The organism is Bacillus marasmi, assembly GCF_902168435.1.
GTDB lineage: Bacteria > Bacillota > Bacilli > Bacillales > Cytobacillaceae > Bacillus_BU > Bacillus_BU marasmi.
Map to the genome: position 1 here is coordinate 1 of NZ_LR656167.1, position 57,671 is coordinate 57,671.

General features: G+C 38.0%; 59 protein-coding genes (1 of these 59 running past the window's edge). 37 read left to right on the top strand and 22 right to left on the bottom strand.

Going from position 1 to position 57,671, the window contains the following annotated elements:
- Positions 1-666: 666 nt before the first annotated feature.
- From FXW34_RS05940 to FXW34_RS05995, 12 genes are read left to right on the top strand one after another with little or no spacing between them, the layout of a single operon-like run.
- Positions 667-1,758, top strand: a complete 1,092-nt coding sequence (locus FXW34_RS05940; protein ID WP_147533057.1) for a hypothetical protein — start codon at positions 667-669, stop codon at positions 1,756-1,758.
- Positions 1,745-3,913, top strand: a complete 2,169-nt coding sequence (locus tag FXW34_RS05945; protein ID WP_147533058.1) for a molybdopterin oxidoreductase family protein — start codon at positions 1,745-1,747, stop codon at positions 3,911-3,913. Before FXW34_RS05940 ends, FXW34_RS05945 begins: the two co-directional genes overlap by 14 nt.
- A complete protein-coding gene (locus FXW34_RS05950) occupies positions 3,914-4,477 on the top strand; it encodes a 4Fe-4S dicluster domain-containing protein (RefSeq protein WP_147533059.1) in 564 nt (187 codons plus the stop codon).
- 12 nt (positions 4,478-4,489) lie between these two features.
- Positions 4,490-5,014 carry a QcrA and Rieske domain-containing protein gene (locus FXW34_RS05955; RefSeq protein ID WP_147533060.1) on the top strand — a complete coding sequence of 175 codons (525 nt, stop codon included), beginning with the start codon at positions 4,490-4,492 and terminating at the stop codon, positions 5,012-5,014.
- Positions 5,004-5,195, top strand: coding sequence for a hypothetical protein (locus FXW34_RS05960; RefSeq protein ID WP_147533061.1), 192 nt, complete (start codon positions 5,004-5,006; stop codon positions 5,193-5,195). The genes FXW34_RS05955 and FXW34_RS05960 overlap by 11 nt, the downstream gene beginning before the upstream one ends.
- 5 nt (positions 5,196-5,200) lie before the next feature.
- Positions 5,201-5,515, top strand: a complete 315-nt coding sequence (locus tag FXW34_RS05965; RefSeq protein WP_147533350.1) for a hypothetical protein — start codon at positions 5,201-5,203, stop codon at positions 5,513-5,515.
- Complete coding sequence (locus FXW34_RS05970; RefSeq protein WP_246140896.1) at positions 5,502-5,774, top strand: hypothetical protein; 273 nt, start codon at positions 5,502-5,504, stop codon at positions 5,772-5,774. Before FXW34_RS05965 ends, FXW34_RS05970 begins: the two co-directional genes overlap by 14 nt.
- A gap of 5 nt (positions 5,775-5,779) precedes the next feature.
- Complete coding sequence (locus FXW34_RS05975; RefSeq protein WP_147533062.1) at positions 5,780-7,084, top strand: MFS transporter; 1,305 nt, start codon at positions 5,780-5,782, stop codon at positions 7,082-7,084.
- A 28-nt stretch (positions 7,085-7,112) separates the two neighbouring features.
- The gene (locus FXW34_RS05980) at positions 7,113-7,760 is read left to right on the top strand and encodes a sensor histidine kinase (protein ID WP_147533063.1); all 648 of its coding nucleotides are present in this window, start codon (positions 7,113-7,115) and stop codon (positions 7,758-7,760) included.
- Between the two features lie 18 nt (positions 7,761-7,778).
- Positions 7,779-8,435: a response regulator gene (locus tag FXW34_RS05985; RefSeq protein WP_147533064.1), complete on the top strand. Its 657-nt coding sequence runs from the start codon at positions 7,779-7,781 to the stop codon at positions 8,433-8,435.
- A 15-nt stretch (positions 8,436-8,450) separates the two neighbouring features.
- On the top strand, positions 8,451-8,951 hold the full coding sequence (locus FXW34_RS05990; RefSeq protein WP_147533065.1) for a GAF domain-containing protein: 501 nt from the start codon (positions 8,451-8,453) through the stop codon (positions 8,949-8,951).
- The gene (locus tag FXW34_RS05995; RefSeq protein WP_147533066.1) at positions 8,944-9,582 is read left to right on the top strand and encodes a sensor histidine kinase; all 639 of its coding nucleotides are present in this window, start codon (positions 8,944-8,946) and stop codon (positions 9,580-9,582) included. Before FXW34_RS05990 ends, FXW34_RS05995 begins: the two co-directional genes overlap by 8 nt.
- Before the next feature lie 15 nt (positions 9,583-9,597).
- Here FXW34_RS05995 and FXW34_RS06000 read toward each other — a convergent pair whose 3' ends face one another.
- The 4 genes from FXW34_RS06000 to FXW34_RS06020 form a co-directional block, all read right to left on the bottom strand.
- Positions 9,598-10,719, bottom strand: a complete 1,122-nt coding sequence (locus tag FXW34_RS06000; protein WP_147533067.1) for a GerAB/ArcD/ProY family transporter — start codon at positions 10,717-10,719, stop codon at positions 9,598-9,600.
- Between the two features lie 10 nt (positions 10,720-10,729).
- Positions 10,730-11,929 carry a Ger(x)C family spore germination protein gene (locus tag FXW34_RS06005; RefSeq protein WP_246140898.1) on the bottom strand — a complete coding sequence of 400 codons (1,200 nt, stop codon included), beginning with the start codon at positions 11,927-11,929 and terminating at the stop codon, positions 10,730-10,732.
- The gene (locus FXW34_RS06010; RefSeq protein ID WP_147533068.1) at positions 11,926-13,602 is read right to left on the bottom strand and encodes a spore germination protein; all 1,677 of its coding nucleotides are present in this window, start codon (positions 13,600-13,602) and stop codon (positions 11,926-11,928) included. Before FXW34_RS06010 ends, FXW34_RS06005 begins: the two co-directional genes overlap by 4 nt.
- A 354-nt stretch (positions 13,603-13,956) precedes the next feature.
- The gene (locus FXW34_RS06020; RefSeq protein ID WP_187118849.1) at positions 13,957-15,813 is read right to left on the bottom strand and encodes an MASE3 domain-containing protein; all 1,857 of its coding nucleotides are present in this window, start codon (positions 15,811-15,813) and stop codon (positions 13,957-13,959) included.
- Between the two features lie 316 nt (positions 15,814-16,129).
- Between FXW34_RS06020 and ytvI the strand changes: the two genes are divergently transcribed.
- Both ytvI and FXW34_RS22835 read left to right on the top strand, forming a co-directional pair.
- Positions 16,130-17,161, top strand: coding sequence for a sporulation integral membrane protein YtvI (gene ytvI / locus FXW34_RS06025; protein ID WP_147533071.1), 1,032 nt, complete (start codon positions 16,130-16,132; stop codon positions 17,159-17,161).
- Between the two features lie 86 nt (positions 17,162-17,247).
- A complete protein-coding gene (locus tag FXW34_RS22835; RefSeq protein ID WP_187118850.1) occupies positions 17,248-17,385 on the top strand; it encodes a hypothetical protein in 138 nt (45 codons plus the stop codon).
- A 111-nt stretch (positions 17,386-17,496) separates the two neighbouring features.
- On the opposite strand, the gene FXW34_RS06030 is transcribed toward FXW34_RS22835, so the two are convergent.
- Positions 17,497-18,090: a YitT family protein gene (locus FXW34_RS06030; RefSeq protein ID WP_147533072.1), complete on the bottom strand. Its 594-nt coding sequence runs from the start codon at positions 18,088-18,090 to the stop codon at positions 17,497-17,499.
- Between the two features lie 157 nt (positions 18,091-18,247).
- Between FXW34_RS06030 and FXW34_RS06035 the strand changes: the two genes are divergently transcribed.
- Positions 18,248-18,811, top strand: coding sequence for an FAD-dependent oxidoreductase (locus FXW34_RS06035; protein WP_147533073.1), 564 nt, complete (start codon positions 18,248-18,250; stop codon positions 18,809-18,811).
- A 45-nt stretch (positions 18,812-18,856) separates the two neighbouring features.
- On the opposite strand, the gene FXW34_RS06040 is transcribed toward FXW34_RS06035, so the two are convergent.
- The 3 genes from FXW34_RS06040 to FXW34_RS06050 form a co-directional block, all read right to left on the bottom strand.
- On the bottom strand, positions 18,857-19,855 hold the full coding sequence (locus FXW34_RS06040) for an inorganic phosphate transporter (RefSeq protein ID WP_147533074.1): 999 nt from the start codon (positions 19,853-19,855) through the stop codon (positions 18,857-18,859).
- Between the two features lie 13 nt (positions 19,856-19,868).
- Positions 19,869-20,486 carry a DUF47 domain-containing protein gene (locus tag FXW34_RS06045; RefSeq protein ID WP_147533075.1) on the bottom strand — a complete coding sequence of 206 codons (618 nt, stop codon included), beginning with the start codon at positions 20,484-20,486 and terminating at the stop codon, positions 19,869-19,871.
- A 242-nt stretch (positions 20,487-20,728) separates the two neighbouring features.
- Positions 20,729-21,670 carry an RluA family pseudouridine synthase gene (locus tag FXW34_RS06050; protein WP_147533076.1) on the bottom strand — a complete coding sequence of 314 codons (942 nt, stop codon included), beginning with the start codon at positions 21,668-21,670 and terminating at the stop codon, positions 20,729-20,731.
- A gap of 146 nt (positions 21,671-21,816) precedes the next feature.
- Between FXW34_RS06050 and FXW34_RS06055 the strand changes: the two genes are divergently transcribed.
- A complete protein-coding gene (locus FXW34_RS06055; protein ID WP_147533077.1) occupies positions 21,817-22,212 on the top strand; it encodes a YhcU family protein in 396 nt (131 codons plus the stop codon).
- 25 nt (positions 22,213-22,237) lie between these two features.
- Here FXW34_RS06055 and FXW34_RS06060 read toward each other — a convergent pair whose 3' ends face one another.
- Both FXW34_RS06060 and FXW34_RS06065 read right to left on the bottom strand, forming a co-directional pair.
- On the bottom strand, positions 22,238-22,714 hold the full coding sequence (locus FXW34_RS06060) for a thioredoxin family protein (protein ID WP_147533078.1): 477 nt from the start codon (positions 22,712-22,714) through the stop codon (positions 22,238-22,240).
- Positions 22,711-23,154 carry a disulfide oxidoreductase gene (locus FXW34_RS06065; RefSeq protein ID WP_147533079.1) on the bottom strand — a complete coding sequence of 148 codons (444 nt, stop codon included), beginning with the start codon at positions 23,152-23,154 and terminating at the stop codon, positions 22,711-22,713. The genes FXW34_RS06060 and FXW34_RS06065 overlap by 4 nt, the downstream gene beginning before the upstream one ends.
- 266 nt (positions 23,155-23,420) lie before the next feature.
- Between FXW34_RS06065 and FXW34_RS06070 the strand changes: the two genes are divergently transcribed.
- The gene (locus tag FXW34_RS06070; RefSeq protein ID WP_147533080.1) at positions 23,421-25,166 is read left to right on the top strand and encodes a phospho-sugar mutase; all 1,746 of its coding nucleotides are present in this window, start codon (positions 23,421-23,423) and stop codon (positions 25,164-25,166) included.
- A gap of 115 nt (positions 25,167-25,281) precedes the next feature.
- On the opposite strand, the gene FXW34_RS06075 is transcribed toward FXW34_RS06070, so the two are convergent.
- Complete coding sequence (locus tag FXW34_RS06075) at positions 25,282-25,536, bottom strand: YhdB family protein (RefSeq protein WP_147533081.1); 255 nt, start codon at positions 25,534-25,536, stop codon at positions 25,282-25,284.
- A 157-nt stretch (positions 25,537-25,693) separates the two neighbouring features.
- Between FXW34_RS06075 and FXW34_RS06080 the strand changes: the two genes are divergently transcribed.
- The 5 genes from FXW34_RS06080 (at position 25,694) to FXW34_RS06100 (ending at position 32,161) form a co-directional block, all read left to right on the top strand.
- Positions 25,694-26,695 carry a M14 family zinc carboxypeptidase gene (locus FXW34_RS06080; protein ID WP_147533082.1) on the top strand — a complete coding sequence of 334 codons (1,002 nt, stop codon included), beginning with the start codon at positions 25,694-25,696 and terminating at the stop codon, positions 26,693-26,695.
- 90 nt (positions 26,696-26,785) lie between these two features.
- Positions 26,786-28,201, top strand: a complete 1,416-nt coding sequence (locus FXW34_RS06085) for a SpoVR family protein (RefSeq protein ID WP_147533083.1) — start codon at positions 26,786-26,788, stop codon at positions 28,199-28,201.
- Positions 28,202-28,333: 132 nt separating this feature from the next.
- On the top strand, positions 28,334-28,702 hold the full coding sequence (locus FXW34_RS06090) for an ArsR/SmtB family transcription factor (protein WP_147533084.1): 369 nt from the start codon (positions 28,334-28,336) through the stop codon (positions 28,700-28,702).
- Positions 28,695-30,833: a heavy metal translocating P-type ATPase gene (locus FXW34_RS06095; RefSeq protein WP_281292921.1), complete on the top strand. Its 2,139-nt coding sequence runs from the start codon at positions 28,695-28,697 to the stop codon at positions 30,831-30,833. Before FXW34_RS06090 ends, FXW34_RS06095 begins: the two co-directional genes overlap by 8 nt.
- Before the next feature lie 230 nt (positions 30,834-31,063).
- Positions 31,064-32,161 (top strand): HD-GYP domain-containing protein, encoded by a 1,098-nt coding sequence (locus tag FXW34_RS06100; protein ID WP_147533086.1) that lies wholly within the window; start codon positions 31,064-31,066, stop codon positions 32,159-32,161.
- 38 nt (positions 32,162-32,199) lie between these two features.
- On the opposite strand, the gene FXW34_RS06105 is transcribed toward FXW34_RS06100, so the two are convergent.
- Positions 32,200-34,020, bottom strand: coding sequence for an APC family permease (locus tag FXW34_RS06105; RefSeq protein WP_147533087.1), 1,821 nt, complete (start codon positions 34,018-34,020; stop codon positions 32,200-32,202).
- 303 nt (positions 34,021-34,323) lie between these two features.
- On the opposite strand from FXW34_RS06105, the gene uptA reads away from it, so the two are divergent.
- Complete coding sequence (uptA, locus tag FXW34_RS06110; protein WP_147533088.1) at positions 34,324-34,941, top strand: undecaprenyl phosphate transporter UptA; 618 nt, start codon at positions 34,324-34,326, stop codon at positions 34,939-34,941.
- 35 nt (positions 34,942-34,976) lie between these two features.
- Here uptA and FXW34_RS06115 read toward each other — a convergent pair whose 3' ends face one another.
- The 5 genes from FXW34_RS06115 to FXW34_RS06135 form a co-directional block, all read right to left on the bottom strand.
- Entirely contained in the window at positions 34,977-35,522 is a 546-nt protein-coding gene (locus FXW34_RS06115) for a sensor histidine kinase (protein WP_187118851.1), read from the bottom strand.
- A gap of 161 nt (positions 35,523-35,683) precedes the next feature.
- Complete coding sequence (locus tag FXW34_RS06120) at positions 35,684-37,033, bottom strand: hemolysin family protein (protein ID WP_147533090.1); 1,350 nt, start codon at positions 37,031-37,033, stop codon at positions 35,684-35,686.
- A gap of 60 nt (positions 37,034-37,093) precedes the next feature.
- Positions 37,094-37,495, bottom strand: a complete 402-nt coding sequence (locus FXW34_RS06125) for a MerR family transcriptional regulator (RefSeq protein WP_147533091.1) — start codon at positions 37,493-37,495, stop codon at positions 37,094-37,096.
- 212 nt (positions 37,496-37,707) lie between these two features.
- Positions 37,708-38,256 carry a GNAT family N-acetyltransferase gene (locus tag FXW34_RS06130; RefSeq protein ID WP_147533092.1) on the bottom strand — a complete coding sequence of 183 codons (549 nt, stop codon included), beginning with the start codon at positions 38,254-38,256 and terminating at the stop codon, positions 37,708-37,710.
- A gap of 24 nt (positions 38,257-38,280) precedes the next feature.
- The gene (locus tag FXW34_RS06135; protein ID WP_147533093.1) at positions 38,281-39,435 is read right to left on the bottom strand and encodes a sensor histidine kinase; all 1,155 of its coding nucleotides are present in this window, start codon (positions 39,433-39,435) and stop codon (positions 38,281-38,283) included.
- Between the two features lie 280 nt (positions 39,436-39,715).
- On the opposite strand from FXW34_RS06135, the gene FXW34_RS06140 reads away from it, so the two are divergent.
- From FXW34_RS06140 to FXW34_RS06155, 4 genes are all read left to right on the top strand, one after another.
- Complete coding sequence (locus tag FXW34_RS06140; RefSeq protein ID WP_147533094.1) at positions 39,716-39,943, top strand: FeoA family protein; 228 nt, start codon at positions 39,716-39,718, stop codon at positions 39,941-39,943.
- Positions 39,944-41,935: a ferrous iron transport protein B gene (gene feoB, locus FXW34_RS06145; protein ID WP_147533095.1), complete on the top strand. Its 1,992-nt coding sequence runs from the start codon at positions 39,944-39,946 to the stop codon at positions 41,933-41,935.
- Between the two features lie 53 nt (positions 41,936-41,988).
- Positions 41,989-42,159 (top strand): FeoB-associated Cys-rich membrane protein, encoded by a 171-nt coding sequence (locus FXW34_RS06150; protein WP_147533096.1) that lies wholly within the window; start codon positions 41,989-41,991, stop codon positions 42,157-42,159.
- A gap of 81 nt (positions 42,160-42,240) precedes the next feature.
- Entirely contained in the window at positions 42,241-42,705 is a 465-nt protein-coding gene (locus FXW34_RS06155; RefSeq protein WP_147533097.1) for a helix-turn-helix domain-containing protein, read from the top strand.
- A 779-nt stretch (positions 42,706-43,484) separates the two neighbouring features.
- Here FXW34_RS06155 and FXW34_RS06160 read toward each other — a convergent pair.
- The gene (locus FXW34_RS06160) at positions 43,485-44,105 is read right to left on the bottom strand and encodes an NAD(P)-dependent oxidoreductase (RefSeq protein WP_147533098.1); all 621 of its coding nucleotides are present in this window, start codon (positions 44,103-44,105) and stop codon (positions 43,485-43,487) included.
- A gap of 334 nt (positions 44,106-44,439) precedes the next feature.
- A complete protein-coding gene (locus FXW34_RS06165) occupies positions 44,440-44,646 on the bottom strand; it encodes an alpha/beta-type small acid-soluble spore protein (RefSeq protein ID WP_147533099.1) in 207 nt (68 codons plus the stop codon).
- Positions 44,647-44,921: 275 nt separating this feature from the next.
- Between FXW34_RS06165 and FXW34_RS06170 the strand changes: the two genes are divergently transcribed.
- Positions 44,922-45,164 (top strand): hypothetical protein, encoded by a 243-nt coding sequence (locus FXW34_RS06170; RefSeq protein ID WP_147533100.1) that lies wholly within the window; start codon positions 44,922-44,924, stop codon positions 45,162-45,164.
- A 74-nt stretch (positions 45,165-45,238) separates the two neighbouring features.
- Here the strand turns inward: FXW34_RS06170 and FXW34_RS06175 are convergent, their stop codons facing one another.
- The gene (locus tag FXW34_RS06175; RefSeq protein WP_147533101.1) at positions 45,239-46,336 is read right to left on the bottom strand and encodes an ABC transporter ATP-binding protein; all 1,098 of its coding nucleotides are present in this window, start codon (positions 46,334-46,336) and stop codon (positions 45,239-45,241) included.
- A gap of 40 nt (positions 46,337-46,376) precedes the next feature.
- Complete coding sequence (locus tag FXW34_RS06180; RefSeq protein WP_147533102.1) at positions 46,377-46,589, bottom strand: YheE family protein; 213 nt, start codon at positions 46,587-46,589, stop codon at positions 46,377-46,379.
- 146 nt (positions 46,590-46,735) lie between these two features.
- On the opposite strand from FXW34_RS06180, the gene FXW34_RS06185 reads away from it, so the two are divergent.
- From FXW34_RS06185 to FXW34_RS06200, 4 genes are all read left to right on the top strand, one after another.
- Positions 46,736-47,086, top strand: a complete 351-nt coding sequence (locus FXW34_RS06185) for a YlbF/YmcA family competence regulator (RefSeq protein WP_147533103.1) — start codon at positions 46,736-46,738, stop codon at positions 47,084-47,086.
- Positions 47,087-47,185: 99 nt separating this feature from the next.
- Positions 47,186-48,052 carry a Cof-type HAD-IIB family hydrolase gene (locus FXW34_RS06190; protein ID WP_147533104.1) on the top strand — a complete coding sequence of 289 codons (867 nt, stop codon included), beginning with the start codon at positions 47,186-47,188 and terminating at the stop codon, positions 48,050-48,052.
- Positions 48,053-48,171: 119 nt separating this feature from the next.
- The gene (locus FXW34_RS06195; RefSeq protein ID WP_147533105.1) at positions 48,172-49,677 is read left to right on the top strand and encodes a coproporphyrinogen III oxidase; all 1,506 of its coding nucleotides are present in this window, start codon (positions 48,172-48,174) and stop codon (positions 49,675-49,677) included.
- A 113-nt stretch (positions 49,678-49,790) separates the two neighbouring features.
- Positions 49,791-50,582: an enoyl-CoA hydratase gene (locus FXW34_RS06200; protein WP_147533106.1), complete on the top strand. Its 792-nt coding sequence runs from the start codon at positions 49,791-49,793 to the stop codon at positions 50,580-50,582.
- Between the two features lie 81 nt (positions 50,583-50,663).
- On the opposite strand, the gene FXW34_RS06205 is transcribed toward FXW34_RS06200, so the two are convergent.
- Complete coding sequence (locus tag FXW34_RS06205; RefSeq protein ID WP_147533107.1) at positions 50,664-50,849, bottom strand: YhzD family protein; 186 nt, start codon at positions 50,847-50,849, stop codon at positions 50,664-50,666.
- A gap of 143 nt (positions 50,850-50,992) precedes the next feature.
- Between FXW34_RS06205 and FXW34_RS06210 the strand changes: the two genes are divergently transcribed.
- From FXW34_RS06210 to FXW34_RS06230, 5 genes are all read left to right on the top strand, one after another.
- On the top strand, positions 50,993-51,892 hold the full coding sequence (locus FXW34_RS06210) for an ABC transporter ATP-binding protein (protein ID WP_147533108.1): 900 nt from the start codon (positions 50,993-50,995) through the stop codon (positions 51,890-51,892).
- Positions 51,885-53,135 carry an ABC transporter permease gene (locus tag FXW34_RS06215; RefSeq protein WP_147533109.1) on the top strand — a complete coding sequence of 417 codons (1,251 nt, stop codon included), beginning with the start codon at positions 51,885-51,887 and terminating at the stop codon, positions 53,133-53,135. The genes FXW34_RS06210 and FXW34_RS06215 overlap by 8 nt, the downstream gene beginning before the upstream one ends.
- A 170-nt stretch (positions 53,136-53,305) precedes the next feature.
- Positions 53,306-54,529: a metallophosphoesterase family protein gene (locus tag FXW34_RS06220; protein ID WP_147533110.1), complete on the top strand. Its 1,224-nt coding sequence runs from the start codon at positions 53,306-53,308 to the stop codon at positions 54,527-54,529.
- Positions 54,530-54,562: 33 nt separating this feature from the next.
- Positions 54,563-57,553 carry an AAA family ATPase gene (locus FXW34_RS06225; protein ID WP_281292925.1) on the top strand — a complete coding sequence of 997 codons (2,991 nt, stop codon included), beginning with the start codon at positions 54,563-54,565 and terminating at the stop codon, positions 57,551-57,553.
- 73 nt (positions 57,554-57,626) lie between these two features.
- Positions 57,627-57,671 carry the 5' end (the start) of a sporulation YhaL family protein gene (locus FXW34_RS06230; protein WP_187118853.1) on the top strand. Its footprint extends 147 nt past the window's final position, so the window shows 45 of its 192 coding nt (coding positions 1-45); it begins with the start codon at positions 57,627-57,629; its stop codon lies off the right edge, out of view.

A 57,671-nucleotide genomic window follows, 5' to 3' on the forward strand; every position in this document is an offset into this window, starting at 1 on the left:
CTAAATTTATAGTAATATTGATTTGGGTCATCATCATAACCTCCGTATTAGTTTTCTTGGTCGAAAACATTGTAACACGGGTCATGATGATGACCTTTCCTTTTTACACAATTATATGGACATAATCCTTTACGTGCCCAATTTTGTGTTTCAACCTCGAATTCGGTCACGTAGATAAGCTCTACGTGCCCGGATTTGTGTTTATGCCTCGGAATCGGTCACGTAGACAAGCTCTATGTGCCCGGTTTTGTGTTTATGCCTCAGATTCGGTCACGTAGACAAGCTCTATGTGCCCTCTTTTGTGTTTCAACCTCAGATTCGGGCACGTAGACAGTCTTCACGTGCCCGCTTTTGTGTTTGTCAAAAGGAAAGTGTTACCAATGTGGCTTATTGGTAACAAACTAGGCTCCATCAAAAGAGAAAATGTCACCAATAGGGCCTATTTGTAACAAAAAGATATGTATTTAAGAGCAGATTGTAACTTAGGTCCGCAAACCAAAGCTCTTGATGTGATGTTTATCACTTGTGTCGAAAACTTGAACAAAACAATCATAAATAGGGGAATTTTCCACGGACGATGGGGAAGTTCCCCGATGCCTTAAGAGCCATCCAGACGAGTAAAATTATCGATATATTAACGGTCTAATATCACAGGGAGGACTAATGATGGAGGCAAATTTAACACAATCAACAACAACACATACCAACAAAAACACCCTCAACAACGCATTCGCATCTCATTTTGCAAAATCAATGTTCCTATCAATTACCGCTCTAATTATTTTAGTAGCCATTGGAACAAGAATGTTTACTCATATCGATTTAAACCTATACGGCTATATGGTCGGAACCATCGTCTTCATTGGCGGCTTTTTCTACCGATTCATCGCCTGGGGCGAGAGACCACCGACGAAAATAATCATTAAAAAAGGTCTAAAATTACTTCTACGCGCTTCGACGCCAAAAACGTCAGTTGAGCATTTGGCAACCTACAATTTCATTTGGAATCGGGGGATTTACCGATGGACCCAGCACGTGTTAATTGGTTGGGGTTGCGTGCTTTCCTGTTTAGTAACATTCCCGCTCGTATTTGGCTGGATGTATTTTACGATGGGCGAGAACGGCTATTACACAATCGTGGCAATGGGCATGGACATTATGACAATTAAAGCGGATGGAATTATCGGCTTTCTTTCCTACAACGCTTTAAATATTACAGCGATGATGGTTATCGCAGGTGTGTCAATGGCACTTTTCCGTCGCTTAAAAAATATGCAAGCTCGTGCGGAACAAAATTTCGTTTATGATTTCTTACCGTTGTATTTACTACTTTTCATCTCAATAACAGGCTTACTTTTAACATTTATGAACGTATTTTTACATGGCTGGGGTCAGCCGTTCATGTCATTGATACATCAATTTTCAGTCATTATTACGCTGATCTACCTGCCATTTGGGAAGCTAGCCCATATTCCATTTCGACCAATGAGCGTGCTCGCTCGAAATTATCGTGAGCATTATGCGGAGCAAGAAATGAAAGAATGTAAGGTTTGTGGCGACAAATTCGTATCACAAGAACAATCACAGGACGTTATTCAAGTGCTAGGTATCAATGAAATCGAGTTTAAGACAAATGAAGGTGCTCATTTAGCCGAGCTATGTTTACCTTGTCGCAGAAAATACCGGATAGCCCAATTTTCGGGGTTTCCTACTCACCAAGTGAAGGTCAAGGAGGCAAATCAAAATGCAAAGGGATAAGTTTTTCCGTGAAATAGAAAACGTAATTCATCCAGGTGAAAAATTAATTAAAACACATTGCAGCTACTGCGGTATGCAATGCGGAATGAATTTACGTGTAAATACTGCTACCAATAAGATTATCGGTGTCGAGCCACGTTACGAATGGCCAGTAAATGTTGGAAAGATGTGTCCAAAAGGGGTTACCGCTTATCAACAAACGAATCATCAGGACCGCATCTTAAAACCATTAATTCGTGACAATTCTGCACTAAAAGGAACGAAGGACGGCTTCCGTGAAGCAACTTGGGAAGAGGCATACGACCTAATCGCCAATAGATTTCAAGAACTTCAAAGGAACTATGGGAAGGATACGCTTAGTGTCTTTAGTGGAGTATCAATGACCAATGAAAAATGCTACCTCACGGGGAAATTTGCTCGTGTAGGTCTACAAACCCGCTATATCGATTACAATGGTCGCTTTTGTATGTCTAGTGCAGCAGGTGGCTTTCTAAGAAGCTTTGGTGTAGACCGCGGTTCAACTCTACCTTGGACTGATTTACATGAAACTGATTGCCTGTTTATCGCAGGAAGTAATACGGCTGAATGTCATCCAACTTCAATGTTCAGAGTTTGGGCCGTTCAGGAACGTGGTGGATACTTAATTGTTGCTGATCCACGTGAGACTCCAATTGCTAGAAGAGCAGATATTCATCTTGATCTAAAACCGGGGACGGACCTCGCGTTAGCTAATGGAATTCTAAATCTATTAATCCAAAACGGATATGTTGATGAGGAATTTGTGAAAAATCACACAAATGGTTTTGAGGAAACAAAAGAGCTTGTGAAGCAATTTACACCGGAACATACAAGTGAGCTAACGGGTGTTGCACCGGAGAAAATTATCAAGGCAGCAGAAATTTACGGAAAGGCTCCAAATGCCATTGTCATGTTTGCACGTGGTATTGAGCAGCAACATAAGGGAGTCGATAATGTTTCTGGATATACGAATATGGCGCTTGTAACAGGGAAAATTGGACGACCGAAAGCGGGCGTTGCAACCTTCACAGGTCAAGGGAACGGTCAGGGTGGTCGCGAGCATGGTCAAAAATCAGACCTACTGCCAGGCTATCGCAAAATCACCAATCCTAAGCATGTTGAGGAAGTGTGCCAAGTTTGGGGCATCACTCCTGAAGAGATGCCACAGCCAGGTGTTTCTGCCTATGAAATGTTCGAGCTAATGGAGCAAAAGACGATTAGAGGTCTTTACTTATTATGCTCTAACCCAGCTGTGTCTGCACCAAACCTTAATTATGTTCGCAAACAAATGAAAAACCTAGATTTCATGGTTTGCGTTGACTTCTATCTATCTGAATCTGCCGAATTTGCAGATGTAGTGTTACCGACAACGACTTGGTCCGAAGACGAAGGAACGGTAACTAATCTTGAAGGACGAATTATTAAAATAAATAAAGCTCAGGAGCCGGTAGGTGAATCGAAGCCAGACTGGCAAATCCAAGTGGAATTAAGTAATCGCCTTGGGCGCGGAAAATTTTTCTCGCACCTAAAAAATGCCAAGGATGTAGCGGATGAATTCCGTTTAGCTACAAAAGGTGGCTATGCCGATTATTATGGTGCGACATGGGACAAAATCGACAAGCAAGATGGTGTATTCTGGCCATGTAAGGATGAAAAGGATGAGGGAACACCTCATATGTTCCTCGATAAAAAATTCTACCATCCAGATGGAAAAGCAAAAATTTGTGCATTGCCTTATCGTCCGCCAGCTGAAGAGCCAGATGAGGAATTTCCGATTCGCTTAACAACTGGCCGAGTTGTATACCATTATCTATCAGGTAATCAGACACGCAGAATTCCATTCTTAAAAGATATGTGCCCTGAACCATATGTTGAAGTACATCCGGAATTAGCTGCAAAGTACGGTATTGAACATGAGGAAATCGTTCGACTCTATACCCGCCGTGGGGAAGCTCACTACAAGGTGAAAATCACTGAAGCCATTCGTAAGGATACTGTTTTCGTGCCATATCATTTCGGTCATGCGCAATCCATTAACTTATTGACGATTCCAGCACTTGATCCAATGTCAAGAATGCCAGAATTTAAAGCCTGTGCGGCGCAACTTGAAAAAATTGATTTAAAGAAGGTGCAGTAAATGAAAAAGAGGCTCTATATTGAACTGGATAATTGTATCGGTTGCCGTTCTTGCTTGGCTGCCTGTACGCAATGTGGCGGCCATGAACAGAAAAATCGCAACTATGTGTATGATGTCAATCCGCTTGTAAACCGGCAGACAATGCCTCTTATGTGCCTTCACTGTGTCAATCCGGCATGTGCGAGAAGCTGCCCGGCTCAAGCGATTCAAATTCATGAAACAGGAGCTGTTCTTTCAGCGCTAGTTGAAAAATGCATTGGCTGTCAGAACTGTACGATTGCATGTCCATATGGAATTCCAAAATTTGACCACGAAGAGAATTTAATGTACAAGTGCGACTTATGCATCGATCGTAGTAAAGATGGTATCCCACCAATGTGTGCAAGCGTGTGTCCAACTAATACATTGCAGTGGTTAACGGATGAAGAAATAGAATTCAAACGTCAAGCTTATAATTTGGACAATGGTAAATGGGTAGCAAGCTCAATGCCATTTTTGGAAAATGAAACAAATGTCCGTGTCAATCTTCCTGGTATATTACAGGGAATTACCAAACTGTTTTAGGAGGGATTATCCATGAACGATAAAAATAATAAAATCCCATTTAATGAAGATAACTATACCCATAATATCAATCGGAACAATGAACGAAAGCTAGACCGTCGAGGTTTTATGAAGAATTTAGTCGGTGCAGCAGGTGTGTTTGCGGTATCATCTCTACCATGGGGAGCACTCGCTGCCAAGGAGCTAAACGGTCTTTCTGAAAAGGAATATCCCCATCAAAAGATCATTGATGTTAGCTCGATTGCCATTGGTGATAGTGTTGATTTTAAATTTCCTGGAGAGCATGATGATGCGATTTTGATTCGTCTTTCAGAGGAAAAATATGTTGCTTATCAAAATGCCTGCACTCATTTACGGTGCCCAGTATTTTGGGTAAAGGAAAAAAATGAAATGGTTTGTCCTTGTCACCATGGGAAGTTCGATGTCAAGACAGGTGAGCCAACCGCAGGTCCTCCACGTAGGCCTTTACCAGAAATTCAAGTAAAAGTAGAAAATGGTGCGGTGTACGCAGTGAAGGTGAAAAGATATGAGGCATAATCTAGTTGGAGTAGCGTTATTATGTGCGATTTTATTGCTTAACATTGTATTTACACAATACATGGTCCATCAGTATTTTTATGAAAAATATTTAAATGCAATCATCTTTGGGGTTGGGAATGTACTATTATTCCCGGTGGCGATTTACGTTTATAAATGGGATCAAAAACGGAAGGCGTGATAGTGATGAATAACGAAACCTATCTCGATTTTTGTTTTATTCGAAAAGCAGATGGTAATTTTGCTGCGGAGATAGATGATATCCTCACTCGGATGTTTGCAGGAATTAAATTGCACTGGTACTTAGAACAGAAAACAATTGAGGATGCAGAAATGGTTATTGCGGAAGTGAAAGGAATGAGTGGTTGGCGTTCTGAGGAAGAAACTCTACACTTTCTAGAGCAAAACGGCTCTGACCAATTTTGGCATTATTTACAGGGCTATAAAATGTTCATTTATCCAGTAACAATGAGAGGATGTAACAGCTGTGGGACACATTAAGGTAGAGGATATACAAACATTTATCTCTGTTCCAGTAGAAATAGCAATAATAGATGAAGCTGAAGGGGAGCAGGCTCCATTTGTAAGAAAAATAATAAGACAAGTGAAGACGTGTCCAGACCAAACTCATTTACGGATATATTTTGATCATGTTCAATTTTTCGCAGTCCCTTTAATAGCACATGTGACTCAAACTAATGATGCATGGTCGGCTTACGATAATGATAGTGCTCTTCGATACACGATTAGGAAGGTGTGATAGAAATGGGTAAACGAATTAACACCTGGACTCCAGAGAACGAGCAATTCTGGAAATCCGAAGGAAAAAAGCACGCGACACGAAATTTGTGGATTTCCGTTCCAGCCCTAATGATGGCGTTTATTGTATGGCAAATTTGGTCAGTTGTCGCGAGCAGACTTAATGATATTGGATTTTCTTTTACGGACAATCAGCTTTTTACACTTGCAGCCATCCCTGGATTAGTAGGGGCAACAATGCGCTTTTTTTATACATTCGGCGTTGGTAAATTTGGCGGTCGAAATTGGACTGTATTTTCGACGATTATCCTTTTAATACCGGCTATAGGAATTGGGATTGCTGTTCAAAATCCAGATACGCCCTATTCTATTATGCTATTGCTAGCGGGGCTTTGTGGTCTTGGTGGAGGAAGCTTTTCTTCTTCTTCTGCGAATATGAGTTTCTTTTTTCCAAAAAAAGAAAAAGGGACAGCGCTTGGTATTAATGGCGGTTTAGGTAATATGGGAGTTTCAGTTGTACAATTTGTTACTCCGCTCATCATTACTACTGGTACGTTTGCTTTTTTAGGTGATGCACAGGTACTTCCTAATGGAGATAAAGTATGGCTTCATAATGCGGCGTTCATATGGGTTGTGCCAATCATCATTATTAGTTTAGCTGCCTTTTTTGGCATGGATAACTTGCCTGGAACGAAGCAATCTGCAGCTGAGCAATTTGTCATTGTTAAGCGTAAGCATACATGGATTATGACATTTTTATATGTTGCGACTTTTGGCTCGTTTATTGGATATTCTGCAGCCTTCCCATTATTATTAAAAACTCAGTTTCCTGAGTATGTCTCCTTAGCATTTTTAGGTGCTTTCCTCGCGGCGGCAGCACGACCTGTCGGGGGCTGGATTTCTGATAAATTGGGTGGTGCCAAAGTAACAGGAGCTGTTCTCGTTGTCATGACAATCGGTGCGCTTGGGGTAATTTATTTCCTTAATGAAAAACAGTTCGCTGGCTTTTTAATCTCGATATTATTTTTATTCCTAGCATCGGGTATTGGATCGGGTTCGACTTTCCAAATGATTCCGGGATTGTTCCCTGCTAAGGAAGCAGCAGCGGTTATCGGGTTCTCAGCTGCGTTTGCGGCCTACGGTTCCTTTTTTATCCCGAAGCTGTTCGGTTGGTCAATTAATGCGACAGGTTCATATGTAACAGCTTTCTACTTCTTTATTGGTTTTTATATCATTTCGATTGGCTTGAACTGGTTTTACTACCTGAGGAAGATTAAGGAGCAGGATGAAATTCTTGAGAAGGCATCTTAAGGTAATTTGTTAGGAAGGAGGACATGAAATGAAGCCGAATAGGGTAAGTGCGATATCTTCGTATATTATAAAATCTCAGGAAGAAGAGATGAAAAGAGTTTCCCAGGAGCTTCATGAGGGAGTTGGTCAAACCTTATATAGTATTTTCACTGGTTTGCAATATATTGAAACCGGGGTAAATGAGGTCCAAACAAAACGATTTATTCGTAATATGGCCGAGCTCCTTGAGAAAACAATCCAGGAAATTCGCCTGTTTTCGGTTGAGTTATATCCTCCTACCTTAACTAGTTTTGGACTTTTTACTGCAATGAAGCACTATGCAAAGCTTTATACTACCACCTTTGGCATTGAAGTTGAGGTGAACCACTCAGGAACAGAGCAGGTAATTCCAGAGGAGCAAAATATTGCTTTATTTAGAGTATGTCAAGAAGCATTGGCAAATATCGCTAAATATGCTGATACATCAAGAGCAATAATTATGTTTTCTTGGACTAGTGGCCACTTAAACATATCGATTACTGATTTTGGCAAGGGCTTCTCAGAAGCAGACATAAATGAAAGCTCATTTGGTTTAGCTGCAATGAAGGAAAGAATGCAATTAATTGGTGGCAATTGTCATATTACTTCTAAAATCGGAAAGGGAACTACAGTGGAAATTGGGTTGGGCATTAATTAGACGTTGAGGTGGTAGAGAATGATCAAGATACTGCTTGTTGATGACCATGCAGTCGTCCGAATGGGGTTAACAATGCTTTTGAATCATCATCCTAATATGCAAGTTGTGGGCGAGGCGTCTGAAGGAAATGAAGGAATAAAAAAAGCTCTAGCTCTTAAACCTAATGTCGTCATAATGGATTTAAGTATGCCTCATGGCAAGGATGGCTTGTCGGCTACCGAAGAACTCATGAAGCAAATGCCTGAAGTTGCAGTACTCATATTGACAATGCATGATGACGAAGAATACTTATTTAAGGCGATTCAAGCAGGTGCATCAGGCTGTATTTTAAAAAGTGCTCCCCAAGATGAATTAATTGCGGCTATTGAGTCAGTAGCAGAAGGTAATGCTTATCTTCACCCGATGGCGACGAAAAGATTAATCACCGAGTATATGGAAGCCATTAAACAGGGCAATACACAAGAAGCAATCAGTTTATTGTCAGACCGTGAGAAGGAAGTACTAACACTAATCGCAAAGGGGTTTTCGAATAAAGAAATTGCCGAAAAATTAACAATTAGTGTTAAAACTGTTGAAACACATAAGGGGAATTTAATGGAAAAACTACAAATGAAGACACGTCCGGAATTGGTTCAATATGCTTTGAAGAAGGGATTGCTAGGATATGGGATATAGAAGTGAGGTCAAATGATGATGACAGGTGAACAGAGGGATCAACGCTTTGTTAATGATTGCCATAGTTTACTTAACCAAGTAGATTGTGACTTCGTTGGTCTTGCGATTCAAAATCAAAAGGGGCCAGATATTAACTGGTATTATGCGATTGGCAACGAAAATGAAAAATATAAACGGATTACCGTACGCTACGGTAAAGGAATCGCAGGAAAGGTAATATTAACCGGTGCACCGATGAGCATACAGTTTTTTCCTGAGCATATTTCCGGGAAGGCAACGGATTATCCAATCATGTTGGCTGAAAAATTAATCCATTCCTATGCTGCACCTATTCTATGTAAAGGATCACCAAAAGGAGTACTCTTGATAGGAAGAAGACAAGGTGAAATCTTTAATGAAGGCGAGAAGGAAAAAGTTCAACAGGTTGCAGCCAATATGGAGGAATGGTTAAATAGTATTTTTGTTTGCTACTGTGAAAAAGACTTACTGACAGAAGGAGCAGAAAATAATGGATGAAGACGCACTTAAGATAGCGAGGCAAAAAATGTCGGCGAGGATAATTGAAGTGCAGGAGGAAGAACGAAAGCGGATTTCAAGAAATCTACACGACGATCTCGGTCAAAATCTGTATAGCCATTTAATCTCGATAAATCTGCTTCAGTCGCAGGTCGAACATCCACTGATTGAGCAAATAAAGCTAGAAGCTACTCAATTAATCGAGCAAGTTCGCGAAATATCTTGGGAACTTCGCCCTGCATTGCTAGATGATCTCGGTCTTATTCCTGCTATTCGTTCTTTTATTACAAAATTCAATGAAAATTATCAACTTGTCATCCATTTTGATTACACACTTAATCATGTATTAGAAAATCATATTGAGCTAGCGATATACCGAATTATTCAGGAAGCTTTAACAAATATTCGAAAATATGCACATGTAAAGGAAGCCTGGCTCTCAGTAACAGAATTACCTTCTTCTGTTCAAGTTATTATTGTAGATCACGGTAAAGGCTTTAATCCACAGGAACAGACGAAAGGGGTTGGTATGTTAAGTATGGAAGAAAGAGTTCGAGCTGTTGGTGGGATCTTTCAGTACCAAACATTAATCGGAAAAGGTACTAAAATCATCGTAGATATTCCGTTATAAAGCCAGTCCACGAAACTATGCAGAAGTTGTGGAGTCTGGCTTTTTTTGTGTGTGTAATTTCTTTTTAAAAATAAATCCTAGCAGCCAAACTGAGACCGGTAGGAGGATAGCAATGGATACAGAAGCGGTAATCCAGTTGGTTTCCAAATAATACATAGCACGACGATGATCATTTACTATATAATAGCCGAATCCACCTAGTATTAGTGTTACAGGTAAAATGAGCTTCCGATAATTTTTTGTATTAGTTATTTTTTCAAGAGCGATTGAGGCGCAAAATAGAGTCATCATTATTTGTGTTAGACTCGATAAGGCAAAGAATGCGACCATCACCATTTCGTAACGGTGCAGAAAAACACCAATACTAGCACTCCTAGCCATTTGCATACATGAAATTATATATTGTCCAGCTACTTCGGATGTTAACACACCAGCTTCAAGGATTGGCCAAAGTAAAATAAACATTCCACTAAAAACACTACCATTTACACCAGCACTTTTCCATGAATCAATTTCTTTTACGTGTGGGAGGATTAAAGCTGCCATCATGGTCGCCATACCCCAATCGGAATTGTGGTGCCGACTAGCCCAAACAATCTTTGGAAGTCCGGATTCAAAGGTTGGTAAGAGCTCCCGAATATCAAAATTCTGAATTGAACCGATTAGGATAAGGATATTAAGTGCTAAAATCGAAAAGATCCCTAACAACGCCATTCTAGAAATAACCTCTAAACCGTGAAATATTCCAAACGACCCTACGATTAAAGCTGCGATAATAAAATATATTGTTGGCATCTCAGGAAGGAAATAGTCCCTTAAATGATAGACAAACGTAATCATGACAACTCCGTAAGACAACATAAAATAGATAAAGAAAATCAGCGCTATGAATTTCCCACCCCATTTTCCTAGGATTAATTTGCATTGCTCAACAAGATCAAGTTCAGGGGCTCTTTTAATAACCAATATTGTAATAAACATAATCAAGATGCCTTGTAGGATTGATATTGTGGTAGAAAGCCACATATCGTTTCCAACTTCACGGGAAATTGAGCCTTGTGTCACTCCAATTGCTTTGGCATATATCATATTGATAATCAATGCCATAAACATACCATTTGTAATTTGTACGCGCATGATGTGTCCCTCATTTACCTTCTTTAGTCGGTTTATAAAGCAGTGCTGAATCATTAATTTTTACTGAAACTTCGACAGTGACAGGGGCTGTTTGAAAAACATCCTTCCAACGCTGCATAATACTATGCTTCCACTCACTAGGATATCGATTATGAAATACCTTTCCTAGCTCCAAAATATCTGCTTTGTACTCAGATTGTGCCTTCGACACAACACTGTTAATATTCCCTGTTAATTCGTCTTCAACTTGTTTCTCAAGCTTAGCTATCTGAGCTTCATCCTCTAGGGAAAGCGGACATCCAGCTTCAACCATTGTGTAGTTTCCAGCAAAGCGAATATGAAAACGTGGTTGATTTTTTTTAAAGGATGGTGTTACCTTAAACTTATAATTTTTGAGTTCGAGGCTAACCATTTTATTTGGTTCTTTTGGGCAGCTAATTGCCATAACTCCTGATTCAATTTTTTCTATAAATGGAAGTAGACCTCTTGTTTCCTTTTGGTTTAAAATACCTACTAGCTTATCGCCTTTAAACACACCAGCCCCCGCTAATTCAATTTGTTTCACACTGCCTTCTTGTCCTGGCTTTTTGTTGGAAATTCCTCGAGCAATTAATTTTACTCTAGCTAATACTGGCTCCGTGCTTTCGCTTAAAAAGGCAGCTTGCAAATCGAGCATTTGAGTTCGTGGCGCTAGGTTTGAAATATTTGAGTAGCGAAATAGCTTATCCATTGCTTCACCAGAAATAACCTCCAAGCCTGTCATGGTTGATAGAATATTACTAGCTTTATTTGGTGTAACGACAACCCAGGTTCGCATTCGCAGTTCAGGATTTCGCGTGAAGAAATCAATAATATCCTTAATACCCTCTCGAGCAAGGTCCTCATTGATGATGATGATATAATTATGTGCCCAAAAAACTCGACGAGTAGAGAAGGAAGAAAGATTGCGAATTGCTTCAAAAATTGTATCGCCACTAGCTTTTGCTGACCAAATGGGGTCGCCCGTATTTCCAGCTGGAGCACCGGTTTGACCTCTGGAATCAGCTGGGCGGGCAATTTGAACTGAAACCTCAACTTTCCCGTCCGTCCCTTTATCTAGACCAACGGCCATCACAAGTGCCAATTCATTGATTTCTCGCTTTCCGTTACAGCCGCTTAGAGTTATGGTAAGAACAAGGCTCATTAACACAATTATTTGTGTAGTTTTCACTCCTTCTTCCTCCCGTTGTCCAGTTTTAATTTTTTAACTTTTTTGAAAAATCTACCCTTTGTTGATAGTTTCTGCGTTATGTGATCAATATCTTTACCTTCGTGATTTATGTCCTTATCTGCAACCTGTGCGCCATCATTAGGTGGCTTAGGAATTTGATTTTGACCCATCCGTTTTGCGTCTACACCTTGAGCATCCTCTGGTAAAGTATTCATTGCCCACCATGGAAAGCGAATGATTGAATCCTTCTGATCACCAGGTTTAAATGGAGTGGCCGGTGCCAAATACGATTCTCCGAAAGATCTTAATGACATGGCATGAAGCGCAATGAGGACGAATATCATAGCAAACCCAAGCAGTCCTAATGTGCCGGAGGCTATTAATAAAGGAAAGCGTATCAGCCTAATAGAAAAGGAGGCAGATGGGTTAGGTATTGCAAATGATGAAATACCGGTAACGGCCACAACAATCACCATAGTTGGTGAAACGATACCAGCTTGGACCGCCGCTTGACCTATAACTAGCGAACCAACTATACTTACTGCTTGCCCGATAGGTTTAGGCATCCGCAAACCAGCTTCCCGCATCAATTCAAAGGTAATTTCCATCGTGAGAGCTTCAAGAAGAACGGGAAAAGGGATGACATCACGTCCCGATGCGATAGTTAGCGCCAAGGGGGTAGGAATCATTTCCTGATGAAAGCTAACTAGCATCACAAAAATAGACGGCAGTGTTAGGCTAATAATAAACGCGATATAGCGGATAATTCTAAAAAAACTTCCGGCTAAATAACGTGAATAGTAGTCATCGCTTGCTTGTAGAAACTGCCAAAAAAAGGTTGGGACGATTAGTACAAACGGAGTGTTATCAGTAAATATGGCAACCCTTCCTTCGTATATGGATGAAGCAACTTTATCAGGTCTTTCGGTACATTGAATCGTCGAAAAAGGCGAAAGTGGAGCATCTTCAATCATTTCTTCAATGTAGCCACTTTCTAGAATTGCATCAATTTTTATCCCATTTAAACGCTTCTTTACTTCTTCAACCAAGCCATCTTTGGCAGTCCCCTTTAAATAGGCGATATTAACATCTGTTTTTGATTTTGTGCCAATTTGAAAACCCTCAATCCGTAATAATGGATCGCGAATTCTCCTTCTAACCAAAGCGGTATTAGTTCGAATACTTTCTGTAAAGCCATCGCGCGCACCACGGACGATTTGATCAGTTTGTGGCTCGTCCACGGAACGGGTATCCCAACCACGTGTCGATGCCACAAATGCTTTCTCAGAGTGGTCGATGAACAGTACTGTATCACCGGTTAGTAATGCATCGATGCCATCAGAAATTTTTGTGATAACCTTAAGAGAGGCTAAATCCATAACAGTTTGTTTTAAAATTTCTGCCATTTCCTTTGGCTGATTCATTTCATTCATCTCGGGGTGGATTTTTTCTGTTTTATACACCAAATTCTCAATTAATTTTCCTACGTTTTCGGTGTTGGCGAGTCCATCCGTGTAAAAAATAACTGCTCTCAGTTTCTTTTTTTTATGAAAAACAAAATTTCTTTGTGCTAGGTCAACGCTATCTTCGAGGATATCCCGAAATATATTAACGTTACAATCGATGTTTGCATCAATATTCCTTTCGAGCTTCTGCTTAAGTTGTTCATCCATCGGTAAACTCCTATATGAAAATAAAATAATATTTCTATCTTAGACTTTCCAAAACCAACAAAAGGTATGAATAAAAATTGAGAGGGAAAAATGAGGGGGAATAGGAGGAGGGAGTAAGGTTGAATTTTTATCATTGGTGGATATATACTCACATCTTGAACGCGCCATGGTTTGTCTGGAGTATTGTCATATTTGTGTTTCTGTTTAATATTTTTGGACCCATTATTATTTGGCTAAGGATAAATAGTAAACGGATCCCGTTTTTACATACCAAATTAAATGGTCAACCCAAAACGGAAAAGGCTGCCGAAAAATAAAAAAAACAAGGAAGAAAGTATCCTTGTTTTTCTGAAGCTATTCATGATAAAGCGGAAGGATGATTTTGAAGGTGGTACCTTTATTCATCTCACTTATAACGTCAATTTTTCCCTGATGCTGTTCAATGATTTTTTTGCACATCATCAAGCCTAGACCATTTCCGTTTTCTTTCATCGTAAAGAAAGGTTCCCCCAATTTTAGGAGTGCGTCCTCTGGGATTCCGATACCAGTATCAGAAAACTCTATTATGATAGAATGCGGAGTTTTCTCTTTTATATCAATTGATAATGAACCTCCATCTGGCATTGCTTCAAAGGCATTTTTCATGAGGTTAATAAAGACCTGTTTCAAATGGTTCTTTTCGCAAAAAACGGTCTTCTGAAAGATATTATCTTCAAGATGAATATCCACACCATGTAATAGAGCTTGTGGCTGTAGGAGGGATACGACCTGATTAATGATCTCGGAGATATTTTCAGGCTTAAACAGCAGTGCTTGAGGTTTGGCAACCGCCATAAACTCATTGGTAATTTGCTCAATCCGATCCACCTCATCAAGCATCAATTTAATATAAATTTGATTTTGACTATCTGAATCATTTTTAATTAACTGCAAAAATCCTTTTAAAGTTGTTAACGGATTCCGAACTTCATGAGCAATTCCTGCAGCTAACTCACCCAGCACTCCAAGTTTTTCAGAACTGCGGATCATTTCCTCCATGTGCTTTAATTTTGATATATCTGTAGCCGAACCGATAATATGGTTAATCACGCCACCGATAATAATCGGCTTTAATGTGATAAACAGTGAAAAGCCATTGCTGTCCATCTCAAAGGAAACCTTTTGTCCTGTATCCCAGGCATGATGATAGTTTTGCAATAAGATATTTGCTTCATCAGGGGCCATTTCCATTTCCTTAATGGTTTTATTTTTGATGTGTTTTGGATTCAAGCCCATTTGGTGGAGCAATTCACCATCACATAATAAATGAATAAAATCATCATTCTGTTTTTTTATTTTATAAATAACACCTTGCTGTTCGCGGATAATTTCATCCAATTCCTGCTGTGCCTTTTTAATGCTTTCTTCAGCAAGTTTATCTTCACTAATAGTTGAAAAATAAAATCCTCTAATGATAAAAATAAACCCAATAACCTTAAAGAAGTGCCCAAGAATGTTGTCAAAATCATAAATGCTTGAGTACATTGTAAACACGATCTCGCTTATGAGCAGAAAATAAAAGGATAAAAAGATATATAAGGAAGCGTGTTTTTGCGTCCTTTTATATTGTTTTACATTAATGATCATGCCAATTAAATATAAGAAGCAGACAAAATATTCAATGCCTTTTTTAATCGGTGTTGTTCCGACACCTTCAATCACAACAACCGGTAAATAATTCCCATATTGAAAAATAAACAATGATATAAAGAAAATAACCAAGCCAGTCACGAGAACTAGGGTTGCGCGAGGATCATTTTCCATTCTTTTTTCTGTCTTTAATAGGATAACCATAATCGTAGTAGTTCCAATCAGTCTACTAACCAACCAAAACCATATCGAGTTAGTTATAGAACCCTCAGCAATAAAAAATGGCATACCCTCAAAGGTTAGTGTGTGGAAAAAGTCCAAAATACCTACAGTTAGAAAAACAAACGATAGATATAGTAATTTTTGCGATTTGGAATAAGTAAATGCTTTCCAGCCATATGTAAAGATTGCGATAGATATAGATATGCTAAAAAATTCTAGAATGATATGTAAGCTTGTATAATACTTTGCCTGATACATTGGGATAAGGTCTTGATGAAAAAAATGAAATAGTCCAAAAAAAATCGTCCCAATTAGGGCATATATAATGATTTGTTTTTCAAAAACCTTAAGACCTTTCATATAATCAGCTCTTTCATCTATAGTCATTGGGAACAGTCAAGAGTATTTTTTGAATAAATCGTGAATTTTTAATTGTTACAATTTTTATAATATATTCGCAAAACATATCGGTCAATATGAATTGCAAAAAAAGCAAATATTATTGAGAAGTATAGTATGGATTTAATATCCAATAAGAAGTTTTTTAAGCCAAAATAAGCAAACCACAACAGAATATAGTAAAATAAGACAGTATATATAATAAGGAGAAAAGTTCATTTCCAAACACAACGATAAACCCTCCAAGTAGGAGGATAAATAAGGAGTCTAGCATTAAATGTGGAAAAAGTGGATTTTTATCATCATTGTGGCACTGCTTGCTGCAATCATATTACCCTACAGTCTACCGCTAATATTTGCACTTGTTACCGCAGTCTTACTTGAGGGCTTAGTTAAATGGTTAATGCTCAGACTGCGTTTAAATCGATTGCAATCGGTTATTGCTGTGTTTACAAGCTATGTATTAATGCTAATGGTCATTGGCTACAACATGATTGCCATCATAACTACGCAAACGATTGCCTTATCAGAAAGGACCCCAACCTTTGTAAAGGATTTTTACCGGACTGGTATTAAGCCGTTAATCAAGAAATGGCAGTTTTATTCCCAGAGCCTTCCTGTTGAAGTGATTTCATCGATTGAAAAAACGATTGATAATTCAGTTACCACATTAGATTCTTTTCTACAGGGGTTGTTACAATCAACAATTAATTTCCTAACCATCATTCCAGGATTTTTAATAGAAGTGTTGATTTACTTGGTGGCATTATTCATGATCAGCCTTGAACTGCCAAGATTAAAGAACAAATTGGAGCAATACTTAACTGAACAGACGAAAATGAAAGTATTTGTAGTAACATCTGAATTAAGCAAAGCAGGTATTGGATTTATTAAGGCACAAATCATATTAAGTTTAATCACTTTCATCATGGCCTTTATCGGCTTATCAATTCTTCAGGTTTCCTATACTGCACTTCTTTCATTGTTAATAGTTATTGTTGATATTCTCCCAATACTTGGTACAGGCTCTGTTTTGGTACCTTGGGCAATCGTCGCCATTCTTCAAGGAAATCATTTTTTAGGGATTGGGCTACTTATCCTCTTCCTAGTTATAACTGTTGTCAGAAGAATTGTCGAGCCAAAGGTTTATTCAAGCAGCCTTGGAATATCACCACTCGCCGCTTTAATTAGTCTGTATATTGGCTTTAAACTCTTGGGAATCATCGGAGTATTTTTAGGTCCAGCAATGGTGATCGTCTACGACACCCTCAAAAAAGCAAATGTCATCAAAATGAACTTTAAGTTTTAAAAATTAGGCTGTGTAAATGCACGGTGTTGATTTTAGCCAAGTTGATCTTCGCTGCAGGCACGTAGACTCCTATGGGAGTAGCTGGCATGGGAGACCCAACAGGCGCAAAGCGCCGAGGAGAACGAAAAGCGGAAGCGGCTTGCTCAGGAGCGACAGGCATAAGACGAATCGCGCAAGAGACGTTAGTCTCTGGAGTGATTTGGCTTATGACCCCGAGCTCCTAGCCGCTGGAGCTAGACAGGCTCCCAGTTAGCCTCATGAACCGCACGTGCCTGGAACGGAAATCAACATCCAAAAATTAAGTGGCTACCTTCTCTACATGAGGAGGTAGCCTTTTAGTTGTTTGGGTTAATATTTACTGGATGGGAGGATTTCATTAATGTTAATGTAGTCATAATCCCGACAAATATAATCGTGATAAACGAATAACAGAACTTCTCAAATCCAACAATCTTTAAGCCGCTTAAAATTACTAATCCATCAATGATAAAAATCAGAATACCAACATTTATGGACGTGATTTTGCCAATTAATTGAGCTAATAAATCAGTGCCACCAGTGCTAGTTTTATAACGAAGCATCAAACCGATCCCACTACCGACTAATACTCCTCCAAGGACAGAACTCCAGAACATACTCAGTTGAAACAAAATATACCGATTATTTAGTAAATCGATAAACAAGGAAGAAATAATTAATCCGTGCAGGCTGTTATAAAAGAATTGCCGATCATGATGCCATGCAAGAATATAGAGAGGAATACTTAAAAGTATCATACTTAATCCAGTTGGCCACCCAAAATAATAATGGAAAATTAAACCGATACCGATGATTCCACCATCCAAGAGATGATGAGGAACCAAAAATCCATTAATTCCAAGTCCGATTAATAAACTTCCAAAAAAGACTGCCATTGTTTTTTCAAACATTCAGTATCACCCTAACTTGTCCTCTAGTTAAAAATATGTATAAAAGAGCAAATTAGAAGTAATAATTGAAAAGCATATAGTTTTACAATACAACCATATCACTTTATAATAATTATTAATAAATACTAATTTAACAATAGTACTAGGAGGAAAAAGTATGTTTGATATAGCGATTATTGGTGCAGGTCCTGCTGGGGCAAGTGCTGCCTTATTTGCAGCGAAGGCGGGTAAAAAAACACTATTACTTGATCACGGAAAGAGCATGACTGCAAGAGCATGGATGGAAAATCACTATGGGGTTGAAGCAATCTCTGGTCCAGATTTGCTTGAGGTTGGGCAAAAGCAAGCAACAAAATTTGGTGCAGAATATAAAAAAGAGCAAGTAATCGATGTGAAAGAAGATAACGGAAATCTTGCAATCGTTACAGAACAAGGCACCTACCAGGCTAAGCATGTTATATTGGCAACAGGTGCGTTAACTGACTTAGCAGAAAAAATTGGTGTTACAACCAAACCTGGTACAGAACCAAGAATTAAAACTGTTGCTGCTGTTGACGAAGCTGGGAAAACCAATATTAATGGAATTTGGGCTGCTGGGACAATCGCAGGGGTCAGTGTACACACGATTATCACAGCAGGTGACGGAGCACGTGTAGCTATTAACGTCATCAGTGAAATCAATGGCGAACGCTATGTAGACCACGATGTACTAAAACAATAAAGAAACGTAAAAAAACAGGTTCATCATATCGATGAACCTGTTTTTTTAAAAGAAAATATTTAATATATAATAAGTAATTGCAGCACATAGGGCTGATATTGGTAATGTAATTACCCAGGTGATTAGCATCCGTTGAGCTGTTCCCCATTTAACCCCTTTTAACCGGTGCGATGCACCCACACCAAGAATTGAAGAGGAGATAACATGTGTTGTACTGACTGGTAAATGAATATAGGTTGCACCGAAGATAATCATTGCCCCAGTTAAGTCTGCAGCAACACCATTGACCGGGCGGATTTTCATAATTTTTCCACCAACAGTTTTGATGATTTTCCAGCCACCAACAGATGTACCTAGTCCCATAGCAATAGCACAGGAAATCTGTACCCAAAATTGAACATCATCACCACTCTGATATCCATTTGCAATTAAAGCCATAGTGATTATTCCCATCGCTTTTTGTGCATCATTAGTTCCATGTGTGTATGCTTGTAATGCTGCTGTTCCAATTTGGAAAAGACGGAAATTTCGATTGGTTTTTGTTAAATTTAGATTTTTAAACAAGACTTTAAATATACTATACACAATATAACCAGCTACAAATGCCAAAACTGGTGAAAGAAGTAAAGCTTCAATGATATTGATAAACCCGGAATAGTTTAATGAATCAAACCCAGTTGAAGCAATCGCAGCACCAGCAATTGAACCGATGATAGCATGCGATGAACTACTTGGAATCCCATAGTACCAAGTTAATAAGTTCCAAAAAATCGCAGCGATTAACGCAGCCAGTATTACCAAATCCCCATTTTCAAGACTGAATGGGTCGACGATACCTTTTGTAATGGTCTTAGCGACTCCAGTAAATGAGATGGCACCCAGGAAATTCATAACAGCAGCCAAGTAAATGGCATGTCTTGGCTTTAATGCTTTTGTTGAAACGCTAGTTGCAATCGCATTTGCAGTGTCATGGAACCCGTTAATGAAGTCAAATGCAAGGGCACCTATAACGATTAACGCGGTTATTACAAACATTGAATCCATAGTTTAAGGCTCCTTATGCATTTTTCATAATAATGGTTTCTAGCGTATTAGCTACTGTTTGACAGTAGTCAGCGATATCCTCGAGGTTCTCATAGATTTCTTTATATTGAATAATGCGAATTGGATCCTTTTCAGTTGCAAACAAATGTTTAATCGATTGACGTAAAATTCCATCACATTTTGATTCATAGTCTTTAATTTTTATCGCGTGATCACGAATGTTAAGAAGTTTTTTCGATGAAAGTAAATCGACTGCTTTATCAATTTCAATAGCTGCTCCACGGATAGCATCAACAAATTTCACCATGAATTCATCTGCTTGAGTGATAGAATACATTTCAAATAAAGCTGCACAAGCTTCAATTCCATCAAGTACATCATCCATACTCATTGCCAAATGAAGTATATCTTCACGTTCAATCGGAGTAATGAAGGCGTTGTTTAAGTCTACAGTAACTTCGTGAATGAATGAATCACCTTTGTTTTCGTATTCTTTCATTTTTTCGGAGAAAATTTTTAAATCACTCACATTTTTAAGTTTATAGTCAGCGAAAAAGTCTGCGCTTTCTTTTAAGTTTGCTGAAATGTTACTCAAAATGACTGCGAATTTATCCTTCTTTTTAAAAGCCATGGTTGAACCCCCATTTATTTTTAGCGAAATTTAGAAAAAATCTCAACCGAGATATTGTAGCCGAAATTTGTCGGAATTGAAAAGATAATCTTAATAAAATTTACAAAATCTTAATATTGAAGAGTCTTTGTTAAGTATTTGTAAAGAGTTTTGTTGGTTATTTCCTAATATATGTAAAATATAAATCCACTTTATAAATGGAAAAATCATTTAATGTATGATGAAATTATCATTATGTTTTCCTAACTTGTAAGGTCTTTATGCATGTTGAGTAATTCAATCCCATCATCTGGAAATATTGAGGTTTCATCATTGAAAGGCGCTAGGCATTCAATAAATTCCCCCGTTAACGGATGTATAAAGGTCATTTTTGCCGCATGAAGTGCTTGTCTTGGGAATGTTGCTGCTCCACCATATAAAATATCACCAATCAGAGGATGACCAATGCTGCTAAGATGAACTCTTATTTGATGGGTTCTACCCGTTTCTAAGCTGCATTGAATTAAGGTTTGTTGCTTGTTTCGATATACTTTTAACACTTTATAGTGAGTAATTGCTGGTTGTCCTGATGGTGATACCCTCCTTCTAGTAGGGTGGTGGCGGTCCCGGCCAATTGGTTCTTTGATGGTTGCTTTCTTTTTGTGGAGGATTCCTTCAACTAAAGCCAAATAGGTTCGTGTAATTTGGCGGCGCTCGAGCATCCTGTCTAGAATGGCTCCAACAAAAGCATGTTTGGCAAATAAAACTGCTCCAGTAGTATCCTTATCTAACCGATGAATATGGAGAACCTTTCGAAATTCACCTTTAGCCTGCAAATAATAAGCCACAACATTCGCTAGCGTATTATTTTGCTTAAGGTCATTCGGATGGGTATCGAGACCAGCTGGCTTATTTACGACAAGCAGATGATCGTCCTCATATAGTACATCAATATCTTGGTAAGAAGGGATCACACCAAAATCGGCATCTGCGAAAAATTTCAACTGAAGCCGATCTCCTCGATTTAGTGGACTATGCCAATCTACTGGGACCCCATTAACAGTTACCTGCTTTTCCATTTTCAGCATATGAATCAATTTTTTGGGTCCATTCCAAACAACTCTTAGTATGTGATCGATTGTAAACTCATTCCAATCTGGTGGGATGATAATCTCAAACCAATCGCCTTTTTTTGTTGTTTTCAATACAATTCCTCCTAATTGGTACACTTTGAGTTATGCATAAAGGACTTTTATCACCTGCGCGTGGTTATAATTACCACCATAATCTAGCGTCTTTCTATGCTATTCTTATTTTATCTGAATAAAAGGATGATAAAGGTGGTCATACTGTGAAAATTGTGTTTGCTTCAACTCCCGGACAGGAAAATAAGGTAGAGGAGCTCGTTCAGTATTTTTACTCCACGATTTTTCCAAACTTTTTTCATGATGATCAGATTAAACAGTTCGAGCGCGAAAAGGTATTAAAGCCTACCTGCAATTTTGATGGCTTTGACACATTGAGGGATGCATATCAGGTAATCGCTTGCTTACAGACAATTATTTCGATTCTGGAAGCAAATGAAACGCAATATGAGTATAAAGCAATTTTTGATAAAAATGCTAGTATGCTAACCGAAATGGGTCTCCATTTTCCATTCAAGTTTAGTCAGTTTCATCACGCACGTGGAATGAAAATTGAGATGTTAAGTATTTATAGCCAACCAGCAAATCAATATCTCATATAAAAAAGGATGACCGTGGTCATCCTTTTTATTTTAGAGTATTTTGTTCAAACCATTGTTTAAATACATCTGGCTCATTGTAGCCCACGATTCTGGCAACTTCTTTTCCGTCTTTAAATTGGATAATTGTCGGAGTTGATTCTAATTGGTATTCATCCCAGCCCTGTTCAAACTCAAGCAAGTTGAATTTTTCTAAATTGATATCCAGTTCTTCCGATAGTGGAACGAGCTCTGGCGTAGTCCGTTGGCAATGCGAGCAAGTAGGACTGTAAAAATAAACCGTTGCATCTGCGCCTTTATCAAGCTTGTCCGCTAACTCTTCAGGCAATATAAGATTTTGATAAACTGGGTCAGCTAATTGATCAATGGTTGCTGGATTTAGTGTATCTTTTTTATAAGGATTATCGCTTTCCTCCACTTTTTCCTCGTTTTTTGCATTGGTCAAATAAGTTATCGCACCAAAAATTACAATTACAACTCCTAAAAAAATTAATATTTTTTTCATTTAGATTCCTCCCCTTTACAAAACCTCCAAATGAATAGGCTGCAAATAAAAATTATGACAAAAGCTATCAGTGCTAAAAAAGGAATGGTGACAAAGCCAAGCCAATTGATATATTGACCTGTACAGGGTATTCTGCCACAGCTTACGGCGTTATCAGCCATAAACGGTACCTTTTGAATTGAATAATGGTAAAGAGATATAACCGCTCCAACAGCTGATAGGAACATGGTATAAAAAGAAATACGAAAATCCTTTTTAACTATTGCGATCACTAAAATAAGCACCATTGGGTACATAAGGATTCGTTGGTACCAACACAATTCACAAGGTTCAAATTTTTGTACTTCAGAGAAAAAAAGACTGCCTAGCATGGCTATTACCGATGCTGCCCATGCAATAAATAGCAGATTTTCCTGCAGTTTATTTTTATCTTTATTCATAGAAAAGCTCCTGTCGTAATACTTTTACAACTGATTATAGGATTAAGTTGATTGAAAAGTAAAATAAATTGTTTCTATTTGAAAACATTTTGGTCGAATGATTATTATGTATTTTAGATTAAGGTTGTTTGGAATCGGAATGGTTAATATAATGATTATGGTATTATTTTCGAGATTTGTCATATTTGCTCGGAAGGTATTTAGAGGACTCCGTCTATAAATAGCGAACATTATTATTTGGAAATACATAAAATGGAGGTTGTGTAATGGATTGGAGAAATAAAGCAGAGACTTGGTTAAGTGATGAAAATTTAGATTCAGAACTAAGAGCGCAGCTTGAGGAAATGCAAGGAAATGAGAAGATCCTTGAAGATGCTTTTTATAAAGATTTAGAATTTGGAACTGGTGGAATGAGAGGAGTCATTGGTGCGGGGACTAACCGTATCAATCTTTATACAGTTCGAAAGGCTTCAGCAGGTTTTGCGGCGTATATTGAAGCTAATGGTGCCGAAGCAAAGGAACGCGGAGTAGTCATTGCTTATGATTCACGTCATAAGTCACCAGAGTTTTCAATGGAAGCGGCAAAGACGCTTGCGACACGTGGTATCAAAACATACATATTTACAGAGTTAAGACCGACTCCAGAGTTATCATTTGCAGTTCGATACTTAAATGCTTTTGGTGGAATCGTCGTGACAGCAAGTCACAACCCACCAGAATATAATGGTTACAAGGTATACGGTCAGGATGGTGGTCAGTTACCGCCTGCTTTAGCAGATGAAGTGATTAAAAAGGTTAACGAAATTGAAAATGAATTAACTATTGAAGTAGACGATGAGCAAAGCTTAATCGATAAAGGATTAATTGTATTAATCAATGAAGAGGTTGATCAAGCATACACAGAAAAGCTTGTGACAATTTCTGAAAATCCAGATATCGCTTCGGGGTCAGATGTGAAAATGGTCTTTACACCATTACATGGTACAGCAAATAAGCCAGCGCGTAATGCGTTAAGTGCAATGGGCTTTAAAAATGTAACAGTTGTTAAGGAACAAGAGCTACCAGATCCAAATTTTTCGACAGTGAAAAGTCCAAATCCGGAAGAGCATGCAGCATTTGAATTTGCGATTAAGGAAGGCGAAAAAATCGGTGCGGATTTGTTAATAGCGACTGACCCAGATGCCGATCGCCTTGGAATTGCTGTTAAAAACCCTGAAGGCGAATATGTTGTTCTAACAGGGAATCAAACCGGTGCATTGTTCCTAGATTATATTTTGTCTCAGAAAAAAGAAAAGGGAACACTTCCACAAAACGGTGTTGTGCTTAAAACCATTGTAACATCAGAAATTGGGAAAACGATTGCAGCGTCCTATGGAATCGATACAATTGACGTTTTAACAGGCTTTAAATTCATTGCTGAGAAAATTAATGAGTATGAAACAACTGGGGAATATAGCTTCCTATTTGGCTATGAAGAGAGCTATGGTTATTTAATTAGTGATTTTGCTCGTGATAAGGATGCGATTCAGGCAGTTGTGTTAGCTGCTGAGGTATGTGCTTATTATAAAGCTAAAGGTATGTCCTTATATGAGGCGTTAATATCAGTGTTTGAACGCTATGGCTATTACCGTGAAGGGCTTCGTTCGTTAACGCTAAAAGGCAAAGAAGGAACTGAAAAAATCCAACAAACATTGGCTGCCTTCCGTGCTAATCCGCTTGAAGAAATCGGTAATTTGAAGGTAACGGTAAGTGAGGATTATTTGCGAGGAGTAAGAACAACAGCTGATGGAGCTACAGAAAAAATAGACTTACCATCCTCAAATGTTATAAAGTATCAGTTTGAAGATGGTTCATGGGTGTGTCTCCGTCCATCTGGAACGGAACCGAAAATTAAGTTTTATTTTGGCGTAAATGATAAATCTCTACAAGCAAGTGTGGACAAGCTTTCCTTAATTGAGCAAGGCTTTATGGAACAAGTTGAAAAGAAAATGAATGAAGCAACAGTGCAATAGAACATAATGAACACGGCATCGGATGCGATGCCGTGTTTTTTTGTTACACTGTCTAGCTATAGAGACTAAGGGCTTGGGTCACAAGCCCTTAGATAAGCCGCTATAGCTTTATTTGCTAATTTAGACTATAAGCTGGACTGTCTAGTGCGTAGGCAGTAGCTGTTTCATTTGCATGGTCGATATAGCGAAGCATGGAGTATAATTTTTTCTCAATCGCAGAATAATCATGTTCAAAATGGTATGCGTGCAGAAAATGCTCAATTTTTTTTGCCAGAAATTGATCTTTAGTGCGTACCATTAAAATCAACAGATTATCCCATTGCGACCGATGCGTGTAGTATAAGGCTCGATCGTAATCCACTTTATTCATTTTTTTTCTCCTCCTTATTAGGAGTTGAGATTAGTGTATGATTTTTTGATGAGAAATCTCGCAGTAAATGTTGGAGTAGTTGGCACTAATGAAGTGTCATCATCACGCGTATAAATCAATTGTATCGTGGCATTTTAAAAAGAAAAAGGAGTTCAAGATGAAGAGCAAACTCACTTTTTTTATCAGCATATTGCTTTCATTAATTTTCATACAATCAAGTCACGGATATGCAAAAATTGTGAATCCTAATGTTATCTATACGTACGAGCAAATGGAAAACGACCTGAGAACATTGGAGAGGAAGTACCCTGAAGGACTTTCCGTCACAAGTATTGGTCAATCGCATTTTGGTCGAGATATTTGGGCTGCGAAACTCGGAAAAGGAAAACGAAACATCTTATTCATCGGCGCACATCATGGTCGTGAGTGGTTGACCACCTCCCTGTTAATGGTGATGCTTGAAAATTATCTCCACTTCTATGAAAAGAAAGCAGAGCTTGGCTGCTTTTCAACGAGTATATTTGATGATGTTGCCATTTGGTTTGTACCAATGCTAAATCCTGATGGAGTATCAATCCAGCAACAGGGGCTAGCAGCTGTACCAAAAGAGATGGCAGATAATATTTTTGAAATGAATGCATTTTCTCCAGATTTTTCTAAATGGAAAGCGAATGGGATTGGCATTGATTTAAATCGGCAATACCCAGCCGGATGGACAACTTTGAAGGAGGTATCCATTCCATGGTACCAATTTCATAAAGGCATGGCGCCATTGTCCGCAAAGGAAGTATTAACAATCACTTCTTTTACAAAAAAAATTAAGCCTAGTATCGCTGTTTCGTACCACTCTTCAGGACGGGAAATATTTTGGAATTATAAAAACGGCAATCATGTGGATCGAGATAAGTATATAGCAAATAAGGTTTCGTTATTAACCGGCTATTCATTAAGTAAGCCTTTAAAAGAATCAGTAGGAGGGGGATATACTGATTGGTTTATTACGACTTTTCATCAGCCTGGGATGACGATTGAAATCTGTCCGCTTATTGAAGAAAGCAGTCCACCATTATCCGATTTTCAGGAAGAGTGGCTGCGTAATGAATTAGTTGGAATCATGTTGGCTACGGAAGTAAAAAATAAGCTGCAATCTAGTCAGTGATTAAGCAAATAATAGATTCATTCTAAAAATTTCATTTTTCTTCTTTTTTCTTCATACATTGTGTTAAGGAGGAAGAAGGGAGAGAGATGTTTGAACCATTCGGAACGCAAAGCGTTGGAGTATTCAATAGGTGAAATAACTGAGATTGCCAAAGGGTTTGGGTTGGATTTTTATCCGATGCGCTATGAAATATGCCCTTCAGAAATCATTTATACATTTGGTGCGTACGGAATGCCAACAAGATTTTCCCATTGGAGCTTTGGAAAGCAATTTTATAAAATGAAGCTTCATTATGATTTTGGCTTATCGAAAATTTATGAACTCGTTATTAATTCAGATCCGTGCTACGCGTTTTTGTTAGATTCCAATAGCTTGATTCAAAATAAATTAATTGTGGCGCATGTTCTTGCCCATTGCGATTTTTTCAAAAATAATATTCGCTTTCAAAATACAAAGAGAGATATGGTTGAAAGTATGGCTGCCACAGCTGACCGTATTCGGAAGTATGAAATTCAATACGGAAAGCATGAAGTCGAAACCTTCTTAGACGCTGTACTGGCAATTGAGGAGCATATTGATCCGTCGTTAATGCGTCCAAAACTGGCATGGTCTATTGATGAGGAGAATGTGGAATCAAGCGATGCTGTGCAAACTAGTCCTTATGATGATCTTTGGAATTTGGATAATAGTAAAAACGAGAAAAAGAGCGATTCGAAAAAAGTTCGAAAATTCCCACCACGTCCGGAAAAGGACTTGCTCCTGTTCATTGAATCATATAGTAGAGAATTAACGGAATGGCAGCGTGACATCTTAACGATGATGCGGGAGGAAATGCTGTATTTCTGGCCGCAGCTTGAAACGAAAATTATGAATGAAGGCTGGGCTTCCTATTGGCATCAACGGATTCTTCGTGAAATGGACTTAACACCGGGAGAGGCGATTGAATTTGCGAAATTAAACGCTGGGGTTGTTCAGCCATCGCGGACTGGGATTAATCCCTATTACCTTGGTTTAAAGGTGTTGGAGGATATAGAAGAGCGTTATGATAATCCAACTGATGAAATGATTCGTCGTGGTGTTAAACCGGGATCTGGACGTGAAAAGCTATTTGAAGTCAGAGAGATTGAATCTGACATTTCATTCCTTCGTAATTATTTGACGAAGGACCTTGTTACCCGTGAGGATATGTATTTATTTCAGAAGCAAGGTAAGGATTATAAAATTGTTGATAAGCAGTGGGAGCATGTACGTGACCAGCTTGTCAGCATGAGAGTGAATGGGGGCTTCCCTTATATTACTGTTATTGATGGAGACTACTCGAGAAATGGGGAGCTATATTTAAAACATTGGTTTGAGGATATTGAGCTTGATGTGAAATATTTAGAAAAGGTGCTTCCGTACATCAACCAGTTGTGGGGAAGACCAGTCCATTTGGAGACCGTTATTGAAGGTAGAACAATGCTTTATTCTTATGATGGAAAAGGGATACATCGTAAATATTTATAACACGTCAAAGGTGACCCGAAATAAGGGTCGCTTTTTTTTGGCATCATAAGAATAAAAGATAGTTGACAATCAAAAGTTTATTTGAATATCATATAATCAAAAGAACGTTTGAATATAAGAGGAGTGGTTATAGTGAAGGAACATGATGTATGTGAAGTAACCTGTGTTGACGATGAAAAGGTAACCCGTGTTCGTTCAGCCATAAAAGACCACAATACGAATGAAGTAGCCAAAATCTTCAAGGCGCTTTCTGATGATACTAGACTTAAAATTGCTGTCTCATTAACACTAGAAGATGAGCTTTGCGTTTGTGACGTTGCAAATATCATTGGCTCTTCGGTTGCTACAGCCTCTCATCATCTTCGATTGCTTCGTAATTTGGGGATTGCTAAGTTTCGCAAAGAAGGAAAACTTGTATATTATTCGATTGATGACGAGCATGTACTTCAACTGATTCAACTAGCCTTCACTCATCAGAAGGAGGTGGAGAATCGTGTCTGAAGAAACTGAAAAGCATAACGTCAAAACAGTATATCGTGTTCAAGGTTTTTCTTGAGCAAGCTGTGCGAAAAAGTTCGAAACGAACGTAAAACACCTGGATGGTGTTTCTGATGCAATGGTAAACTTTGGTGCAGCAAAATTAACGGTGTATGGAGATACAACGATTGAACAGCTTGAAAAGGCAGGGGCATTTGAAAATTTACAAGTGATTCCTGAAAAACAGCAATTCCAACAAAAACAAGAGCCATTTTTGAAAAAGCATGCGACTGTGCTAGTTTCATTCCTATTTTTAGTGCTTGGTTGGATATTGGGGAACTTGTACGGTGAAGGGGATATAGTTTCGATAGGGGCTTATGCTGTTTCGATTTTAATTGGTGGTTATCGCCTTTTTAAAACAGGGATAATGAATTTAGTCCAGTTACAATTTGATATGAAAACATTAATGACCATAGCGGTAATTGGTGCTGCTTTAATTGGAGAATGGGGTGAAGGTGCTACAGTTGTCATTCTTTTTGCAATAAGTGAAGCCCTTGAAACCTATTCGATGGATAAGGCACGTAATTCGATTCGCTTATTAATGGACATTGCGCCGAAAGAAGCTTTAATCCGCAGAGGAAATCGCGAAATAACAATAGAAGTTGATGATATTGATATTAATGACATCATGATTGTAAAGCCTGGTCAAAAGATCGCGATGGATGGAGTAATAGTAAAAGGTGTTTCAACGGTTAATCAAGCAGCGATTACTGGTGAATCTGTTCCGGTTGCAAAAATGATTGATGATGAAGTGTTTGCAGGAACATTAAATGAAGAGGGATTTTTGGAGGTCCGAGTTACTAAACACGTAGAAGATACAACCATTGCAAAAATCATTCATCTAGTTGAGGAGGCCCAGGCAGAGCGGGCACCTTCACAGGCTTTTGTTGATCGTTTTGCTAAGTACTATACACCCATAATTATGTTGGTTGCGTTAGGGGTGGCTATCATTCCGCCATTATTATTTGGAGCAAGCTGGGACAAATGGATTTATCAAGGCTTGGCTGCATTGGTAGTCGGATGTCCTTGTGCGCTTGTTATTTCTACCCCAGTAGCCATTGTCACGGCCATTGGTAATGCAGCCAAACATGGTGTTTTAATCAAAGGCGGAATCCATTTGGAGCAAATGGGTGTGATTCGAGCAATCGCCTTTGACAAAACTGGTACATTAACAAAAGGAGCTCCAGCTGTTACAGATTTTTTAACATTTGGCACTAGCAATCCGGTAGACATTTTAGCAATCATTACAGCAATCGAAAAGGGATCTCAGCATCCGTTAGCTTCAGCAATTATCAAAAAAGCAGAAGCTGAGAATTGCGATTATCAACATCTTCATGTTGAGGAATTTGCTTCGTTAACAGGTAAAGGAATTAAAGCGAAAGTGAACGGAACGGATTATTTAGTTGGTAATCCAGGATTATTTGCAGAAACTTTACCAAATCCAATTCAACCTAAACTACTTAGCCAAATATCTGAATGGCAAAATCAAGGTAAAACAGTTATGATGGCTGGAACAACCATGGAGATCCTTGCGTTGATTGCGGTAGCTGATGAAATGCGTGAAAATTGTCATCAAGTTATCAAAACTTTACATTCAATTGGTATTCAAAAAACGATCATGCTTACAGGTGATAATCAAGGCACAGCAGTAGCGATTGGTAAGCAAGCTGGTGTAAAGGAAGTTAAATCTGATTTACTCCCACAAGATAAGTTGAAATATATTAAAGAGCTTCGAGCTAAATATAACCATGTAGCCATGGTTGGAGACGGTGTTAACGATGCACCGGCCTTGGCGGCTGCGTCTATAGGGATTGCGATGGGGGGAGCGGGAACTGATACCGCCCTTGAAACAGCAGACATCGCACTGATGGCTGATGATCTAGGTAAATTGCCATTTACATTGAAGCTTAGTCGCAAAGCTTTAGCTATTATTAAACAAAACATTACATTCTCATTGGGGATCAAGCTACTTGCTTTGCTATTAGTCGTTCCGGGCTGGCTTACCCTTTGGATTGCAATTTTTGCCGACATGGGAGCAACCTTAATCGTAACCTTAAACGGCTTAAGATTACTGCGGGTATATGATAAAAAATAATAAAGTAAATAATAAATGGCGTGTAAACTATACGTAAGTTTATACACGCCATTTTTTTATGTTTAAGGCGTTTTTTTGAATTCATAATAAAAATCATTGTAAACGAAAATTCAGCATTACTTTCATGATATACTAACTAAATAAAAAGTTTTATTGGAATGTCATGATTTGATAGTATGCTATAGATGTGGTTTTGATATTTTGAAATATTTTCAACTAAGAGAGAGGTTATGAAAGTGCGTTTAGTTTCAATTGGGAATTGCTACCCCGGGATGGTAGTTGGGAAACCCATTTATACAGAACGGGGAAATGTTCTGTTAGCTTCTGGAGTAACGCTCACAGATGGAATGATTAATCGCTTAAAACGCAGAAATGTATCAGTTTTATATATTCGAGATGGTCTAACCGATGATATAGAAATTGATGATGGTGTACCAATTGAACTGCGGGCAGAGGCAAATATTCGAATTAAAGAAACCTTTGACGAATTAATAAAAGGTAATAGACGTGATGGGAAAAAAATTAGGCATTTCAATATCGAGAAAGTTCAAAGCGTTCTGGATAGTTTAGTAAAAGAAGTTCAAAAATCTAAGAATGTATCAAAGTTATTAACTGATGTGTATATTCATGATGACTATACATACGCACATTGTACAAATGTTACAATCTATTCATTGGCCATGGCAGTCGAATTAAAAATGACTAGAGGAGAAATGAATATTGTTGGCATGGGAGCTATGATGCATGACATAGGGAAAATTCTAATTCCTAAAGATATTCTTAATAAAAAGGGAAAGTTGTCACCTGAAGAATTTGAAGTGATTAAGCAACATAGCGAATTTGGTTGGGAAATTCTTCGGAATGAGCCATCTGTTAATAATCTATCTGCAAATTGTGCATACCAACACCATGAGAAGTTAGACGGATCAGGCTATCCTCGAGGTATAAAAGGAGAAGAAATCTCTCGTTATGCTCGGCATTTAGCTGTTGCCGATGTATTCGATGCCCTAACTTCCAATCGAAGTTACCGAAGCGCGATGCTCCCTCATGAAGCAATGGAAATATTATATACAGGAACTCACTCACAATTTGATCCTTATTATTTAAAAGCTTTCCAAAAAGCCGTTGCTACATACCCTGTCGGTGTAACCGTCACCTTAAGTTCTGGAGAAACGGCTGTTGTTACGGAATATAAATTTAACTATCCTGATCGTCCTACGGTTCGAGTGATTAAAGATTCACACGGAAACAATGTGGATAAACCATATGAAATCGCCCTATCAAATCAATTAAATATTACAATCACAGGATGCGACGCTATTCTTTAATAAAATGAGGATTCCTTTATCGAGGAACCTCTTTTTTACTATTCCTTCAAATGGAACGGCAAGGTTGATACGACTATATCTTTTTTCCAAATTAAATAAAAGCGCAGGAACACTGCAGTTTGGTTATGCAACAATACATGCCACCATTTTCTAGTAATAAATTGTGGCATTAAAATCGTAATAAAGGTTCCTTGCGGATGGTTCTCGGGCTTTTCTAAGTATTCCAAGAGCGGGTCTAAAATCGTCCGATAGGGTGAATAAACGACATCTAGCTTAATCTCTGGATACCATTTTTTCCAATGTTCCCTTACGATTTGTTCTTGTTCTTGACTAAAGACTACCGAAAAAGCAGTAATATCAGTTGCGATAGATTTTGCATAAACAATGGATTGATCAACGGTTTTGCTTATGCCTGAAATAGGAACAATTACCCTAGTTGGAGGAATTTCCGTTTCCAGTCTTTGATGCAGTGCTAATTGATTCCCTAGTTTTATATAGTGCTCTTTGATATTATTAAAGACCCAAACGAGTAAAGGGATGGTAATAATGATAAGCCAGGCTCCTGATGTGAATTTTGCAACAGCAGTAATAATCGTGACTACGGCTGTTGTTATTGTCCCCAGGGCAATTACACCAATTTCATAAATGCGATGTTTCTCCGCCCAAAGCTTCTTTACTAATCCGTATTGTCCTATTGTAAAGGAAAGAAAGACTCCAACTGCATATAAAGGAATTAAAGCGTGTGTATCACCTGAAAAAATGAGTACCAAAAAGCAGGCTAGCAAGCTAAGCAAAATGATTCCGTTAGAGAAAACAAGTCGATCGCCTCGAGCAGCTAAACTACGGGGAAGATATCCGTCCTTGGCAATGATTGAAACAAGCTGCGGGAATCCAGCAAAGCTCGTATTGGCAGCGAGTACTAAAATCAACATGGTGACAATTTGAAAGAAGAAGAAGACAATTCCGTTACCAAATATCCCTGATGCAATCTGTGAAATAACCGTTTTATTTTCAACAGGTGCAATCCCGAGTCCTGCAGATAGGAAGGTAATTCCAAGAAACATGGTTCCTAACAAAATAGACATCCAAATTAAGGTGTAAGCTGCGTTTTTTGAACTATTGGGTCGGAAAGAAGGTACCCCATTACTAATCGCTTCCACACCAGTCATTGCAGAGCAACCAGATGAAAAAGCTCGAGCCAAAATATAAATAAGCCCAGCTGTTGAAGTACTCTCCAGTGATGCTTGGTCCGAATTATGACCGTAGCCTGTCCAGCCTTCAGTTAATAGATGAACCCCCCCAAAGATTAGCAAAATCAAGACTGAAAGGATAAAGACATATGTTGGATAAGCAAATACAGTTGCCGATTCACGGATACCTCTTAAATTTAAAATCATTAATATGAAGATAAAACATACCGCTAGTTCGACTCTCCAATAGAGTAAGCTAGGAAAAGCTGAAATCAATGCTGCTACTCCGGAAGAAATACTAACTGCTACTGTAAGCACATAATCAATCATTAATGCAGAACCGGCAACTAAACTGGTTTTTGTTCCAATATGTTCGCGGGCGACTATATAAGCTCCTCCACCAGTAGGAAAGGAGAAAATTATATGACGATAGCTGATTGTGACAATTAGCAATAGTCCCAGAATGGTTAATGAAATAGGTATTGAATAGAAGAATGTGCCAATACCTATAATTGAAAGAACGAGTAGTATTTCTTCGGTCGCATATGCAACAGAAGAGAGTGCATCGGAAGAAAAGACGGCTAACGCTTTCCATTTCGGCAATTTTTCTTCTGATAACTTAGTGGTTTCCATAGGCTGTCCGATTAAGATTCGTTTTAGCAACGCCATGACAAATAGCCCCCTAGTAGTGTGGTAAGGGAGCGCGTCTCTATGTTTGATGTGATAATTTGTCAATTCCCGGTAATCTGGGAGTGGATAATATGTAGGGAATTTGGATTCTAACCTAGAGAAGAATCGCCCCAAATATCCTGAATGGTTTTTTATTTTAATATAATAGTACTCCTGAATTATTACAATGTAAATGATGAAATGTACGTATTTTTTCAACCAAATGTTGATGAAAGGTTGCAGTTAAGATTTTACCCATGTAAACTGAACATATTGGACAAAAATAATTTAATAGGTGATACAATGAAGGACTTTATATTAACGATCTTGATGGCACTTACAGATTTGGGTTATTTTGGAATTGCGATTGGTTTAATGATAGAAATCATTCCAAGTGAAATTGTGCTTGGATATGGTGGGTATATGATTTCGTTAGGTAAAATATCATGGGTGGGCGCAGTTGTTGCTGGAACTATAGGTGGGACACTAGCGCAATTGTTTTTATATTGGTTAGGTTATTATGGTGGAAGACCATTTTTAGAGAAATACGGTAAGTATATATTGATTAATAAAAAGCAAATTGATATATCTGAAAAGTGGTTTGAGAAATACGGTACAGGGGTTATTTTTACAGCTAGATTTATTCCTGTTGTTCGTCATGCTATTTCTATTCCAGCTGGAATCGCTAAAATGTCTGCAATGAAATTCACCTTTTACACTGTTGCAGCGATTATTCCTTGGACGATTCTATTCTTGTATCTCGGTACTGTATTAGGTAGCAATTGGGCAGATATTAAGCATTATGCTGAGCCGTATATTATGCCGATAATAATTGGAGCAGTAGTACTTGGGGTTGCTTATTTCCTTGTAAAAAGAAAGCTCAACGTTAGCCCTAAAACAAAACCTGACACCATTCAATAAAAATTAAAAGGCTGTCTCTGATGAGACAGCCTTTTCTAAATTGTTTTCGCGGTAAAGCCCGGTGCTTTTGGAATTTTGACCGATAATATAGTTCCTTGTCCTTGTTGACTAACTACCTCAATTTTCCCCTTCATAGAGTTGATTACATCAGTCCCAGGCAAAATGCTATTAAGCTTTTTTATCTGCTCATTTGTAAAACACCGTCCGTTGTGCTCAATGACAATTAAAATAGAAGATAGCATTTCATGGACAGCAATTTCAATACTTCCGTTTTGTGAAGCATCAAGACCGTTTTTAACCAAATTTAGCAAAGCGAGATGGAAATTATTTCGATTTCCTTTGATGAAGGTTGCTTGTTCTAAGGTTGAGTAGTATTTAATTTTAATATCTTGGTGTGTGGAAGTTGAGTGGACAGACTTGATAACAGTATCGAGTTCTTCATTAATATCTAGTAAGCTATGGTCGGTCAAATGGACTTTACTTGATTGTCTTGTTTTTATTTGTATGATAAAAATCAATATAGTTATGATGGCAGCTAGGAATACCCAAAAGGCAATTGAAATCTGCGCGAAAATATTCAATGATGATAACCTCCTTATATTGAAAGAGTTGTTATTAAGACAATTATAAGGAAATATAAAATCTATTTCTGTCATCTATGTCACAATGTTGTAAAAAAATATCTGTATAATGTTCAAATGTTTAATAAATCAAAAAAAAAACGGCTGACATGAGTCAACCGTTAAAGTATTACTTCTGATTCAGCTATTTTAAGGGGATGAGCCGCTTCACTCAATACGGGGATTTTAGTTATCTCCACGTATTTGATGTGATGCTCTTCCATTTCCTTTATTTTAAAGGAATATTGTTCGAATTTTACGCTATCGCCTTCTTTGGCTTCGTAATCTTCTGTGAGAATCCAACCTCCGATTGTATCAACATCTTCATCATCAATGTCAAGTCCCAGCAAATCATTCACTTCACTGACTAATACTTTCGCATCGATGATATAATGATCATCTTTGATTTTTTGAACCATTGGAATCTCATCCATATCGAATTCATCGCGAATTTCACCGACAATTTCCTCTAATATATCTTCAACCGTTACAAGTCCTGAGGTGCCGCCATATTCATCCATTAAAATCGCGAGGTGAATTCGTTCTTTTTGCATTTTAACTAATAAATCATGAATCGGAACTGAATCAATCACGCGAATGATGGGCCGAATATAAGAAGCGAGTGTACGATTGGCGATGTTTTTATTTGTGATAATATCAGTCATGATTTCTTTAATATTGACCATACCGATAATATGGTCCTTATCCCCGTCAATGATTGGGTAGCGGGTGAATTTTTCAATTTGAGCAATCTGTAAAAAGGTCTCGAGCGTATCATCTTTTGATAGTGAGATGATTTCAGTCCGTGGGACCATGATTTCCTTAGCAATCCGATTGTCAAATTCAAAAATCTTATTTACATACTTAAACTCTGATTGGTTAATTTCGCCACTTTTATAACTTTCCGACAAGATGATGCGAAGTTCTTCTTCGGTATGGGCCAATTCATGCTCAGATACTTGCTTTAAGCCGAACATTTTAGTGGTAATCCGCGCAGCACTATTTAGTGCCCAAATAAACGGATACATTACCTTATAAAACATGATTAATGGTCTTGCAGCAGCAAGGCTGACTATTTCGGCTTTTTGAATGGCTAATGTTTTCGGTGCCAGTTCTCCAACCACAACATGTAAAAACGTAACGACCGAAAAGGCGATCACGAGCGCAACTACATGTGTAATGGAACTTGGAATATTGATGCCTTGAAGTAACGGACTAATTAAATGCTCCACGGTAGGTTCACCTAGCCAACCTAAACCAAGAGCTGTCACGGTAATTCCCAGCTGACAAGCCGATAAATACTCATCTAAATTCGAGATGATTTTTTTTGTGACAATAGCATTCTTGTTTCCTTCCTCAATCAATTGGTCAATTCGAGAACTTCGAATCCTGATTATGGCAAACTCACTTGCCACAAAAAATGCCGTCAAAGCAATTAAAATGGCTATTAAAACCAAGTTTAATATGTCCAAATAAATTCCCTTAGCTCGCTAGAAATACGAGTAAGGAGTCACCTCCCAGTTAGTAAAAAATTAACTTGTTAAACTTAATACAGATTGCATTAAAGCTGAGCTTTCTTTTGTAAGCTTTTTTGATAGGTCGCTTTTTTGTTGATCTTCCAGCTGCTCCAACAAAGGTAGAATGGCAGAAATTTCGGTGCGAAGCTGTTGGATTTGCTTCGTTACCTCATCAACATGCTTTTCAACTTCAGCACTTTTGAGTGAGTTAGATTTATTAATATCTAGTTTTCTTTTAATCTCTTCGAGCGGAAGATGAATTTTTTTGCATTCCTCAATAAACTTTAAATCGTAAATGGCTTGTTCGCTGTACATTCGGTAATTTGATTTAGAGCGCTCAGCCTTCAACATTCCTAAACTTGTATAATAGTCAATCGTTCTTTTTGATACGTTCGCAAGCAGTGCTAGTTCACCGATACGATAGAATGCCCCATCATATCACCCCAATTTTTATTATGAATTATTAATCATTATAGAATAATTGAAACTGTACAGTCAAACGTTCTACTTTTGAAATGATGTTATCAATAGTTTATGATATTAAAATGTTAATATGATGCGGGATTAGCAGAAATTTTTTTTACAAAAATAGCATCGGAATATAGGTCCGATGCTGTGCGGATTGTTGTTTAGCTGCGTGAAACCCATTCATTTCGGAGCATGCTGTAAACGATTAAATTATGAAAGTTGTAGTGCAATCTTTCTCCATCACGAATGATTCCTTCCTTCGTAAATCCTAGTCGTTCAGGGATTGCCCGGCTTTTATGATTTTGCTGGCCACAGCGAATTTCAACTCGATTTAAGCCAAGTTCATAAAAAGCATAGTAGAGGAGGGCTTGCACGCATTTAGACATGATTCCATTGCCTTGAACATCCTTGGCTAGGAAGTAGCCCATACTGGTTTGGGAGTTATGCCAGTCGATTTGATGAAATCCAATCGAACCAACCAAGGCACCTTTGAAGCGAATCCCTGCATTAAATCCGGTGTTTTCGGCAAATTGCCTCAACCATGTGGGGATAATGGAATGATATTGAATAGGAGAGGACATATTGTCTACCCAAGGCAACCATGTCCGCAAGTGCTCACGATTCCGATCAACTAGCAAAAATAACTCTTCAGCATGATGGATTTGAAATAATTGGAGTTCAATTTCATTATCTACTTTCAAAGTAAACATATCCATCTCCTTAATAACAAAGTGTTATGAATTATTTGATTCATTTTTTTTTGGACCAGCAATTGGCATGGTAATGATAAAGTTTGTTTGTTCAGGAATGGACTGACACGTGAGCGTACCTTTGTGTTTTTCGATAATTTCACGGCAAACAAACAGACCTAGCCCAGTACCAAGTTTCTTAGTCGTAACAAACGGTTCGAAAATCGTATTTAATTGTTGTTCCGGAATCATCGGACCATTATTAGATACAAGAATTTTTACAAAATTATTTTCAATTCGATAGCATTTAATTTGGATGGTGGGATCGTCACGATACTGACTTAATACATCAAGGGCGTTAAATATAATATTGATAAATACTTGACGGATTTCATCTGCATAGCCATATAGGTCAAGTTCTCCTGCTAAATTTAGATTGTTAAGGACCTTTACCTTACTATCCAATATACTAGGGTACAGGAAGGATAATACTTCCTCAACGAGTTCATTTAAAGAAAATAGGACCTTTTCCTTTCCGATAACTTCTTTTTTGGAAAGTAGCAGAAATTGAGAAATACGAAAATTGAGCTGTTCAAGTTCATTAGAAATAATATCTAAATATTTCATCTCTTCATTTTCAGCCTTTAACAGCTGAATAAAGCCTTGTATCGATGTAAGAGGATTCCTAAATTCATGAACAAAACTAGACGTCATTTGGCCAAGCAAGGTAAGGCGGTCTTGATGAGTTGAGTCTATAAAACGATTTTTTTCTTCAATAATCCTATCCTTGGCTTCAGTGTAGTAGGATACTGCGTAATAAGTGAATTTATCAAAGAAGTTATTTATTTCATTCATGAGATTTGAAAGGACTGACCATTCTATTTTAAGAGTCATTAAATATTGAAATAAAACGGAACGGCCCACATTGACATTAAATACAAAATCGCCAATATTGCTGTTAGCTTGAACCCGCTCTTTGCCAACATTTATAGCAATCACTCGCATATAAGTATCCAATTCTTCACCAGACATCGTTAACATTTTCATAATTGTATTGTAAATTAATTCTCGATTCTGTCTGACTTTTTCCTTAAATGGATCCTCAGCTGAGGCATGCAGTCTTTTTTCCCAATCTGCAAATATGTTATTTTTTTGATCTATTAAAAAATCAAGGAGTCTATTTTTTGGAGTAGCAATCATTTTATACCTCTCACCATTCTTCCTTCATAAATCCATATTAAAGATGTATTCGATTTAAAAAGACAAAATCCTTTGAATTTTTTAAAAAATTTAAATAATTATCCCGATATTGATTATATATATAATATCAGAGTAAGTATGAAAAATAGGTGAACTTTGCTTTGTATTTATGTGAAATAGTGAAGATTATCATTCTCATTGATTTTTTTTTGCGTTATAATGAGAACAGTTATCAATATTTAATAAACTTTCTTTTTTCATATATATATGAGGTGATTATATGCTAGGGCACTTGAAGGCAGGAGAAAAGGGAAAAATAATGGATCTTGCTGGTGCGGACCGTTTAGTTAGACGCCGCTTAATGGATCTTGGTATTACAAACGGATCGGAAATATGTATCAAATGCATTATGCCATTTGGTGGACCCGTAATGGTTGAATCTTGCGGTCAATGTGTTGGTATTCGCAGGAAAGAAGCCTGTCAAATAAAAGTGGAGAGGGTCGTATAAATGGATATTGCACTGTTGGGAAACCCAAATACCGGCAAAACATCACTGTTTAATAATTTGACTGGCTCATACGAGTATGTTGGGAACTGGAGCGGTGTAACTGTCGAAAAAAAGGTTGGACAGTTTAAAAATAATCTCGCTACATTAATAGATTTACCTGGAATCTATACTTTGAGTCCGCTTTCTCGGGATGAGGGAGTCGTAACAGACTTCATGCTTACAGGTGAAACGGATAAATTCCTAAATATTTTGGATGCTTCTCAGTTAGAACGCAATTTACACTTAACTATTCAAATTCTTGAATATGGCAAACCTGTTGTTATTGGATTAAATATGGGTGATGTGGCTAAAAACCGGGGTATTCAGGTAGATTCAACCGCTTTGTCTCGGTTATTAGGCGTTCCCGTTGTGCCGGTAATCGCAAGAAACGGTGAAGGTTGCAACCAATTAGCGCAAATTATTACCGATCTAGAGCATAATGAAATAAATATGAATATCGTAAACTATGGGAAATCCTTCGAAAATCTGATTGGAGAATTTGTTTCGACGATTGAAACAAAGACAAGCCATTCGCCAAGATGGTTAGCTCTGCAGTTGCTCGAAGGTAATACTTATGTGAAAAAGTATTTATATGAAACTATTGGACAAGGTACTGTTGATGAATTTTTGACTAAAGCACAGAAATTGCTTAAGGACGAGACGCTCGAGCACTATATTTATCGTCAAAGACGATTGGCGATTGAAAATATCGTAAAGATGTCAACGAAACGGGAAGAAAAGGTGATTATTCCGCTCAGTGAGCGAGTTGATAAAATTGTTACGAATAAATTTTTGGGCATTCCACTATTTCTTATTGTTATGTATTTATTATTCATGCTTACCTTTGATTGGTTAGGTTTTCCGTTATCAGATGCGTTGGATGCGATAATATCCGGACCAATCACTTCAGGAATTGACGCGCTATTAACAGCGGTTGGTGCCTCAACCTTTATTCAAGCGCTTGTATTAGACGGAATTGTTGCAGGTGTTGGTGGGGTTTTAGTATTTGTGCCCCAAATTTTTATCTTGTTCTTATTTATCTCCATTTTAGAGGATTCAGGCTACATGGCTCGGGTTGCCCTAGTAATGGATCGCTTGATGGAAATGGTTGGCTTAAATGGGAAAGCATTCATTCCGATGATGATTGGCTTTGGCTGTAATGTGCCAGGAATTATGGCAGCAAGAACAATTGAAACACCGAAGGAACGTCTGATGACAATATTGTTAACACCATTAATGTCCTGTTCAGCCCGCTTACCGGTTTATGCATTATTTGTTGGAGCATTTTTCGTTGGTCACAAAGCGGTCGTAGTTCTGTCCTTATATGTTTTAGGAATCGTGATTTCCTTACTATTAGCGACACTTTTTTCAAAAACAATCTTAAAAGGTGAAACATCGCTGTTTGTTATTGAACTGCCACCTTACCGTCGCCCTCAAGTACAGGCATTATGGAGAAGCACATGGGAAAAAGGTAAAGGCTTTATTAAAAAAGCAGGTACGTTTATATTTGCTGGATCAGTGTTAATTTGGTTGTTAGCATATCTTGGCCCAGGTGGCACTGATGTAGCAATGGATGATAGCTTCCTTGCCGCAATCGGAGGTATTCTTGCTCCAATATTTGAACCGATTGGATTTGGAACTTGGCAGGCAAGTGCATCTCTCATCACTGGATTTTTAGCAAAAGAAGCGATTATTTCGACGATGAATATCATTTATTTTGTTCCGGATGAGGCAGGACTTCAAGGATTATTGGCAACATATTATACACCGCTTGCAGCATACAGCTTTATGGCGTTTATTTTACTTTATATTCCTTGTCTTGCCACAACGGCAACGATCTATAAGGAAACAGGTTCCAAAAAGTGGACAGCCTTTTCCATTGTCTACGCTCTAGTAATTGCTTATATCGTTTGTTTAGTGATTTACCAAGGTGGAAAATTGCTAGGTTTTTAAATTTTCAAGCGTCGTTTTCGGCGCTTATCTTTTTTCGTTAGGGGAGAATTCAGATGCTTGTTAACTTTCTAATAGGTGGAGCAATTTTTGGCTACGCTGCCTGGGCACTGGTTCGATTTATTAATAAATCAAAGCAAGGGAAATGTGCAGCCTGCGATATACAGAAAACTTGTTCCAGCCAATCTAATTGTCAAACCTCGGTTATGAAAAATAAGGAAATTTGATGTGGATGCAGCGTTTTACTTTATTATAAGATTGAGTTGGTGTAAAATTACACCAAAAGAGTGGTAAAGGATGACTTTGCTGTGACAAAGGAAGAATTGATTGGAATTGTCTCTGAAAAAATGAGGGATATACGGACTGAAGCAGGTTATTCTCAGGATAGAATGGCGGAAATTATCGGTTTATCTAAGAAGACACTTGTTCAAATCGAAAAGGGTAGAGCAAAAGCAGGTTGGTCAACAGTAGTAACTGTTTGTGCACTTTTCCGTGAAACCGTTAGTATCCGCTCATTGTTGGGAAGTGACGCACTGGAGGTATTAGAAACTATCGCCCGTGACGGTATTGATTTTCGAAAGCAAAAAACGCTCGGCGGGAAAATTTGGTGGCGAGAAATTGCTCGACGGGATGGGTATATCTTGCAGCAGAATATGCTCAGTTCCCATTATCGTATTCTTGACAGCGATTATTACCGTATTTACAGCAGCTTTGATGAGCAAGCTGCAATGGAATGTTTTCATGATTTGAATTCGGTTAAAAATAAAAACTAACTAATGAAATTAATCCAATCTTCAATATTGAGGATTGGATTTTTCTTTTTAGGTTTGTGCGAGGGGATTCTCAAAATATTTAAAGGGTACACGGTCAAATATATTATATTTGATGTATGTGCCCAAACGCGTTGTGAACCCATCCAAAAGGTCACGTAAAGAGTTTCTACGTGCCCAAAAGCGATGGGAAAGCATCCAAAAGGTCACGTAAAGAGTTTCTACGTGCCCAAAAGCGATGGGAAAGCATCCAAAAGGTCACGTAAAGGGTTTCTACGTGCCCAAAAGCGATGGGAAAGCATCCAAAAGGTCACGTAAAGAGTTTCTACGTGCCAAAAAGCGATGGGAAAGTATCCAAAAGGTCACGTAAAGAGTTTCTACGTGCCCAAAAGCGATGGGAAAGCATCTAAAAGGTCACGTAAAGAGTTTCTACGTGCCCTAAAGCGATGGGAAAGCATCCAAAAGGTCACGTAAAGAGTTTCTACGTGCCCAAAAGCGATGGGAAAGCATCCAAAAGGTCACGTAAAGAGTTTCTACGTGCCCAAAAAAAGAGTTTCTACGTGCCCTAAAGCGATGGGAAAGCATCCAAAAGGTCACGTAAAGAGTTTCTACGTGCCCAAAAGCGATGGGAAAGCATCCAAAAGGTCACGTAAAGAGTTTCTACGTGCCCAAAAACGAGATGAACCCCTCCAAAAGGTCACGTAAAACAAGTCTACGTGCCCAAACACAAGGCGAGTCGATAAAAAGGTCACATATAAAATGACCAAAAGGTCATTCCTGCATTAGTAGGCTAACCCGACTCGACAATGCAAAAATTCATCCGAAAATAATTGTCTATAAGCAAACTCAGCTGTATCACAGGTCGAAATAGAGCGACCATTTTCCGGAAGATAATCTTTTTCAAACCGATAACTCCCCACACATTCACCATCAGGCAAATAGGTTGGGCAAACGACTGTCCAATCAAGACCTGATTCCTTCAATAATAAATATGCTTTGAGATGATCTTCGGTAGCCTTTGTCGAGCGATTGCGAGACTCACTAGATTGAAAACGAAATAAATCGTGTTCGTAACGAGCTTGCAGAATACCGGCAGTTCCAATTGTAACAATTCGCTTAATATGGTGCTTTTTCATCGACTCAATAATGATGGGCATGCACTTTGATAATGTTGAATTTCCAGCACTACTTAATGCGCAAAATACCATATTAGAGTCCGTCATAACTTGGTCAATATCCCCTGGATTTAGCGCGTCTCCTATAATTGATTTAACACTATTTGCATCGTGTAAAGTTTTGTTACTATAGCGAACCAGCGCTTTTACTGTATGTCCATCTTCAATTGTTTTAGCGATAAATATAGAGCCGACGCGCCCGGTTGCTCCTAACATTGTTATGTTCACAAAATGTTCACATCCATGTCATAATTTTTAGAAAATACCCTCTGTGATATTTATATCTTTATGATATATTTAAATTGTTATTTTGTCAGTAAAGGTTGGGGGGGCTTAAAGTGGAGGAATATTCAATTACACTTGCAATCGCTAGTATCATGGTACTTTGTTATTTTATTGGAACTGCACTTATTAAAAAACCATCCTAAGCTGTTTGTTAATTCAGGCAGTCTTTTTTGAATCGAAAATAAGATGCCTTGATTTCGATTCTGTATCAAATGAAAGCCCCATTCATTGCTGAATGGGGCTTTTGCCATATTTATTCGATTGTTGTTATCAAGATTTAAAACTGTCCACCATTAAGTTGTTGCTGAGCCATTGAAACTAAACGCTTCGTAATTTCTCCACCGACAGATCCATTGGCGCGTGAAGTAGTGTCTCCACCCAATTGAACCCCAAATTCAGATGCAATTTCATACTTCATTTGGTCAAGCGCTTGTTCTGCACCAGGGACAAGTAAATTATTTGAGGAATTGCTTCGGTTACTCATAAAATCATCTCCTCATCATTTTTTTAGGATTTAATGGTTGGGTTAAGCTGGATTTGCACCAACAGCAGACATTTATCTGCGTCACTAAGATTAACCCGTTTAAGAAGTTTTTTTATTTGCTGTGTAATCATATTATGGATTTATTTTTAGTTAATATTCGATGAACTAAACGGTAATTTATGGAATTGATGAAAGGGTAAAATAAGTATTACATACATACGCTCTCACATACAGAGAAACAATATACATAAGAATTTAATAAGCGAGGTCATGATATGGGGATTTGTCCAAATTGCAATGGGCTTTACCAGGTGATGTTTCAATGTCCGTCTTGTGGTGTGGAGATGGAAGACAACGGAAAGATCATGGATTTTTATGATGATTATAGTCCATATATGGAGGTAGACGATTTAAAGCTAGAGGACGGCTATCCCAATACGCTATCGAAGCAGCAGTGCCCGCATTTAATGTCGTGCGTTAACTGTGGACGGAATGAGGTTGTATTCATACAAGAATAGAAAGCAGGCCCAATTTAGAAGCCTGCTTTTTAAAATAAATATGAATTTAGCTAATAAAAGGTTGTTCGAACCATTTACACTATTCTTTTTTCAGTAGAAGCATCAAAAAAATGTGAGTTGTTCATATCGAACGAAAGCGTGATGTTATCCCCTGTATTAAAGTGGTTTTTTGAAAAAAGTCGGGCAACAAGTTCTTGGTTAGACACATTTGCATATAACAATGTCTCTGCTCCAGTAATTTCTGCAACATCAATTGTAACGTTAATTTTACAATTTAGAGGAGCAGCGATAAAGATTGGTTCATAATGTATGTCTTCTGGACGTATTCCGAAGAGGATCTCTTTATTAAGATAGTCCTGGTTACGAAGTGCAAGGAGTTTTTCTTCAGGAATTGCAAGCTTCATATTGCAGCTAATAAAATAGCGCTCCTCAATTCTTCCTTTGAAAAAATTCATCGCAGGAGAACCGATAAATCCAGCAACAAAAACATTCTCAGGGTATTCATAAACATCTCTTGGTGTACCAATTTGTTGAATGACACCATCCTTCATTACAACAAGTCGTGTAGCCATTGTCATCGCTTCAGTTTGATCATGGGTAACATAAATGGTTGTTGTTTGAAGCTGTTGATGAAGTTTAATAATTTCAGCACGCATTTGAACACGAAGCTGTGCATCAAGATTTGATAACGGCTCATCCATTAAGTAAACCTTTGCATCGCGTACAATTGCTCTCCCAAGCGCAACCCGCTGACGTTGACCGCCGGATAATTCCGCTGGCTTTCGATTTAAATATTGCTCCAAGCCTAGGATTCTTGCTGTATCCTTTACCCGTTTTTCAATTTCCCCTTTAGGATATTTACGCAAATTTAGACCGAAGGACATATTTTGATACACGGTCATATGAGGATAAAGGGCGTAGTTTTGGAATACCATTGCAATTTCTCGGTTTTTTGGTGGAACATCATTAACCCGTTTATCATCAATATAAAAATCTCCTTTTGAGATTTCCTCAAGTCCAGCAATCATTTTTAATGTGGTGGATTTCCCACATCCTGATGGTCCGACAAATACAATAAATTCTTTATCCTGAATATGAAGATTGAAATCAGTAACTGCTGAAACGTTTTTATCATAGATTTTGTATATATGCTCGAGCTTTAATTCGGCCATTTGTATCTCCTGTCCTTGCTTTTCTGATTCCTAATAGTTGCTATTTTTCGTAGACATGAAACAACATAAGCTCATGAATCTGTGCAGAAAGCTTTTTTTCATCATCCTCATTAGGATGAGAAGTGGTCCATTCAATGTTTCCAGATTGATGATAAATCCCTGTATAATGCTGCTTTTTAAAATAAAAAGAAAATTTCCAGCCTGGCAGTTGGCTGTTTTCATATAATGGTTGAAATTGAAAATGGCTAATCAAAGTAATCTCCTCCTTTTTTCATTATATTAATGTGGGCTATAACAAAGCAAACGGATTGTTTCATTCAAGCTTAGAGAACTTCTCGCATTGTAACTCATACTTTGATATAGTGGAATGGATTGGAAACGATAAAAGGAGAGATTGAAATGGCAGTTAATATGTATGACGCAGCTTATGAATTAGAAAAGGCCATTCGTCAAAGTGATGAATATGCTCGATTACAAACAATGTATCAAGCAGTAAATGCAGACGAGGAAGCACGTAAAATGTTTGAAGGCTTCCGTGAACTCCAATTAAATTTGCAACAAAAACAAATGATGGGTGAAGAAATTAGTCAAGAAGAAATGGAACAAGCACAACAAACGGTTGCACTTGTTCAACAGAACTTGAAAATTGCTCAGCTTATGGAAGCAGAACAGGTTATGGGCAGAGTGATTTCTGAATTAAACCAAGTCATTATGAAACCGTTAGAGGAATTATATAGCGTGAACCAATAAGCTAGTGCACTCGAAAAACGCTTGACCAACGTTCTATTTGCCTCTGCCTATTCATACAACTTAATTAGAGAGTACATCTATGAATAGGGGGGCCAATCAATGATTTACCGCTTGCTTGCTTTAAATATTGATGGGACACTTCTACAGTCAAACGGAAAACTCCATCGCTCCACTAAGGAAGCTATTGGATACGTTTTGGATAAAGGTATTTATGTTACCCTCGTCACATCTCGGAGCTTTCCCTCAGCTAGTAAAGTGGCAAAAGCTTTAAAGATTCCATCGATGCTTGTTACGCATCGTGGTGCTTACATTGGTAATTCGGTTGATAAGCAGCTTCAAGTAAAAAGGATTTCGGAGGATGTAACCTACGATTTAGTCCGTTTTCTCGAAGGATTTGATTGTCAGATTCGCGTGCAGCATGAACGATTTTCGTTAATCAATAAAACCAAAACTAATCATAACCTATTGGCAAAAACGGTCTTTAGTTCTGGAGAACCGGTCCTTTATGCACATCAATTTGTTGACAGCATTAGCGAATCACTTGCTAAACAAAAAATTGCTCCGCCAAAAATTGAGGTTAAATTCGAGCATCCTGAGGATCTCAAAGATGCAAGGGAAGCAATCTCACAAATGTTTGCCGAAATCGAGGTACTTGTAGCAGGCCCGTTAGGTTTGGAGTTTGTTCCAACCGGCGCCTCAAAGGTAAATGGATTAATTTACTTAGGGGAGTGCCTAGGGATTTCTAGAAAAGAAATGGTAGCTATTGGTGCAGATATTGATGATATTCCGATGATTGAGGCAGCAGGTTTAGGAGTGGCAATGGGAAATGCACCCGTGGCTGTGAAGCAGGCAGCTGACTGGATTACTAGGTCACAAAATGAACAGGGCGTTGCTTATATGATAAAAGAACATTTCCGTAAGCAGCATCCGATTTCATTTTTACGTAAGATGAACATCATAAAATAGACACTAGGCTTTCCGAAAACCACTTTTGGTCGAGGGAAGCCTTTTTTTATATTTATATTTGACCGCTCTGTTTTTTGTTTAGTACACTATTAATTAGTTTACATTGAAAGGTGATTTCATTGAAATTATATATTCAGGGTGTGAATGATGAAAGACTTCATCGCCCGATTCAATTAATAGCGAATTTATTTTTCGAGGAAGCGGAGCTGTGCTTTCAAGCTAATCCCAACCAAACACTTACGCTTGCTTTTCAAATTGAGATACAAGAGCTCCTTAACGTAGAAGTCGTAATGACAAGTGAAATTGGGAGAAATTATTCGAGCTCATATACGGCAAAGCGAGTTCAAGGAGATGATAAGGAACAGCTACGGCAGATCAAACAAGCAGTTTCTAGAGTCATGTTAACTGTACTTCAGGAGTACACGGGGATTGTACAAAAATGGGGAATATTAACGGGTGTTCGGCCAACAAAGCTAATCCATCGTAAAAACATAGATGGTATCAAAATGGAGATAGCTCACCAACAACTGAAGGAAGAACACTTAATTACTGATGAAAAAATAAATCTGATGGAAAGAATCGTTAAACGTCAGCTTGCTGTTGTACCTGATTTATACGAGTTGAGAGATGAAGTAAGTATCTATATTGGAATTCCTTTTTGTCCAACCAAGTGTGCTTATTGCACCTTCCCAGCTTATGCAATTAATGGCCGTCAAGGTTCCGTTCACTCCTTCTTAGGTGGACTTCATTATGAAATTCAAAAAGTGGGTCAATGGCTTAAAGAGAATAATGTAAAAATTACAACTATCTACTTTGGTGGCGGAACACCAACGAGCATAAGTGCTCAGGAAATGGATTTGTTATACGAGGAAATGCACCGTTCTTTCTCTGATATAGATAAGATTCGGGAAATTACCGTGGAAGCAGGACGTCCAGATACGATAACTCCGGAAAAAATAGACATTTTGAAGAAGTGGAAGATTGATCGTATAAGCATTAACCCTCAATCCTATACTCAGGAAACGCTCAAAGCAATAGGTCGACACCATACTGTTGATGAAACAATCAATAAGTTTAAGCTTGCCAGAGATATGGGAATGTCTAATATCAATATGGATTTAATCATCGGCCTCCCTGGTGAAGGTCTTGATGAATTTGCTAATTCCTTGGAAGAAACAAAAAAATTAATGCCGGAATCGCTAACGGTTCATACTTTGTCATTTAAACGAGCATCAGAAATGACTAAAAATAAGCAAAAATACAAGGTTGCTGAACGTGATGAGGTAGAGGAAATGATGAATCTTGCTCAGCAATGGACAACAACCAATGGATATGAACCGTATTATCTTTATCGTCAGAAAAACATTCTGGGCAACCTTGAAAACGTTGGATATTCCGTCCCTGGAAAAGAAAGCATTTATAACATTATGATTATGGAAGAAATGCAAACCATTATTGGAATAGGGTGTGGGGCCGCAAGTAAGTTTATTCATCCAATCAGCGGGAAAATTTCTCATTTTGCCAATCCTAAGGACCCTAAATCATATAATGAAGGCTATAAGGAATACACAGACAAAAAACTAAACATTTTAACTGAGCTTTTTCGTAAAAACAGAACCTTTTAATAGAAGGTTCTGTTTTTTTAAAATAATTAAATAGTAAAACTTTTTAGAAAAATTCTTATCAATTATAACTTTTCCCTTTATAATGTTAGTGGAGAACAAAGGAGGAGAAATCCATGGGGGAAAATATTATAGCAGAAATGGTCAATGTGAAAATCGATGGTCGAGTCGCCACGATTGAACTGAACCGACCTGAGGCATTAAACGCCTTAAATAAAGATATTTTGAAAACACTAGCCTGTAAACTGAAAGAAATTAGCATTTCTGACGATATCGATATTGTGATATTAACTGGAGCAGGTAATGTTTTTTCAGCAGGTGGAGATATTAAAACGATGCTGAATGGTATTACAGATAGCGATTTAACACAAGTAATGGAAATTATCGGTGAGCTTGTGATTACACTTTATTGCTTGCCGAAAGTAACAATATCAGCAATTAAAGGGGCTGCAGCAGGTCTTGGAATGAGTTTAGCACTTGCTACAGATTATTGTCTCGCTGAAAGTTCAAGCAAAATCGCAATGAACTTCATTAAGCTTGGCCTAATTCCAGATGGGGGAGCGCATTTCTTCCTTGAAAAACTTGTAGGTGAAGCGAAAGCGAAGCAGATTGTTTGGAAGGGAGAAACAATGTCTGCAGACGAAGCTCTTGAGCTTGGTTTGATAAATGAAATTGTTGATGGTGAATTATCTACTGCACTGCAAAATAAAGTTGATGAATGGTTGGGTCAACCATTACAAGCCATGATCAAATCGAAAAAAATCTTTGCTGAAATTAATCGTCCACAATTATTAAAAGTTTTAGAACTAGAAAAAATTGCCCAAGTGAAAATGTGGGATACGGAAGACCATAAAGAAGGCATTCGAGCTTTCCTTGAAAAGCGCCAACCAAAATTCACTGGAAAATAGTCAAAAAGCAAAGGGCTTAACTGGAGCTCTTTGCTTTTTTTGTGTTTAGTTTTGGATAGGAAACGCTTTTGTAATCCTATACTAAGGATGAAATAATAGTAACTTCCCTTGTGGTGAAGTACAGCGATGTGTTTTGTCTAAAAGATTTTTTTCCTTGAGAAGTTGTTCACCTTGAATTTTTGCTTCGGCATCGTTATTTGCTTGAAAAGCTTCGTCGATTAGTTTATGACCATTTGGTTCAAATGCTGTTAATTTGTAAACACCCATAAATTGCACTCCTTTTACGGTAGTAATAACCAGTCTTTTTTATATTTTTACACATTTCTGAATATTTGGCAAATAGTAAAAATAAAAATGAATCTTTTTCACAAACTATTTCGTATAATTGAAGTATTAAGGAGGGAGAAAGTGTGGATCTACAATTAAAGAATGTAACAAAGCGATTTGGTGATTTTACAGCGGTTGATGATTTATCCTTAACGATTCCAGCAGGAGAAATGTTCGGCTTCCTAGGCGCAAACGGAGCTGGAAAAACGACTACCTTCAGAATGATTTTAGGGCTACTTGATCCTAATGATGGTGTAATCAATTGGGGTAATCATCAAATTAATTATTCTACAAGCAGTATGATAGGCTACTTGCCTGAGGAAAGAGGCTTGTATCCGAAGCTTAAGGTTCGCGATCAGTTGGTATATTTAGCAAGATTAAAAGGAATGGATAAGCAGGAAGCGAGCAGAGGGCTTACAAGTTGGCTAGAGCGCTTCAAAATTCCTGATTATGCCGAAAAGAAAGTGGAAGAGCTGTCAAAGGGTAATCAACAAAAGATACAGTTTATTGCAGCTGTTTTACATAAACCAAAACTATTAATATTGGATGAACCGTTCAGTGGCCTTGACCCGGTAAATGTTGAGCTTTTAAAGGCAGCTGTGCTTAAATTGCGTGATGAAGGGACAACCATAGTTTTCTCTAGCCATCGAATGGAGCATGTCGAGGAAATGTGCGAAAATCTCTGTATTTTGCAGCGTGGGAAACCTGTAGTTCATGGCAATCTTACTGAAATCAAACGATCTTTCGGAAAGAAAAACATCATCATTCATGCAGATGCAGATTTGGACTTTTTAGCCACTACTCTTGGGGTCACAAAGTTCACGCCAACAGCCGAGGGTGTAAGACTCCAGGTAGAAGGGGAAATGATTGCAGACCGAGTTCTTAAGGATATAGTCGGTAAAGGTTTTATTCGGAAATTTGAACTGGAAGAACCTTCTCTAAACGATATATTTATTGAGAAAGTAGGTGCTTCCTTTGAATAATTTCTTTATTATCCTCATGCATACTTATTTAACAAAGCTAAAGACGAAATCGTTTCTTGTGACATCACTGATAACAGTGGCGATAATCGTTGCTTTGACTAATTTGCCAAACATTATTGAATACTTTAATAAAAACGACGAAGAAAAAATTGCTATCGTTGATGAAACAGGTGGGCAACTATTTGAACCGTTAAAGCAGCAAGTAAAAGCGGTAAATAGCGAATTGAAAATTATTGAATTTGATGGAAGTATAGCAGATGCGGAAAAAGCAGTTGAAAACGGTGAATATAAAGGCTTGCTCCAAATGAAGCTAAACAATGAGAAGCTGCCTGAGGCAACCTACAAAGCTATGAGTATCACAGATTCTCAGACCTCAACTGAGCTTCAAAGTTATGTTCAACAAATGAAAGTATCAATCGCTGCGTCGCAAATTAATTTAACCCCTGAGCAGTTAGGGAAGCTATATGAACCTGTTTCCTTTGAACAGATTGCTTTAGAGGAAAATGCGAAAACAGAAAAGGAGCTAAATCAGGCAAGAGGATTGGTTTATGTATTGCTTTTCATTATTTATTTTGCAGTGATTATGTATGCTAATATGATTGCGATGGAGGTAGCGACCGAGAAATCTTCGCGTGTCATGGAAATTCTTATTTCTAGTGTCTCTCCAATCAAGCAAATGTTTGCGAAAATATTAGGTGTCGGTCTTCTGAGCTTGACACAGCTATTCTTGATGATTGTGGTTGGTTATTTTTCAATTAACAAAAATCTTGACCAATTGCAGGGAGCACAGTTTGACTTCTTGGGATTTGGGGATGTTCCAATTGCGACTATTGTATATGGAGTAATTTTCTTTATTTTAGGCTATTTCCTATATGCAACCTTAGCAGCGTTTTTAGGCTCGTTGGTTAGCAGAATTGAAGATGTCCAACAGATGATCACTCCAATGACCATGCTAGTGGTGGCAGGTTTTATGATGGCGATGTTTGGCTTAACTCAGCCTGAGGCTACGTTTATTAAAGTAACATCGTTTATTCCGTTTTTCGCACCGATGCTGATGTTTTTACGTGTTGGTATGTTGAATATCCCTGTTTGGGAAGCTGCCATCTCAATTGGAATACTAGTGTTAACCATTGTAGTGTTAGCTGTATTTGGCGCAAGAGTGTACCGTGGCGGCGTGTTAATGTACGGTAAATCAAGTTCTTTCAAGGATATTAAGAAAGCATTACAATTAACGAAAAAATAAAATATACCAAAGTAAACTCGCTGTCGATTCTAAATTGGCAGCGGGTTTTTTATTTATTGGAGTGGAAATGCATAGAAGAAATCAACAATTATATTATCGAACGTGCATTCTGTTTTTCTGGGTGTTAAAATGAAGAAAAGAAAGAGTGATATTAGAACTCGGAGGATAATATGAAGAAAATTACGTTTATCCATGGTGCTGACCTCCATCTAGATAGTCCGATGGTTGGATTAAGGCACTTACCAGAACCCATATTTAAAAGACTTCAGGAAAGTAGCTTTACAGCCTTCCAAAAACTGATTGATGCTGCAATACAACATCAGGTTGATTTTGTTATATTAGCAGGTGATATATTTGATGGTGAAAACCGTAGTATTCGTGCGCAATCTCGCTTCCGCAACCAGATTGACAGACTTGCACTCCACCAAATTCCTGTTTTTATTATTTATGGTAACCACGATCATTTAGATGGCAAATGGGCGAGAATGTCATTGCCAGAAAACGCCTTTGTTTTTCCGGCAACTGTTGAGGTTAAGACCATTCAATGTGAGAATGCTACAACTGTCTCATTGTATGGCTTTAGCTATCCGCATCGACATGTACATGAAAGAAGAATTGTTGAATATCAAAAAACAGGATTAGCAGATTTTCATATTGGTATTTTGCATGGACACTATGAAGGAAGCAGTGATCATGGAAAATATGCCCCATTTCAATTAACCGACCTGCTCGAAAAGCAATTCGATTATTGGGCTTTAGGTCATATCCATAAACGTGCCGAGCTTTCGCATGAGCCTCCGATTATTTATCCAGGCAATATCCAAGGGCGCCATCGTAAAGAGGTAGGTCAAAAGGGCTGTTATTTAGCCACTTTGACTGATACAGAAAAACAACTAAATTTTATTTCATTAAGTGACATTATATGGGATGAAATTGAGATTGATGTCTCACAAGTGGAATCAATTGCTGACCTTTATCAGCTCTGTCGCGAAGAGATGAACAGGATTAGGAAAGACAGAATTGGGATACTAGTTTCACTGAAGCTTATTGGGGTTAGTCTACTTGACAACCAAATTCAATATCTAGAGTCAGGGGAATTATTAGAATCTTTGCAGGACGAGGAAAAAGACGATGAATATTCATTTGTATGGCCGATTGAATTAGTTTTTGAAAGGAAAGTAGAGTATGCACGTAATTCATTAATGAATGAAGCTGATTTTTTTAAAGAATTATTTCAAGCCGTTGATACATATGACAATTGGGATGAAAAAATGTCACCATTTTATCAGCAAAGTGCTGTAAGGAATTTAGAATTACATCTTTCTCAAAATGAAAAGAACCAAATAATCGAGGATGCTGAGCGTTTATTAGTGAAATGGTTAAAGCAAGATTAGTGAAGGGAGGGAACAAAACTGATTATTAATGAAATACATATATACGGTTATGGGAAATTGGAGAATTTTATTGTTAGAGATCTTGCTGAATTAACGATTTTCTATGGTGAAAACGAAGCTGGGAAATCGACGATTATGTCGTTTATCCATAGTATTCTATTTGGTTTCCCGAATAAAAATCAAACCGAATTACGATATGAGCCAAAAAAGTTTTCTAAATATGGAGGTCAACTCGTTGTCACATTTCCTACTGGAAAAGCGGTCATCGAGCGTGTCAAAGGAAAGGCTGCCGGTGATGTAAGCGTCATTTTAGAGGATGGTACTCGGGGTGGAGAAGAATTGCTGCAGCAGCTGCTATCGCACATTGATAAAAGTCTTTATCAAGCAATTTTTTCGTTTAATCTACATGGATTACAGCATATGCAAGGGATGAATAACGCCGACCTAGGCAGGTTTTTGTTTTCTACGGGAGCGCTTGGGACAGATCGGCTATTGGCTACAGAAAACTTGTTGCAAAAAGAATTAGATGCTCGTTTTAAACCAAGTGGGAAAAAGCCGATATTAAACGAAAAAATTGCGGAACTAAGGCAATTGCACAAGCAATTAAAACAAGCAGAACAATCAAATGAGAAATATTGGGTATACCTGGATGAAAAAGAGCTACTAGAGCAAAAGATTCGTAATGTTCAGCTTGAATTAGCTAATAAGCAAAGCCGGTTGGTAAAGCTAAACGAGTGGCGACGACTGTTGCCACTAATAAAAGAATCTGAGGAATTATCAGAGGAAGCCACAAGGTTAGAAAGTATTATATTTCCTGATAGTGGAGTCCAAAAATTGGATGAACTCAAATGGCGCCAACTGACATGTCAAAATAAACTGAACCAGCTTACTTCTAAACTTTCTGAGCTTAATGTTCAGATTGAACAAAGCATGCCGAATCTTGATTTATTGAACAGTGAATTGGACATTCATACAGCTGTTGAAAATTTGCCATTATACGAACAGCTTATTCAAGAAAATAAACAACTTGAATTACAAATAAACCAGCTAAAGCAAGATATGGAGGATATCCAGCAAACACTTCATCTAAAAATCGATGAAGAGCAGGTGTTAACCTGTAACACTAGCTTGTTTATGAAAGAAAAAACATTGCAAGCACAACGGGTACAGATTCAGCTAAATGAGAAGAAGCATCAGCTGGACGAACAATTTTACGATTCTAAAAAGGAACTTGAACAATTAGAGGAGGCGATAAGCAAATTAAAGACCTTGCTCCTTACTGATGAAGAACGAAATGAATTAACTGATCAATTAAAACAAGGCGAGGCTCAAGTTTTGTATGAGCAAGAGCTTAACTTCGTCCAAAATCAAATCGGTATGTTAAAGCGTCTTGCGCAAAACAATCCTAGGCAGGCAAAAGCATTACAAAATCAGCAGCATTTTAGTAAATGGATTATGATGCTTGTTTTTCTTGGTTTATCAGTTTGGAGTGTTTTTGAAGGGCTATGGTTTGTAGCGGCTGTATCAGGCTTGCTGCTTTTGTATGTAGTGATATTTCTATGGAAAATTCCTACCGAAGACGCAAATCGGTTTGAAACTGAAATAGCAGAACTTTTAGAAAAGCAAAAAGTCCTGCAAACAAAATTAGCAAAGAGCAAGCTTGATAATTTTACAATTACAGAAGAAAGGCTTGCAAAAGACAATTCTAATCGAGAGCAGCTGCGAATCCTAAATGTTAAACGGGAGCAAAAAAATGAGCAATATGAAAAAGTGTTGATGTCCTATGAGCAGTGGGAGCATGACGTTCGGAAATCAGCACAAAGGTTAGAAGAGCTAGGTAAGGAACTTGGGGTACCTAAAGCTATCGCTCAGCACTTTATTCATGATGCTTTTCAGCTGATAGAGAAATACAAAAATGTATTAACCGAAAAGGGAAAGTTAGCGTCAAGGCAAGAATTCGTCTATAAAGAAATAAAACAAATAGAGGCTCGACTTTCAATTCTGACCAAAAGTTTTATTGGAGAAGGAGCCCACAACATTCAAAATGCTGCATATTTGCTAAAGCAGGCATTAAAACGCGAGCAAGAAAAAGCATTTGTTTTTCAAGAAAAAAAGCAAAAGCTAATTGAAATCGAGGCGGAAATTCAACTGCTCCAGGATGAAAAAGTACAGCTTGAGCAAGAAATGCAGCAATTATTTACACTAGCTCAAACCGAAAATGACTTAGATTTTTATAAAGCAGCAGAGCTTTTCGAACGAAAGCAATTTGTTGCCGACAGATTAACTGATTTGTGGAGACAATTAAAGGAAACAGGCGTAGACGTAAAAGAGCTTCAAAATGAAAGTGGTTTAGAGGTAGAGGTAATTGACATGCAAATTAGCTTGCTTGAGCAGGAACAAACTGAGGCTAGTGAAGAGATTGTAGCTATTCAGGAACGACTTGCAGAGCTGAAATACCAAATTTCTCTACTTGAAGAAGGTGGAACCTATTCTGAGCTCCTGCATTTGTATAAGCTTAAACAGTCAGAGTTGAATGAAGAAGCAAAGGTCTGGGCAAAGTATGCTGTCGCAAAAGATATACTTAATATTGCAGTTGAGCGCTATAAAAATGACCGTCTCCCAAAATTGATGGAAAAGGCAGTAGGTTATTTACGCGAGTTAACAGCACATCAATATATTGATATTCATCCACAAAAAAACGGAACTGGTTTTCTCATTGAAAGCCATGATCACATTTTTTATGAGCCTAAAGAGCTTAGTCAAGCAACCTCAGAGCAAGTCTATGTTGCGCTAAGACTAGCGCTAGCGACTACACTGTATGAAAAATATCAATTTCCAATTATTATCGATGATAGCTTTGTTAACTTTGATCATCATCGTTCTAGGAAGGTAATTGATCTAATTTGTGGGTTAACAGGACATCAAATTTTGTTTTTTACATGTCATCAGCACTTGCTATCTCATTTTCAAAAAGGTAAATTGATTCAACTTAAAGATTGTAACCAAAGTATGATCAAAAAATAATGTAATTTTTTATGTAAACCGGGCATATGATGTAGAAACAATAGGACAACCATATACCAGAGAGGTGAAATAAATGATTATTCCAATTTGGGTTTACTTTGTGGTCACTGGGATCATA

What these genes read in the sequence shown, in the direction of transcription:
- FXW34_RS05940 (WP_147533057.1), top strand. Translation starts at nt 667, where the DNA reads ATGGAGGCAAATTTAACACAATCAACAACAACACATACCAACAAAAAC.
- FXW34_RS05945 (WP_147533058.1), top strand. Translation starts at nt 1,745, where the DNA reads ATGCAAAGGGATAAGTTTTTCCGTGAAATAGAAAACGTAATTCATCCA.
- FXW34_RS05950 (WP_147533059.1), top strand. Translation starts at nt 3,914, where the DNA reads ATGAAAAAGAGGCTCTATATTGAACTGGATAATTGTATCGGTTGCCGT.
- FXW34_RS05955 (WP_147533060.1), top strand. Translation starts at nt 4,490, where the DNA reads ATGAACGATAAAAATAATAAAATCCCATTTAATGAAGATAACTATACC.
- FXW34_RS05960 (WP_147533061.1), top strand. Translation starts at nt 5,004, where the DNA reads ATGAGGCATAATCTAGTTGGAGTAGCGTTATTATGTGCGATTTTATTG.
- FXW34_RS05965 (WP_147533350.1), top strand. Translation starts at nt 5,201, where the DNA reads ATGAATAACGAAACCTATCTCGATTTTTGTTTTATTCGAAAAGCAGAT.
- FXW34_RS05975 (WP_147533062.1), top strand. Translation starts at nt 5,780, where the DNA reads ATGGGTAAACGAATTAACACCTGGACTCCAGAGAACGAGCAATTCTGG.
- FXW34_RS05980 (WP_147533063.1), top strand. Translation starts at nt 7,113, where the DNA reads ATGAAGCCGAATAGGGTAAGTGCGATATCTTCGTATATTATAAAATCT.
- FXW34_RS05985 (WP_147533064.1), top strand. Translation starts at nt 7,779, where the DNA reads ATGATCAAGATACTGCTTGTTGATGACCATGCAGTCGTCCGAATGGGG.
- FXW34_RS05990 (WP_147533065.1), top strand. Translation starts at nt 8,451, where the DNA reads ATGATGACAGGTGAACAGAGGGATCAACGCTTTGTTAATGATTGCCAT.
- FXW34_RS05995 (WP_147533066.1), top strand. Translation starts at nt 8,944, where the DNA reads ATGGATGAAGACGCACTTAAGATAGCGAGGCAAAAAATGTCGGCGAGG.
- FXW34_RS06000 (WP_147533067.1), bottom strand. Translation starts at nt 10,719, where the DNA reads ATGCGCGTACAAATTACAAATGGTATGTTTATGGCATTGATTATCAAT.
- FXW34_RS06010 (WP_147533068.1), bottom strand. Translation starts at nt 13,602, where the DNA reads ATGGATGAACAACTTAAGCAGAAGCTCGAAAGGAATATTGATGCAAAC.
- FXW34_RS06020 (WP_187118849.1), bottom strand. Translation starts at nt 15,813, where the DNA reads ATGAAAGGTCTTAAGGTTTTTGAAAAACAAATCATTATATATGCCCTA.
- ytvI (WP_147533071.1), top strand. Translation starts at nt 16,130, where the DNA reads ATGTGGAAAAAGTGGATTTTTATCATCATTGTGGCACTGCTTGCTGCA.
- FXW34_RS22835 (WP_187118850.1), top strand. Translation starts at nt 17,248, where the DNA reads ATGGGAGACCCAACAGGCGCAAAGCGCCGAGGAGAACGAAAAGCGGAA.
- FXW34_RS06030 (WP_147533072.1), bottom strand. Translation starts at nt 18,090, where the DNA reads ATGTTTGAAAAAACAATGGCAGTCTTTTTTGGAAGTTTATTAATCGGA.
- FXW34_RS06035 (WP_147533073.1), top strand. Translation starts at nt 18,248, where the DNA reads ATGTTTGATATAGCGATTATTGGTGCAGGTCCTGCTGGGGCAAGTGCT.
- FXW34_RS06040 (WP_147533074.1), bottom strand. Translation starts at nt 19,855, where the DNA reads ATGGATTCAATGTTTGTAATAACCGCGTTAATCGTTATAGGTGCCCTT.
- FXW34_RS06045 (WP_147533075.1), bottom strand. Translation starts at nt 20,486, where the DNA reads ATGGCTTTTAAAAAGAAGGATAAATTCGCAGTCATTTTGAGTAACATT.
- FXW34_RS06060 (WP_147533078.1), bottom strand. Translation starts at nt 22,714, where the DNA reads ATGAAAAAAATATTAATTTTTTTAGGAGTTGTAATTGTAATTTTTGGT.
- FXW34_RS06065 (WP_147533079.1), bottom strand. Translation starts at nt 23,154, where the DNA reads ATGAATAAAGATAAAAATAAACTGCAGGAAAATCTGCTATTTATTGCA.
- FXW34_RS06070 (WP_147533080.1), top strand. Translation starts at nt 23,421, where the DNA reads ATGGATTGGAGAAATAAAGCAGAGACTTGGTTAAGTGATGAAAATTTA.
- FXW34_RS06075 (WP_147533081.1), bottom strand. Translation starts at nt 25,536, where the DNA reads ATGAATAAAGTGGATTACGATCGAGCCTTATACTACACGCATCGGTCG.
- FXW34_RS06080 (WP_147533082.1), top strand. Translation starts at nt 25,694, where the DNA reads ATGAAGAGCAAACTCACTTTTTTTATCAGCATATTGCTTTCATTAATT.
- FXW34_RS06100 (WP_147533086.1), top strand. Translation starts at nt 31,064, where the DNA reads ATGAAAGTGCGTTTAGTTTCAATTGGGAATTGCTACCCCGGGATGGTA.
- FXW34_RS06105 (WP_147533087.1), bottom strand. Translation starts at nt 34,020, where the DNA reads ATGGCGTTGCTAAAACGAATCTTAATCGGACAGCCTATGGAAACCACT.
- uptA (WP_147533088.1), top strand. Translation starts at nt 34,324, where the DNA reads ATGAAGGACTTTATATTAACGATCTTGATGGCACTTACAGATTTGGGT.
- FXW34_RS06130 (WP_147533092.1), bottom strand. Translation starts at nt 38,256, where the DNA reads ATGTTTACTTTGAAAGTAGATAATGAAATTGAACTCCAATTATTTCAA.
- FXW34_RS06135 (WP_147533093.1), bottom strand. Translation starts at nt 39,435, where the DNA reads ATGATTGCTACTCCAAAAAATAGACTCCTTGATTTTTTAATAGATCAA.
- FXW34_RS06140 (WP_147533094.1), top strand. Translation starts at nt 39,716, where the DNA reads ATGCTAGGGCACTTGAAGGCAGGAGAAAAGGGAAAAATAATGGATCTT.
- feoB (WP_147533095.1), top strand. Translation starts at nt 39,944, where the DNA reads ATGGATATTGCACTGTTGGGAAACCCAAATACCGGCAAAACATCACTG.
- FXW34_RS06150 (WP_147533096.1), top strand. Translation starts at nt 41,989, where the DNA reads ATGCTTGTTAACTTTCTAATAGGTGGAGCAATTTTTGGCTACGCTGCC.
- FXW34_RS06165 (WP_147533099.1), bottom strand. Translation starts at nt 44,646, where the DNA reads ATGAGTAACCGAAGCAATTCCTCAAATAATTTACTTGTCCCTGGTGCA.
- FXW34_RS06170 (WP_147533100.1), top strand. Translation starts at nt 44,922, where the DNA reads ATGGGGATTTGTCCAAATTGCAATGGGCTTTACCAGGTGATGTTTCAA.
- FXW34_RS06175 (WP_147533101.1), bottom strand. Translation starts at nt 46,336, where the DNA reads ATGGCCGAATTAAAGCTCGAGCATATATACAAAATCTATGATAAAAAC.
- FXW34_RS06185 (WP_147533103.1), top strand. Translation starts at nt 46,736, where the DNA reads ATGGCAGTTAATATGTATGACGCAGCTTATGAATTAGAAAAGGCCATT.
- FXW34_RS06190 (WP_147533104.1), top strand. Translation starts at nt 47,186, where the DNA reads ATGATTTACCGCTTGCTTGCTTTAAATATTGATGGGACACTTCTACAG.
- FXW34_RS06200 (WP_147533106.1), top strand. Translation starts at nt 49,791, where the DNA reads ATGGGGGAAAATATTATAGCAGAAATGGTCAATGTGAAAATCGATGGT.
- FXW34_RS06205 (WP_147533107.1), bottom strand. Translation starts at nt 50,849, where the DNA reads ATGGGTGTTTACAAATTAACAGCATTTGAACCAAATGGTCATAAACTA.
- FXW34_RS06220 (WP_147533110.1), top strand. Translation starts at nt 53,306, where the DNA reads ATGAAGAAAATTACGTTTATCCATGGTGCTGACCTCCATCTAGATAGT.